This window comes from Lentzea sp. NPDC051208 (assembly GCF_040682435.1).
Taxonomy (GTDB): Bacteria; Actinomycetota; Actinomycetes; order Mycobacteriales; family Pseudonocardiaceae; genus Lentzea; species Lentzea kristufekii.
This window is the reverse complement of sequence record NZ_JBFBAW010000003.1, coordinates 56,466-112,554: the sequence shown is the minus strand read 5'-3', so window position 1 is coordinate 112,554 and position 56,089 is coordinate 56,466. Positions and strand designations below refer to the sequence as shown.

Annotated in this window: 57 protein-coding genes and 3 tRNA genes (2 of these 60 only partly in view); 24 read left to right on the top strand and 36 right to left on the bottom strand. The window is 67.3% G+C overall.

Annotated features, from left to right (window positions below; all coding sequences use genetic code 11):
- Positions 1-393: the 3' portion of a hypothetical protein gene (locus tag AB0M48_RS07770; RefSeq protein WP_363836887.1), read on the top strand. Its footprint begins 366 nt before the window's first position; 393 of the gene's 759 nt are visible here — the last part of the coding sequence; its start codon lies beyond the left edge, outside the window; it ends in the stop codon at positions 391-393.
- Positions 394-399: 6 nt separating this feature from the next.
- Here AB0M48_RS07770 and AB0M48_RS07765 read toward each other — a convergent pair whose 3' ends face one another.
- Positions 400-1,653 (bottom strand): ATP-grasp domain-containing protein, encoded by a 1,254-nt coding sequence (locus tag AB0M48_RS07765; RefSeq protein ID WP_363836883.1) that lies wholly within the window; start codon positions 1,651-1,653, stop codon positions 400-402.
- Positions 1,654-1,659: 6 nt separating this feature from the next.
- On the opposite strand from AB0M48_RS07765, the gene AB0M48_RS07760 reads away from it, so the two are divergent.
- Positions 1,660-1,812, top strand: a complete 153-nt coding sequence (locus AB0M48_RS07760) for a hypothetical protein (protein WP_363836881.1) — start codon at positions 1,660-1,662, stop codon at positions 1,810-1,812.
- Between the two features lie 192 nt (positions 1,813-2,004).
- Here AB0M48_RS07760 and AB0M48_RS07755 read toward each other — a convergent pair whose 3' ends face one another.
- Positions 2,005-2,175, bottom strand: a complete 171-nt coding sequence (locus AB0M48_RS07755) for a hypothetical protein (RefSeq protein ID WP_266041132.1) — start codon at positions 2,173-2,175, stop codon at positions 2,005-2,007.
- Positions 2,176-2,280: 105 nt separating this feature from the next.
- Here AB0M48_RS07755 and AB0M48_RS07750 point away from each other — a divergent pair, with 105 nt between their 5' ends.
- Entirely contained in the window at positions 2,281-3,138 is an 858-nt protein-coding gene (locus tag AB0M48_RS07750; RefSeq protein WP_363836876.1) for an NAD-dependent epimerase/dehydratase family protein, read from the top strand.
- Here the strand turns inward: AB0M48_RS07750 and AB0M48_RS07745 are convergent.
- Positions 3,083-3,994, bottom strand: coding sequence for a ribonuclease Z (locus AB0M48_RS07745; RefSeq protein ID WP_363836873.1), 912 nt, complete (start codon positions 3,992-3,994; stop codon positions 3,083-3,085). The genes AB0M48_RS07750 and AB0M48_RS07745 overlap by 56 nt on opposite strands.
- A gap of 23 nt (positions 3,995-4,017) precedes the next feature.
- Here AB0M48_RS07745 and AB0M48_RS07740 point away from each other — a divergent pair, with 23 nt between their 5' ends.
- Complete coding sequence (locus tag AB0M48_RS07740) at positions 4,018-4,839, top strand: serine hydrolase domain-containing protein (protein ID WP_363836870.1); 822 nt, start codon at positions 4,018-4,020, stop codon at positions 4,837-4,839.
- Here the strand turns inward: AB0M48_RS07740 and AB0M48_RS07735 are convergent.
- A complete protein-coding gene (locus AB0M48_RS07735) occupies positions 4,823-5,149 on the bottom strand; it encodes a hypothetical protein (RefSeq protein WP_143027745.1) in 327 nt (108 codons plus the stop codon). The genes AB0M48_RS07740 and AB0M48_RS07735 overlap by 17 nt on opposite strands.
- A 272-nt stretch (positions 5,150-5,421) precedes the next feature.
- Positions 5,422-6,264 (bottom strand): methyltransferase domain-containing protein, encoded by an 843-nt coding sequence (locus AB0M48_RS07730; protein WP_363836866.1) that lies wholly within the window; start codon positions 6,262-6,264, stop codon positions 5,422-5,424.
- Between the two features lie 160 nt (positions 6,265-6,424).
- Here AB0M48_RS07730 and AB0M48_RS07725 point away from each other — a divergent pair, with 160 nt between their 5' ends.
- Positions 6,425-6,577 carry a hypothetical protein gene (locus tag AB0M48_RS07725; protein ID WP_363836863.1) on the top strand — a complete coding sequence of 51 codons (153 nt, stop codon included), beginning with the start codon at positions 6,425-6,427 and terminating at the stop codon, positions 6,575-6,577.
- A gap of 79 nt (positions 6,578-6,656) precedes the next feature.
- Here the strand turns inward: AB0M48_RS07725 and AB0M48_RS07720 are convergent.
- From AB0M48_RS07720 to AB0M48_RS07690, 7 genes are all read right to left on the bottom strand, one after another.
- Positions 6,657-6,729 (bottom strand) — tRNA-Arg (locus AB0M48_RS07720).
- A gap of 41 nt (positions 6,730-6,770) precedes the next feature.
- Positions 6,771-6,860, bottom strand: a tRNA-Ser gene (locus tag AB0M48_RS07715).
- 155 nt (positions 6,861-7,015) lie between these two features.
- Positions 7,016-8,959 carry an acetoacetate--CoA ligase gene (locus AB0M48_RS07710; RefSeq protein ID WP_363836858.1) on the bottom strand — a complete coding sequence of 648 codons (1,944 nt, stop codon included), beginning with the start codon at positions 8,957-8,959 and terminating at the stop codon, positions 7,016-7,018.
- A 75-nt stretch (positions 8,960-9,034) separates the two neighbouring features.
- On the bottom strand, positions 9,035-9,790 hold the full coding sequence (locus AB0M48_RS07705) for an ESX secretion-associated protein EspG (protein WP_363836856.1): 756 nt from the start codon (positions 9,788-9,790) through the stop codon (positions 9,035-9,037).
- Positions 9,787-11,055, bottom strand: a complete 1,269-nt coding sequence (locus AB0M48_RS07700) for a PPE domain-containing protein (RefSeq protein WP_363836854.1) — start codon at positions 11,053-11,055, stop codon at positions 9,787-9,789. Before AB0M48_RS07700 ends, AB0M48_RS07705 begins: the two co-directional genes overlap by 4 nt.
- On the bottom strand, positions 11,052-11,606 hold the full coding sequence (locus tag AB0M48_RS07695; RefSeq protein WP_363836851.1) for a hypothetical protein: 555 nt from the start codon (positions 11,604-11,606) through the stop codon (positions 11,052-11,054). The genes AB0M48_RS07700 and AB0M48_RS07695 overlap by 4 nt, the downstream gene beginning before the upstream one ends.
- Positions 11,607-11,741: 135 nt before the next feature.
- A complete protein-coding gene (locus AB0M48_RS07690) occupies positions 11,742-12,383 on the bottom strand; it encodes a dienelactone hydrolase family protein (protein ID WP_266041122.1) in 642 nt (213 codons plus the stop codon).
- 76 nt (positions 12,384-12,459) lie between these two features.
- Between AB0M48_RS07690 and hisC the strand changes: the two genes are divergently transcribed.
- Entirely contained in the window at positions 12,460-13,527 is a 1,068-nt protein-coding gene (gene hisC, locus AB0M48_RS07685; protein ID WP_363836844.1) for a histidinol-phosphate transaminase, read from the top strand.
- Here the strand turns inward: hisC and AB0M48_RS07680 are convergent.
- The 3 genes from AB0M48_RS07680 to AB0M48_RS07670 form a co-directional block, all read right to left on the bottom strand.
- Entirely contained in the window at positions 13,517-14,266 is a 750-nt protein-coding gene (locus tag AB0M48_RS07680) for a sulfite exporter TauE/SafE family protein (RefSeq protein WP_030477681.1), read from the bottom strand. The two genes, hisC and AB0M48_RS07680, sit on opposite strands and share 11 nt — an antisense overlap.
- Positions 14,267-14,390: 124 nt before the next feature.
- Entirely contained in the window at positions 14,391-17,489 is a 3,099-nt protein-coding gene (locus tag AB0M48_RS07675; RefSeq protein WP_363836839.1) for an SdrD B-like domain-containing protein, read from the bottom strand.
- A gap of 208 nt (positions 17,490-17,697) precedes the next feature.
- On the bottom strand, positions 17,698-20,256 hold the full coding sequence (locus AB0M48_RS07670; RefSeq protein WP_363836836.1) for an SdrD B-like domain-containing protein: 2,559 nt from the start codon (positions 20,254-20,256) through the stop codon (positions 17,698-17,700).
- Between the two features lie 249 nt (positions 20,257-20,505).
- Here AB0M48_RS07670 and AB0M48_RS07665 point away from each other — a divergent pair, with 249 nt between their 5' ends.
- The 3 genes from AB0M48_RS07665 to AB0M48_RS07655 all read left to right on the top strand — a co-directional run bounded on the left by AB0M48_RS07665 (position 20,506) and on the right by AB0M48_RS07655 (position 22,224).
- The gene (locus AB0M48_RS07665) at positions 20,506-20,937 is read left to right on the top strand and encodes a helix-turn-helix transcriptional regulator (RefSeq protein WP_363836833.1); all 432 of its coding nucleotides are present in this window, start codon (positions 20,506-20,508) and stop codon (positions 20,935-20,937) included.
- 10 nt (positions 20,938-20,947) lie between these two features.
- Positions 20,948-21,358 (top strand): VOC family protein, encoded by a 411-nt coding sequence (locus AB0M48_RS07660; protein ID WP_363836831.1) that lies wholly within the window; start codon positions 20,948-20,950, stop codon positions 21,356-21,358.
- Positions 21,359-21,516: 158 nt separating this feature from the next.
- Complete coding sequence (locus AB0M48_RS07655) at positions 21,517-22,224, top strand: class I SAM-dependent methyltransferase (RefSeq protein ID WP_363836828.1); 708 nt, start codon at positions 21,517-21,519, stop codon at positions 22,222-22,224.
- Between the two features lie 77 nt (positions 22,225-22,301).
- On the opposite strand, the gene AB0M48_RS07650 is transcribed toward AB0M48_RS07655, so the two are convergent.
- From AB0M48_RS07650 to AB0M48_RS07635, 4 genes are all read right to left on the bottom strand, one after another.
- The gene (locus AB0M48_RS07650) at positions 22,302-23,198 is read right to left on the bottom strand and encodes a neutral zinc metallopeptidase (RefSeq protein WP_363836826.1); all 897 of its coding nucleotides are present in this window, start codon (positions 23,196-23,198) and stop codon (positions 22,302-22,304) included.
- A gap of 572 nt (positions 23,199-23,770) precedes the next feature.
- Positions 23,771-24,520: a hypothetical protein gene (locus AB0M48_RS07645; RefSeq protein ID WP_363836824.1), complete on the bottom strand. Its 750-nt coding sequence runs from the start codon at positions 24,518-24,520 to the stop codon at positions 23,771-23,773.
- Between the two features lie 54 nt (positions 24,521-24,574).
- Entirely contained in the window at positions 24,575-25,147 is a 573-nt protein-coding gene (locus AB0M48_RS07640) for a hypothetical protein (RefSeq protein WP_363836822.1), read from the bottom strand.
- 97 nt (positions 25,148-25,244) lie between these two features.
- On the bottom strand, positions 25,245-26,957 hold the full coding sequence (locus AB0M48_RS07635) for a bifunctional metallophosphatase/5'-nucleotidase (protein ID WP_363836820.1): 1,713 nt from the start codon (positions 26,955-26,957) through the stop codon (positions 25,245-25,247).
- A 163-nt stretch (positions 26,958-27,120) separates the two neighbouring features.
- Between AB0M48_RS07635 and AB0M48_RS07630 the strand changes: the two genes are divergently transcribed.
- From AB0M48_RS07630 to AB0M48_RS07620, 3 genes are all read left to right on the top strand, one after another.
- A complete protein-coding gene (locus AB0M48_RS07630) occupies positions 27,121-27,552 on the top strand; it encodes a MarR family transcriptional regulator (RefSeq protein ID WP_363838305.1) in 432 nt (143 codons plus the stop codon).
- 27 nt (positions 27,553-27,579) lie between these two features.
- Positions 27,580-27,664, top strand: a tRNA-Ser gene (locus AB0M48_RS07625).
- Between the two features lie 256 nt (positions 27,665-27,920).
- A complete protein-coding gene (locus AB0M48_RS07620) occupies positions 27,921-28,862 on the top strand; it encodes a hypothetical protein (RefSeq protein WP_363836818.1) in 942 nt (313 codons plus the stop codon).
- Positions 28,863-28,871: 9 nt separating this feature from the next.
- On the opposite strand, the gene AB0M48_RS07615 is transcribed toward AB0M48_RS07620, so the two are convergent.
- The 9 genes from AB0M48_RS07615 to AB0M48_RS07575 form a co-directional block, all read right to left on the bottom strand.
- Positions 28,872-30,149, bottom strand: coding sequence for a tyrosine-type recombinase/integrase (locus tag AB0M48_RS07615; RefSeq protein WP_363836815.1), 1,278 nt, complete (start codon positions 30,147-30,149; stop codon positions 28,872-28,874).
- Positions 30,149-30,328 carry a helix-turn-helix domain-containing protein gene (locus AB0M48_RS07610; RefSeq protein WP_363836813.1) on the bottom strand — a complete coding sequence of 60 codons (180 nt, stop codon included), beginning with the start codon at positions 30,326-30,328 and terminating at the stop codon, positions 30,149-30,151. Before AB0M48_RS07610 ends, AB0M48_RS07615 begins: the two co-directional genes overlap by 1 nt.
- An 18-nt stretch (positions 30,329-30,346) precedes the next feature.
- Complete coding sequence (locus tag AB0M48_RS07605) at positions 30,347-31,957, bottom strand: replication initiator (protein WP_363836811.1); 1,611 nt, start codon at positions 31,955-31,957, stop codon at positions 30,347-30,349.
- Complete coding sequence (locus AB0M48_RS07600; RefSeq protein WP_363836809.1) at positions 31,954-33,309, bottom strand: FtsK/SpoIIIE domain-containing protein; 1,356 nt, start codon at positions 33,307-33,309, stop codon at positions 31,954-31,956. Before AB0M48_RS07600 ends, AB0M48_RS07605 begins: the two co-directional genes overlap by 4 nt.
- Before the next feature lie 104 nt (positions 33,310-33,413).
- On the bottom strand, positions 33,414-33,716 hold the full coding sequence (locus AB0M48_RS07595) for a hypothetical protein (protein ID WP_363836807.1): 303 nt from the start codon (positions 33,714-33,716) through the stop codon (positions 33,414-33,416).
- Between the two features lie 111 nt (positions 33,717-33,827).
- Positions 33,828-34,019, bottom strand: coding sequence for a hypothetical protein (locus tag AB0M48_RS07590; protein ID WP_363836805.1), 192 nt, complete (start codon positions 34,017-34,019; stop codon positions 33,828-33,830).
- A 21-nt stretch (positions 34,020-34,040) separates the two neighbouring features.
- Entirely contained in the window at positions 34,041-34,460 is a 420-nt protein-coding gene (locus AB0M48_RS07585) for a hypothetical protein (RefSeq protein ID WP_363836803.1), read from the bottom strand.
- 2 nt (positions 34,461-34,462) lie between these two features.
- A complete protein-coding gene (locus AB0M48_RS07580; protein WP_363836801.1) occupies positions 34,463-34,735 on the bottom strand; it encodes a hypothetical protein in 273 nt (90 codons plus the stop codon).
- A 268-nt stretch (positions 34,736-35,003) separates the two neighbouring features.
- Complete coding sequence (locus AB0M48_RS07575; protein WP_363836799.1) at positions 35,004-35,480, bottom strand: hypothetical protein; 477 nt, start codon at positions 35,478-35,480, stop codon at positions 35,004-35,006.
- A gap of 210 nt (positions 35,481-35,690) precedes the next feature.
- On the opposite strand from AB0M48_RS07575, the gene AB0M48_RS07570 reads away from it, so the two are divergent.
- Positions 35,691-36,533 carry a GntR family transcriptional regulator gene (locus AB0M48_RS07570; RefSeq protein WP_363836797.1) on the top strand — a complete coding sequence of 281 codons (843 nt, stop codon included), beginning with the start codon at positions 35,691-35,693 and terminating at the stop codon, positions 36,531-36,533.
- The gene (locus AB0M48_RS07565; RefSeq protein WP_363836795.1) at positions 36,530-37,234 is read left to right on the top strand and encodes an HAD family phosphatase; all 705 of its coding nucleotides are present in this window, start codon (positions 36,530-36,532) and stop codon (positions 37,232-37,234) included. The genes AB0M48_RS07570 and AB0M48_RS07565 overlap by 4 nt, the downstream gene beginning before the upstream one ends.
- Positions 37,235-37,254: 20 nt before the next feature.
- Here the strand turns inward: AB0M48_RS07565 and AB0M48_RS07560 are convergent, their stop codons facing one another.
- From AB0M48_RS07560 to AB0M48_RS07545, 4 genes are all read right to left on the bottom strand, one after another.
- Positions 37,255-38,520, bottom strand: coding sequence for a hypothetical protein (locus tag AB0M48_RS07560; protein ID WP_363836793.1), 1,266 nt, complete (start codon positions 38,518-38,520; stop codon positions 37,255-37,257).
- On the bottom strand, positions 38,517-39,065 hold the full coding sequence (locus AB0M48_RS07555; protein WP_363836791.1) for a DUF4365 domain-containing protein: 549 nt from the start codon (positions 39,063-39,065) through the stop codon (positions 38,517-38,519). The genes AB0M48_RS07560 and AB0M48_RS07555 overlap by 4 nt, the downstream gene beginning before the upstream one ends.
- A 920-nt stretch (positions 39,066-39,985) precedes the next feature.
- Positions 39,986-41,494 carry a M28 family metallopeptidase gene (locus tag AB0M48_RS07550; protein WP_363836789.1) on the bottom strand — a complete coding sequence of 503 codons (1,509 nt, stop codon included), beginning with the start codon at positions 41,492-41,494 and terminating at the stop codon, positions 39,986-39,988.
- Positions 41,495-41,572: 78 nt separating this feature from the next.
- Positions 41,573-42,205, bottom strand: a complete 633-nt coding sequence (locus AB0M48_RS07545; protein ID WP_363836787.1) for a GNAT family N-acetyltransferase — start codon at positions 42,203-42,205, stop codon at positions 41,573-41,575.
- A gap of 45 nt (positions 42,206-42,250) precedes the next feature.
- On the opposite strand from AB0M48_RS07545, the gene AB0M48_RS07540 reads away from it, so the two are divergent.
- Complete coding sequence (locus tag AB0M48_RS07540; RefSeq protein ID WP_363836785.1) at positions 42,251-43,216, top strand: NAD(P)H-quinone oxidoreductase; 966 nt, start codon at positions 42,251-42,253, stop codon at positions 43,214-43,216.
- Here AB0M48_RS07540 and AB0M48_RS07535 read toward each other — a convergent pair.
- Both AB0M48_RS07535 and AB0M48_RS07530 read right to left on the bottom strand, forming a co-directional pair.
- The gene (locus AB0M48_RS07535; RefSeq protein WP_363836783.1) at positions 43,200-43,844 is read right to left on the bottom strand and encodes a class I SAM-dependent methyltransferase; all 645 of its coding nucleotides are present in this window, start codon (positions 43,842-43,844) and stop codon (positions 43,200-43,202) included. The two genes, AB0M48_RS07540 and AB0M48_RS07535, sit on opposite strands and share 17 nt — an antisense overlap.
- A 19-nt stretch (positions 43,845-43,863) precedes the next feature.
- The gene (locus AB0M48_RS07530) at positions 43,864-45,063 is read right to left on the bottom strand and encodes a cysteine desulfurase-like protein (protein ID WP_363836781.1); all 1,200 of its coding nucleotides are present in this window, start codon (positions 45,061-45,063) and stop codon (positions 43,864-43,866) included.
- Positions 45,064-45,154: 91 nt separating this feature from the next.
- On the opposite strand from AB0M48_RS07530, the gene AB0M48_RS07525 reads away from it, so the two are divergent.
- The 9 genes from AB0M48_RS07525 (at position 45,155) to AB0M48_RS07485 (ending at position 52,443) form a co-directional block, all read left to right on the top strand.
- Positions 45,155-45,631 (top strand): bacterial proteasome activator family protein, encoded by a 477-nt coding sequence (locus AB0M48_RS07525; protein ID WP_319989793.1) that lies wholly within the window; start codon positions 45,155-45,157, stop codon positions 45,629-45,631.
- Positions 45,632-45,687: 56 nt separating this feature from the next.
- The gene (locus AB0M48_RS07520) at positions 45,688-46,518 is read left to right on the top strand and encodes a class I SAM-dependent methyltransferase (protein WP_363836779.1); all 831 of its coding nucleotides are present in this window, start codon (positions 45,688-45,690) and stop codon (positions 46,516-46,518) included.
- A gap of 59 nt (positions 46,519-46,577) precedes the next feature.
- Positions 46,578-47,498, top strand: a complete 921-nt coding sequence (locus tag AB0M48_RS07515; RefSeq protein ID WP_363836777.1) for an ABC transporter permease — start codon at positions 46,578-46,580, stop codon at positions 47,496-47,498.
- 16 nt (positions 47,499-47,514) lie between these two features.
- Entirely contained in the window at positions 47,515-48,315 is an 801-nt protein-coding gene (locus tag AB0M48_RS07510; RefSeq protein ID WP_363836775.1) for an ABC transporter ATP-binding protein, read from the top strand.
- 3 nt (positions 48,316-48,318) lie between these two features.
- Positions 48,319-49,221, top strand: a complete 903-nt coding sequence (locus AB0M48_RS07505) for a glycosyltransferase family 2 protein (RefSeq protein WP_363836773.1) — start codon at positions 48,319-48,321, stop codon at positions 49,219-49,221.
- A 76-nt stretch (positions 49,222-49,297) separates the two neighbouring features.
- Positions 49,298-49,492 carry a hypothetical protein gene (locus AB0M48_RS07500; protein ID WP_266041090.1) on the top strand — a complete coding sequence of 65 codons (195 nt, stop codon included), beginning with the start codon at positions 49,298-49,300 and terminating at the stop codon, positions 49,490-49,492.
- A gap of 40 nt (positions 49,493-49,532) precedes the next feature.
- Entirely contained in the window at positions 49,533-50,762 is a 1,230-nt protein-coding gene (locus AB0M48_RS07495; RefSeq protein ID WP_363836770.1) for a sugar ABC transporter substrate-binding protein, read from the top strand.
- Positions 50,759-51,634, top strand: a complete 876-nt coding sequence (locus AB0M48_RS07490) for a sugar ABC transporter permease (RefSeq protein ID WP_363836767.1) — start codon at positions 50,759-50,761, stop codon at positions 51,632-51,634. The genes AB0M48_RS07495 and AB0M48_RS07490 overlap by 4 nt, the downstream gene beginning before the upstream one ends.
- Positions 51,631-52,443 (top strand): carbohydrate ABC transporter permease, encoded by an 813-nt coding sequence (locus AB0M48_RS07485; RefSeq protein ID WP_363836765.1) that lies wholly within the window; start codon positions 51,631-51,633, stop codon positions 52,441-52,443. Before AB0M48_RS07490 ends, AB0M48_RS07485 begins: the two co-directional genes overlap by 4 nt.
- Here the strand turns inward: AB0M48_RS07485 and AB0M48_RS07480 are convergent, their stop codons facing one another.
- Entirely contained in the window at positions 52,444-54,306 is a 1,863-nt protein-coding gene (locus tag AB0M48_RS07480) for a glycosyltransferase (RefSeq protein WP_363836762.1), read from the bottom strand.
- Between the two features lie 68 nt (positions 54,307-54,374).
- Positions 54,375-56,089, bottom strand: partial view of a glycosyltransferase gene (locus tag AB0M48_RS07475; RefSeq protein WP_363836759.1) — the 3' portion only. 157 nt of this gene lie beyond the right edge of the window; 1,715 of the gene's 1,872 nt are visible here — the last part of the coding sequence; its start codon lies beyond the right edge, outside the window; it ends in the stop codon at positions 54,375-54,377.

The window sequence follows — 56,089 nt, the reverse complement described above, 5'->3', positions numbered from 1 at the left end:
GGCCGGGAGCTGCCGAGAACCGCCCCGGACTGGCTGACGCAGACCCGGCACGCCGTCGCCCAGGGTGCGCCGAAGATCTTCGAGGCGCTGGCGTCCGAGCGGGTCGCGTGCCTGGTCGCGCTGGCCTGCGCGGTGCCGGAGAAGCTGCCGCCGTTCGTCAGCGGGCTGATGAACGACATGGTCGAGCTGCCGGGCGAGGAGATGCTCGCGGACGCCGCCGAGATCGCCGTGGCGCTGCTCAAGGACTCGCCCGAGTTGCTGGGCCTGGACCTGCCGAAGGTGCTGGGCGAAGGGCTGGTGCGTCCGGTGCACCAGCCCCGCGAGGTCGCCGCCGCCCTGATGGGCTACCGGTTCGCCCTCATCTCCGCGTACGGCGACGAGGGCGCCTGGTAAGCCGTCCTAGGCGATCACGGCTTCTTCGATGTTCTGCTCGACCTGAGCCTCGTCCTCGACCGCGATGGCGGGTTCCAGGGCGCCGAGGCCCGTCCCCCACTCCTGGTCCGCCAGCGCGAACGCGGCGACCGTCAGCGCGGCCACGGGAGCGCCCACGGGCATGTTCTCGCGGTGCAGGTCGAGGTCGAGCCGGCCGCCGATGGGCGACGGGCTCAGCCGCAGCGTCGCGTGCGCGGCCTCGTCGGGGTGCGCGAGCCGGCACGCCCAGCCGGTGAAGATCACCCGGCGCTCGTCGACCGTCGTCGGCTGCACCGCGCGCACGTTGGCGCCCACGGCCCCGGCGCGGTGGTTGTCCGCGGCCTGCAGGACGAGCTCCTCGAACTCCATCGAGGAGATGCCCAGGTCCCAGCCGGCGACCAGGGCGACCTGGACCAGCGCGAGCGGCAGCGTCGGGACGGCGTCCTCGAAGCACACCATCGCGCCGCCGTAGCGGGTGTTGATCTCGGTCGGCAGGAAGCCGTCCTCGGTCGCGATTCCGTCCAGCGTGAACGTGCCGCGGTAGCCGACGGTGCCGCGCAGGTGCTCGCCGACGCGGCGGGCCAGGTTGCGCATCTCGTCGCGGATCCACACGGGCGGGTCGTAGTACGACGCGCAGCCCGCGTAGAGGAACTTGGCCTGGCCCTGGCGGCGCGGCACGACCATCTCGATCGGACGCAGCACCGCGGTGCCGTCCGGGAAGACGATGCCGTGCACGCTGACCGGGATGCCTTCCAGGAACGGCATGACGCGGACCTGGTCGCACTTCGGCGCGAGCACGTCGAAGGCTTCCTTGGCCTCCTCGTACGACCGCACGCGGCGCACGAAGTTGGCACCGCCGTTGATCGCCGGGCCGTCGCCGGACCAGACGACGCCCGCGCCGCGGTCCAGGATCTCCGAGGCGCCCCAGAGGCGTTCGAAGTCGAGGTCGAACACCATCGCGGGCGCGCGGCGGGCGGACAGCTCGTCCCAGAGCGCGTCGATGGTGGTCTTGTTCTCCAGCTCGACCCAGTCGTGCTGCCGGGCGTTGAGCACCGGGCGGCCCTCGAACGAGCTGATCTCGTTGTAGGGCGTGCTGATCACGACGGCTTCACCGCGGGCGTCGAAGTCGTCCAGGATCGCCTTGACCTCGGCGCCCGGCTTCGTCAGCAGCTTGCCCAGACGGCGCTGCTCGACGGCGACGAGGCTGCCCTTGATGCCCAGCGACACCCAGCGCGCGATCACCGAATCATGAAGCGGGGCGTGATCGTCGGTATCGAGCACGAGCGTATGGCGGGCGCCGAGCGTATGCAGCTCATGCGCGCGCTTAGCCAGACGCGTGCCACCGGCCAGAACTACCAGCCGGTCACCGAACAACCTGCCGAGGCGCTCGTTGAGCGCTGAGAGGACATGATTCATCGCCGAAAACTCGCTTAAGAGAAGCGGAGGACGTGACCGGCGATCGCCGGGTGACGCGTAGCGTAGAGCCACCCGGTATGCGTGTCGAAGCACGGTCCGGCAACGGCCGGATGAATCTTGCGACGGGCCCGTCGGCGCGGGCCCGGCGCGATGTGGATCAGCAGCTGATCCGGGTGCTCACTGGGAGCGTGCCGCGTCCCGGAGGACCTGGTCAACGCGGTTGAGGAAGCTGCGCTTCGGGTTGATCGACGGCAGCGGTGCCGTGAGCTCTGCGGACTGCGGCGCGGGTGCGGCTCCCACGATCTCAGCCACGTTGCGCAGGAACTCCTGCCGCTTGAACTCGAGCACGGCGTGATCGTGCAGGAGTCCGGCGATGCTTGTGTGCACAGCGCGATGGGGGTAACTCACTCGTGTGTTATCGGCGCAGTCCCCGTCGACCTTTAGGGTCAACTCGTGCGAGTTCTGGTGACCGGTGCCACTGGGTACGTCGGCCGCGCCGTGGTGCGTGAGCTGCGGGTTCATGGTCATGAACCGGTTCTGTCCCGGCAACGCCTCTCGGAGCCGTTCGAGTTGGACGACGTCGACGCCGTCATCCACCTGGCCGCCGTGGCCCGCGTCCGGGAGTCGTTCCTCGATCCGCTCCCGTACTACGAGACGAACGTCGGCGGGACGCTGAATCTGCTCAAAGCCCTGAAGGGCCAACGATTCCTGCTCGCCTCGACTGGCACGGTGTACCGCCCTTCCGACGCCGTCCTGACCGAGGAATCGGTCAGGGAACCGTCCTCCCCGTACGCCGCCTCCAAGGCGGCTGCGGAGGACCTCGTGGCGTGGGCGGCGCAGTCCGGGCAGATCGGAGCGACCACTCTCCGTTTGTTCAACGTCGCTGGAGGTGGTGACACGGACACCACTCGGGTGATCACGCGGGCCGTGGCGTGCGCCGCCGGAACGGTGCCCGGCATGGAGGTCTACGGCGACGGCGGGGCCGTGCGCGACTTCGTGCACGTACGCGACGTCGCCGCTGCTTTCGTCGTGGCTCTGGAGGCGTGCTCCGTGGGCACGTCGTCGGTCTACAACGTCGGCGCGACAGCTGCTTCCGTCCGGGACGTGCTGGACGCCGTGGCCGAGGTGACCGGACGGGTCGTGGACGTGACGTGGAAGCCCGCTGTGCCCGGGGAGATCCGTTCACTGCGGGCCGACGCGTCACGGCTGCGAGCGTTGGGCTGGGAGCCTCGTTCGTCGGCGCTGACGGAGATCGTCAGGGACCAGTGGTTCGCTTCGGCACCGGCACCCGGTCCAGGTCCTTCGCGATGACGATCTCGCCGTCGAACTCGGCGGCGGCCTCGGCGAGGAACTCGGCCGGGTCGTCGTAGCGCTGGGAGAAGTGGGTCAGCACCAGCTTGCGGACGCGGCAGTCCTGCGCGACGCGGGCGGCCTGCTGGGCGGTGAGGTGGCCGTGGTCGCCGGCGAGCAACGTGTCGCGGGCGAGGTAGGTCGACTCGATCACGAGCATGTCGGCGTTGTCGGCGAGCTCGAAGACGTTGTCGCAGAGCCTGGTGTCCATGACGAACGCGAACCGCTGGCCCTTGCGGGGTTCGCTGACGTCGGCGAGCTTGACGCCGTTGAACTCGCCCAGCTGCTGGAGCGTGCGGACCGCCGGGCCCTGGATGCCGTGCTCCTTCAGCTTCTCGGGGAGCATGCGGTGGCCGTCGGGTTCGACCAGGCGGTAGCCGACGCTGTCGATGCCGTGGTCGAGCGCGTGGGCCTCGAGCCGGCCGAACTTGCCGCTCGCGATCTCGCCGTCCTCGACGACCGGCACCTCCTTGATGTCTGCGGCGTCGTAGAACGCGCTGGCGTGGCGGAGGCGTTCGAAGAAGTGGGCGCCCGACCGCGGGTAGTGCGCGTGGACGGTGTGCTGGACGCGGTCCAGGGACAGCCGCTGGACGATGCCGGGGACGCCGAGGCAGTGGTCGCCGTGGAAGTGGGTGATGCAGATCCGGGTGATGTCGCTCGCAGCGGCACCCGACCTGAGCAGCTGCCGCTGGCTGCCGTCGCCCGGGTCGAAGAGGAAGCCCTCGCCGTCCCACCTGAGCAGATAGCCGTTGTGGTTGCGCTGGCGGGTCGGGACCTGGCTGGCCGTTCCCAGGACGATCAGTTCCCGGACTGTCACACCCTGACGTTAACGTCTGTCCCATGCGGAGCGTGGAAGTTGCATCGACTTGGCCTGTCGGGAACGTGGCGGTGGCGGTGGTCACCCCCGGCGGCGTGGCCGGCTCGCTGGGTGATCAACAGCGCGTGTTCCCGCTCGCGTCCGTCACGAAGCTGCTGACGTCGTACGCGGTGCTGGTGGCCGTCGAGGAGGGCGCGGTCGAGTGGGACCAGCCTGCCGGCCCCGAGGGTGCGACGGTCCGGCACCTGATCGCGCACACCGCCGGTTACGCGTTCGACAAGGCCGAGGTCCAGGCCGCTCCCGGCACCCGCCGGATCTACTCGAACGCCGGTTTCGACGTGCTGGCGTCTTTTGTGGGCGAGGCGTGCGAGATGCCGTTCGCGACTTATCTGCACGAGGCCGTTTTCGCACCGCTGGGGATGAATTCGTCCGCACTGGTCGGTTCGGCCGGAGCCGGTGCCGAGTCCTGCGCCGCCGACCTGGCGTTGTTCGCGGCCGAGCTGCTGTCGCCACGCCTGGTCTCCGCCGAGCTGGTGGCCGAGGCGACGTCGGTCGTGTTCCCGGGCCTCAACGGCGTGCTGCCCGGTTACGGAATGCAGAAGCCGAACGACTGGGGGCTCGGCTTCGAAATCCGCGACTCGAAGTCACCGCACTGGACGGGACTTTCCTTCTCGCCGCGCACTTTCGGCCACTTCGGGCAGTCCGGCACGTTCCTGTGGGTCGACCCGGAGATTTCCGCAGCCTGCGTGGCCCTGACCGACCTGCGTTTCGGACCGTGGGCGGTCGAGGCGTGGACGCCGTTCTCCGACGGCGTCCGCGCCGAGCTGGTCAGTCGGCGAGCCTGATCGCGAGCTGCCGCAGGACCTCCTGCACGTCGGCTTCCTCGTAGTCGTTCTCGTACGCCTGAGCGACGCCGTGGAAGGCGTAGAGCAACCCCGCCGTGAACCAGCCGAACTGCGACAGCACCTGGTCCATCGCCTGCTTGAGGGCCTGCTGACCGGCTTCGTTGAGTTCGCCGTCGACCTTGACCTCGTAGCTGAACACGCCCTCCTGCAACGATTTGAGGGCCATGCGCAGGTAGTCGTTGGATCCGGCACCGTCGTAGGTGAGCGTCAGGACGCCGAGCGCCCGCTGCATGATCTCCCGCTGCTCCACGCCGCCACTCTGCCTGGAGATCAGGCGTGCGTCACCTTCCGACACCCCATCGGAGCCCTGATCCGCTCGTCGTGCAGTTCCGCCGCAGCACCGGCGGTGATGCTCGCGACGGCCCCTTTGGACACCGCCGCCCCCTCAGCCGCCGCGTGGGTGGCGAACGCCCGCCCAAACCCTGCCGATGACCACGGCCTCGCCCGCCAGAACCGTCATCCTCCGATGATGGCCGTCGGGTGCTGCCCGGCCCCGTGCGGACGGGGCCGGGTTCGCTCAGATCATGCGGGCTTGCGCGCGACCCACCGCGCGACGGAGAAGACACCAGCGGCCCGCGCAGCGTCGAGCACGCGCTTGCCGTCGTGGATGACGGTGTCCCGCTCCCCCTCGTACTCACCCCAGCCCTGACCGTCGTCCGGAGGCGTGCTGCCCCAGCACTCGACGTCCGGGTAGAGGTCCTCGGCGACCTCGACGTCGAAGCCGGCGGCCGACATCATCTCGCGGTACTCGTCCAGCGAACCGAGCCGCGGAATGGAGATGACCTGCTCCACCGGCCCGATGAACGGCGCGATCTGCTCCTCGGTCAGGTACTCCCCGAACGGCCGGCGGATCCAGTCGACCCCGACCAGGCAGGCACCGGGCTTGAGGGTGCGGAACGCCGCCGTGAAGAAGGCGGCCTTCTCCGGCAGGTGGCACACCGACTCGTAGAAGCTCACCATGTCCAGCGACCCGTCCGGCCACGCGACCAGGGTCTTGTAGTCCTCGTCGCCGACCGTCAGGAACGCGGCCCGCTCACTCATCCCCTGCTCAGCCGCGTACGCGCGCGCCTGCGCCGAGAGCCACTCGTTGTTGGAGATGCCGACCATGTTCGCCCCGGCGACCGAGGCCATGTAGACCGCCGTCCCGCCGACGCCGCTGCCGAAGTCCAGCCCGGTCCCGCCAGGCCGCAGCCCGGCAGCCTCGATCTGCTTGCGCGCCAACGCCTTCGCTGCCTCTTCCGGCGACAACCCGGCCCGTTCGGCTTCCAGGTCTCCGTGGTGCCAGAACTGCCCCATGAGCGCGTGGTAGGCGGGTCCTGCGTGGTCGTAGTACTCGCGGACCTGTTGCTCGACAGTGGTGTTCACCAAACCCGGCCTTTCGTGTTGAGCTCGCGGCCGCTCATCGCGGGGCCAGCGAGAACTCGTCGGCCACACCGAAGTCGACCAGCACCGGCGATTCTCAACGTAGTGCCCGCTCAGCGGGGTTGTCCACGATCCCGGATGCGGGCTGGACGTGGTGCTGATCATGGCTTCCGGAGTTGACCCCGCACGGCTGCGTTCGGGTGGTTCTCGGGAGCGGGCCTGCGGCCACGGCCGCGTCGTCTACGGAGACGCCTACGCGTGGTCGATCGCGCTGGCCGCACCGGACGGCACCGACGCGGTGTGGGTCGACCGCTGACCCGGCGGTGAGACGAGAGAAATAGCTCGCACATGACAGAGGCCCCGCTGAACCGAAGTTCAGCGGGGCCTCTGCGAAGTGCGCTCGGCAGGATTCGAACCTGCAACCTTCTGATCCGTAGTCAGATGCTCTATCCGTTGAGCTACGAGCGCGTGTATTCAATTGTAACCGACCCTCAAGAGGCTCGGCCTTGCGGAGGCTCCGGGATTTGAACCCGGGATGGGGGGTTACCCCAAACCGCATTAGCAGTGCGGCGCCATAGACCAGACTAGGCGAAGCCTCCCGGGACCATCCTTGGCCACGGGACATAGGTTACACAGGTCCTCAACCGAGTTGCAAAACGCCCCCCTCGAACACCGGAACCTGCTGGTCAGAGCACGTTCAGAGGGTCGGAGAGAGGCGTTAAACGCCTGGTCACCGCGCGCGGAGTGACCTAGATCATTCCGAGGCGATTTCCAGGAACGGTTGGAGGGACTCGGGATTGCGGAGCGCGCCCCGGCTGACGGCTCGGTCCGGGTCCATGCCGGCGAGGATCTTCTTGACCGGGACCTCGCACTTCTTGCCGTTCAACGTCCTCGGGATCTCGGCCACGGCCACGAAGCGGTTCGGCACGTGGCGGGGGGACAGGGACGCGCGCAATTCGCGGCGCAGCAACGGTTCCACGTCGGGCAGCGTTACGCCGTCGAGCACGACGAAGCAGAGGAGTTCGCCCTCGGTCACGCCCGAGGTGTCGATCACCAGGGAGTCGACGACGCCGTCAATGGACTCGACCACGCGGTAGAACTCCGAGGTGCCCATGCGGACGCCGCCCCGGTTCAGGGTCGAGTCGGAGCGGCCGTAGATCACCGCCGAGCCTCGCGGGGTGATGCGGATCCAGTCGCCGTGGCGCCAGATTCCGGGATATGTGTCGAAGTACGCGTCGCGCAGGCGGGAGCCGTCCTCGTCGCCCCAGAAGTAGACCGGCATGGACGGCATCGGCTTGGTGATGACGAGTTCGCCCACCTCGTCGTCCAGGGCGGTGCCGGACTCGTCGTACGCGAAGACCGCGGCGCCGAGGGCCCGGCAGGAGAGTTCGCCCAGCCAGACCGGGCGGTCCGGGGAGGCTGCCACGAAGGCGGTGCAGAGGTCGGTGCCGCCGGAGACCGAAGCGATCTGGACGTCCTTGCCGACGGCGGAGGCGATCCAGCGGAAGCCTTCCGGGGTCAGGGGTGCGCCGGTCGAGCCGACGACGCGCAGGCCCGTCAGGTCGTAGCGGGAGGACGGGTCGAGGCCCTCCTTCAGGCACGACTGGACGTACGGGGCCGAGGTGCCGAAGTAGGTCACGCGGTGCTGTTCGGCCAAGTGCCACAACGTGTTCAGCGTCGGGAACGCCGGGCTGCCGTCGTACAGGACGATGGTGGTGCCGACCATGAGGGCGCCCACCAGGTAGTTCCACATCATCCAGCCGGTGGTGGTGAACCAGAAGAAGCGGTCACCGGGGCCCAGGTCGCTGTGCAGGCCCAGCATCTTGAGGTGTTCCAGGACGATGCCGCCGTGGCCCTGGACGATGCCCTTGGGCAGACCCGTGGTGCCGGACGAGTAGAGCACCCACAGCGGGTGGTCGAACGGCACCGGGGTGAACTCCAGCGCGGCACCCTCGTGCGCGGTCAGCAGTTCCGAGAACGACAGCGTGTCCGGCAGGGACGAGCCGTTGTCCAGGTAGTCGATCAGGACCGTGGCGCGCAGCGACGGGATCTGCGCGCGGATCTCCTCCACGACCGGGCGGCAGTCGAACGACCGTCCGTTGTAGACGTAACCGGAGACCGCCACGAACACCACGGGCTCGATCTGGGTGAAGCGGTCGGCCACGGCACGGGCGCCGAAGTCCGGGGAGCAGGACGACCACGTGGCGCCGAGCGAGGCGGCCGCCAGGAAGGCGATGAGGGCCTCGGGGGCGTTGGGGACCAGTGCCACCACCCTGTCGCCCTTGGCGACGCCCAGAGAGGCCAGTGCGGCCCGGAACGCGGCCACGCGCGAGCGCAGGGCTCCGAACGTCAACGAAGAGGTGACGCCGTCTTCGCGATTGAAGATCACCGCGAGGTCGTCGTCGGCTCCGCGGCGCAGCGCGTGCTCGGCGTAGTTCAGGGTGGAGCCGGGGAACCACTGGGCGCCGGGCATCTCCGCGGAGCCCAGCACGCGGGACGGCTCGGTGTGGAACCTGACGTCGAAGTACGAAGCTATGGCGCCCCAGAACCCCTCGAGGTCCGAGACGGACCACTCCCACAGCGACTCGTAGTCGGGGAGGTCGCGGCCCTGCTCGGAGAGCCAGGCCCGAAAGGCGGTCATCCCGTTGTCCCTCGTGGGGTCCGGGCGCCACAGCAGTTCGACGTCGGTGTCGGTCATGCCCCATGTCTAACCCAGGCACAACCGCACGTCCATGTGTGATTGGCGGACTTGCGGTCGCCCACCGGTGTGGAACTATCCCGCCGCGATCAACTCGTCTACCGCGCTGGTCAGGCGGGCGGCGTCGGCCGGGGCCAGCACCAGCCAGCCGTCCTGCCTGCGCAGGAGGTAGCGCCCCTCGCGGGTGTCGAGCCACTGCACCGATCGGCCGGTCGGGCGGGGTACGCCGTCGCGGTTGCGCGCGGTCAGGCCCAGCTCGCCGCCGCCGATGCGGGACGTGACGATCCGCATCAGGTTGTGCGCCTCCGGCTCGCGGATGCCCGCGTCGCGAAGGACGTCCAGGAACGCCTGCTTGCCGTCCTGTTCGCCTGCCTTGCCCGCGCGCACGTAGTCGTCCCAGCGCACGTTCACGGCGCGGCCGTTGCCCGGCGCGAGGCCTGGCAACGACGACACCGTGGCGGAGGCCAGCGACGTCGGGCGGAACGGGTACAGGTGCACCTCGCCGTTCACGCGGGCGGCGAAGACACCGCCCCAGCCAGCGCACGCGATGCCGCGGGCCAGTTCCGTGCCCTTGAAGTACGCGATCTCCAACGCGCGGTCGAACTCGCCGAGACCGCTGACCAACGCCCTCAGATCAGGATCGGGGCGCTGGATCGTGCCCAGCCGGCGAGCCTGCAACGTCCGCGAGCTCTCTTCGACGAGACGCTGCCGCGCCGCTCGGGTGGCCCCGAAGTGGGGCGTGCCGAGCGGCACGACGCGGTCCTCGCCGTGCACGGCCTGCCACAGCAGGAAGAACTCCTGGGAGCTCACCGTGTACTGGCGTTCGATCACTGACCGATCACCGGCGGGGCCGCCTTGCGGTCCAGGCCGAAGACGTTGTCGTCCTCTTCCAGGTAGCTCGCGGTCTTGTGTTCCTTGGAGTCGTTCTGGCCGCCGGCCGCCGCGGGGGCACCGGCCATCGGCGCGCCGCCCATCGCGAGCGGGTTCTGGAACGCCTTGGTCGTGTTGCCGGGTGCGGCCGAGGCCGCCGCCGCCGCGCCACCGGCGCCACCACCGCGCGAGCCCTCGCTCACACCGGCCGCGCCACCGGCGGATGCGCCACCGGCGCCGCCACCACCCGCGGCAGCGGCACCCTGGTTGCCGCCGGTGCCGAACGGACGCGCCATGCCGCCGCCGAAGCCGCCGAACCCACCGGCGCCACCACGGCCACCGGCACCTCCGCCGCCGAAGCGCGAGGACGTGTTCGTGTTGCCGCGGTTCTGGTTCTGCGTGCCGGTCGTGACGGGAGCAGCCGCGCCACCGCCCGCGCCGCCGTCCGGGGGCGCTGTCGGCGTGCGGCCGGTGAGGTCACCGCCGATCGGGGTCGGGTTGATCGGGTTGACGGGAGGCGTGAACTGCGCGGGCACGGTCTGGTCGACCGCGGCCGAGTTGCGCTGGAACGCCGCCATCACGTCCGCCGCGAGGCGGTGCGAGGCGTCGTTGGCCGCGAGGGTGTCGACAGGGCTGCTGCCGATGGTCTCGAAGCCGGCGAACTCGGTCTGCGGCTGCGCGATCAGCCGCGGTTCCCGCAGGCTCTCGACCCCGAACCCGTCGATCTGGTCGACCGTCCGCAGCCTGTCCTGCAACACCGGCCTGGGCAGCGTCGTCTCCGCGGCCACCGGCGGTTCGGGCGCCTTGGGAGGCGGCGGCATCGCGGCACGCGCGGCTTCGACGTTGCTGGTCTCGGTCTTGATCGCTTCCGCGACCTTGGTCGCGTAGGTCGCGGTGTCGTCGACCCAGTTGGTCACCTCGGTCAGACCGCCACGGGCGAGCCGGGCGGACTCGCTGTCCCAGCCGACCGACGAGTCCTCGACGGCCTTGAGCAGGCTCGTGCGCACGCCGGCGATGTCCTCGCCGATCTTCTGCCAGTTCGTGGCGGCGGCCTGGGCACCCTCGAGGTTCACGCCCGTGTGCACCATTTTGTACAACGCCTCGTGGCTGTACGTCATCCAGTCGAACGGCTCGTGCAGGTTGCTGCGGTCGTACTTGTCGTCGTCGTGCGACGACTTGCCGTCCTTGTCTCCGTTGCCCTTGTTGTCGTGCGATCCGTAGCTCACCAGGACCCCCCGGCGTTCTTCATCGACTTCTCGGCCTCTTCGTCGGCGTCGCGAATGGTGTCGCGGTTGCGGCGCAGGGCGTTGCCGATGTCGTCGAGGACCTTGAAGAGGTCCAGCAACGCCTTCGCGGCACCCGAGTCCTCACCCACGGCCAGGTCGGCGAACCGCGCGCTGATCGCCTTGGCGACCGGGTTCTCCCCCAGCTGCAGCGGTGTGGCCAGCTGGTCGGTGGCGCGCTTCCACAGGTCCATCACCTGGTCCCGGGCCGCATCGACGGCCTTGATCAACGCGTCGGCGGCGTCGACGTCGAGCGTCAGCTTCCCGCTGTCCGCCGCCTGGTCGAGCTTGGCCGCGGCGTGGCTCGCCTCCGCCTTGTCCGTGAGCATCTGCTGCTGGAGAACAGGCTTCGCCGCCGCCAGCTGCTCAGCCGTGATCGGCACGGTGGTCGACGTCGTGACCTCCGGTGTCACCGCTGGTGGTTCCACCGGCGGCACGGTGCCCGCCGTTGCCGTGCCCGTCGTCCCGGTACCTGTCCCAGTGCCTTCAGCCATCCCTAGTAACCCCCTGCACTGCTAACTCGTCACCGCAGCACTGGGTGTTACGCGCAGCTACACCCAGTCGGCCGTCCGAAGCACTCCTTAGATGTACCTGGAGGACGGTTCGGTTCCAATCCGCCGTAAAGACCCTTACCTCATGTGAGCGTCGAACCAGTTCAACGCACGAACCCACGCTTCGTCACTCGAAACGTTGAAACGAACCAGATCGGACGCGGTTTCGGAGCTGATCACAGCATCACGAAGCTTGCTCACTTCTTCCGAGTCGTCGTCGCTGAAGATTCCGAGCCACGGGCACGTGAGGTCGGCGGCGACGTCGACCAGCGCGGGCAGGCCGTCCGAGAGGGGCTCGAGGATGCCAGGCGCCTGCACCGTGACGGCCGCGCCGATCGTGCGGCTGGCGGCGACCACCATGGCGACGGTGCCGCCGATGTCGAAGCCGACGACACCCATCCGGTCGGCGCTCACCCCCTGCTGGCCCAGCCAGACGAACGCGACGTCGGTGTCCGCGAGCAGCCGGTCGCCGTTGAGCTTGCTGACCTGGTCCTTGATGTCGTCGCCGTGCACCCGGTCCGCGTCGTAGAGGTGTGGCGCGATCGCGAGCCAGCCCTCGTCGGCGAGGCTGCTGACGAGCGTGCGCACACCTGCGGTGATGCCGCGGGCCTCGTGCAGCACCACGAGTCCGCCCCGCACGGCGGAGTCGGGTTCGGCGATGGTCACCCGCAGCTCACGGCCGTCGGTGAGGGAAAGCGTCTCGGTGCGGGTAGTGGTCATGATTCCCACCCTTCCACGAGGGGGTGAACTCCAGTCAACGTGACCAATCGGACGGAGCAATGCGAGGATCGGGTCCATGACCGTGCGAACCCGTGCTGACCTGGCGTCCCTGCCGTCCTACGTGCCTGGCAGGACCATCCCCGGCGCCATCAAGCTCGCGAGCAACGAGGTGTCGGCCGGACCGCTTCCCAGCGTCGTCAAAGCGATCGCCGAAGCGGCCACCAGCATCAACAGGTACCCCGATTCGGGCGCCGTCGAACTCACCGGGCGGCTGGCCGACAAACTCGGCGTCCCCGCCGACCACCTGGCGATCGGCTGCGGCTCGGTGACCCTGTGCCAGCAGCTCGTCCAGGCCACCTGCGCCGAGGGCGACGAGGTGCTGTTCGCGTGGAGGTCGTTCGAGGCCTACCCGATCGTCTCCCACGTCGCGGGCGCCCGGCAGATCCGCGTGCCGCTGAACTCCGAGCACACGCACGACCTCGACGCGATGCTCGCGGCGATCACGCCGAACACGCGGATGGTCTTCGTCTGCAACCCGAACAACCCGACCGGCACCGCGCTGCGCACCGAGGAGATCGAGGCGTTCATCGCCCGAGTCCCCCGCGACGTGCTCGTCGTGCTCGACGAGGCCTACAAGGAGTTCGTGGACGACGCCCACGTCCCGGACGGCGTCGAGCTCGCGAAGCAGCAGTGGGCCGCGGGCCACAACAACGTCGCCGTGCTGCGGACGTTCTCGAAGGCGTACGGCCTCGCGGGCCTGCGGATCGGCTACGCGGTCGCGCCGCCGGTCGTCGCCGACGTGCTGCGCAAGGTGTACGTGCCGTTCTCGGTGAACGCGCTGGCGCAGGTGGCCGCGATGGCCTCGCTGGACGCCGAGGACGAGCTGATGGTCCGCTGCCGCGCGATCGTGGCGGAGCGGGGTCGCGTGCGCGGCGAACTGCTGGCCATGGGCTTCGAGGTGCCGGAGACCCAGGCGAACTTCGTGTGGCTGCCGCTGGGCGAGCGCACGGGCGCGTTCAACGAGCACTGCCTGACGCACAAGGTCGTCGTGCGCGCGTTCGTGGGCGAGGGTGCCCGCGTGACCATCGGAGAGCCGGACGAGAACGACGCGTTCCTGGCAGCGGCTCGCGCCTTCACTTCATGAGCAGCTGAACGATCGCCGCGACTCCCACCACCACGATGACGCCGCGCAACACGGCGGGTGGGAGTTTGCGGCCGATCTTGGCGCCGATCTGGCCACCGACCACGGACCCGACGGCCAGCAGCAGCACGACCAGCCACGCCACGTCGGCGATGAAGATGAACAGGACCCCGGCGACGAGGTTCACGAACGCGGTGAGCACGTTCTTCAGCGCGTTCATCCGCTGCAGGTGCTCGCTGACGAGCACGCCCATGATGCCCATGACCAGCACGCCCTGCGCGGCACCGAAGTAGCCGCCGTAGATGCCGGCGGCGAAGACGCCGAACCACAGCAGCACGCCGCCATCGTTGTCGTTGCGGCGGTGCGCGAGCTTGCGGTTGAGCCACGGCTGGATGAGCACGAGGACCAGCGCGATCACGATCAGGACCGGCACGATCGCGGTGAACGCCTTGTCCGGCAGCGTGACCAGCAGGATCGCGCCGAGGATGCCGCCGAGGATCGACGCGGGCAGCAGGCGCTTGATGCGGTCCGACTGCCCCTTGAGCTCCTCGCGGTAGCCCCACGCGCCCGACAGCGAGCCGGGCACGAGACCGAGGCTGTTGGACACGTTCGCCACCACGGGCGGATAGCCGACGGCGAGCAGCACCGGGAACGTCACGAGGGTGCCACTGCCCACGACGGTGTTGATGCCGCCTGCGAACACACCCGCGATGACCACCGCGATTGCTTCCCAGACCGTCATGTCACCCCCAGTACCCGATGGTTCGCGACGCTAACACTCCACTCGGGACGACAGGGTGTGGCGCTGACGACAGCAGGCCCGGTGCTCAGCGTGAGCACCGGGCCTGCTGTCCCGACTTGTTCGGTCAGGCGACCTGGCGGCGGCGTCCGATCAGGCTGGCGCCGAAGCCGAAGGCCACGAGCAGCGCGCCGAGCAGGCCGAGGCCCAGCACGGACGCACCGGTCTTGGCCAGCGCGTCATCGGTACCACCGGAGCCGGAGCCACCGGCCGCAACCGCCGGGGCGGGCTTCGGGGCGTCCTCGGTCACAGGCCTCGGGTCCGCGACGACGAGGAAGTCGTTCCTCGACTCGCTGCCCGCGAAGACCTGCACGTGGCCGCCGTACTCACCCTCGAACTTCCAAGGTCCGTCGACCCAGGCCCAGAAGTCACCGGCGGGCACCTTGTCGAAGTGCACGTGCCCCTTGTCGTCGGAGAACGTCTCGGCGACGTCCACACCGAGCTCGCGGTCGCGCAGCACGATCCGGGTGTTGCCGATCGTCTCGCCCGCGTCGGGCCGGTAGTCGCCGTCGCGGTCGACGAAGAGCTCACCGCTGACCGAGCCGAACCCGCCGGGCACGCGCGCCGTGTCCCACGCGAAGGGTGCGTCGAAGTTGTTGATCGCATCCGGCGCGAACCTGCAGCCCACGATTACGGTGCCCAGCTCCAGTGCTCCCTGCGGCACCGCCTCGATGGCCACGAACGTCTTGGTCTCGCCGGCACCGACCGTGACGCCGGGACCGAACAGGTCACCCCAGCCGTGGCCGGGCTTGGTCGAGGCACCGAGCTCGTTGCTGCTGCCCGCCCCGTTGCAGGCGGCGACGATGCCGCTGATCTCGTGCTGACCCCGGTTGGTCAGGGTGATCGAGATCTTGGCTGCCTCGCCGGGCTGGTAGACGTCCTGGTCCAGGGTCACCTTCGCGCTGAGCGACTCGTCGTACGGTCGCTCGCCGCGCGCCACCACCTGGGCAGGGGCGCCGGGCTGCACGCGGACGGCGGGGTTGCTGCCGTCGCTGTGCACGACCCAGCCACCGGGGAAGGCGTAGACCAGGTAGTAGTCGCCCGACGGCAGGTCGGAGAAGCCGAAACTGCCGTCGGCGAGCGTGGTGGTCTTGAAGTAGCCGGGCTGGGTGGCGCGAGCCTCCACCACGACGCCCTCGACTGCCTCGCCGGCGTCCTGCTGCTTGTTGCCGTTCTTGTCCGCGTAGGCGACACCGGAGATCGCGCCCACGGTCTGCACGACCTCAGCGGTGGCTTCGAAGGTGGTGCTGGAGGGAGTCGGCGCGCCGAGGTAGCTGACGAATCCCCGGACCGACAGCTTGCCGTCCCTGGCGGCGCGGATCGTGCCCGAGACCTCGAACGTGCGGGACTCGCCGGCGAAGATCTGGACACCGGGACCGAGCGGCCCGAAGTCGCCCCACTCAGCGGACGGGATGTCCATCGATTCCGGAGAGTGGGACAGGCGGACGCGCTCAGCGAGGCGGCCACCGACGTTCGACACGGTCAGCGAGAGCTTCACGGTCTCCTGCGACTCGTAGCTCGCCTTGTCCAGCTTCAGCGTGGCACGCAGCTCCGCGAAGCCGGGTCCCGGCTTCAGGCCGGTGAACACGCTGGTGCCCCAGCCGACGACCTGCACCTGGTCTGCCTCAGCCGGACCGTCGAACGCCCACGGGCCGAGGATCACGGCCCGGTAGGTGCCGACCGGCACGTCGACGAAGTCCAGCTGGCCGGACTCGTTGCTCACGCCCTCGGCGACCTTGTCGCCCGTCACCCGGTCGACCAGGATGATCTTGAGGTTCGCGACGGCCTCTCCGGGGTCGGTCGTCCAGTTCTTGTTCTTGTCGTCGGTGAGGTGCATCGTGTAGCGGCCCTTGCCGCCGGTCACGCTCGCCTTGACGCCGACGTGGGGGCCGTCGGCGTTGTACCCGGGGTTCGGCTGGAAGTCGCAGGCCAGCCAGACCTCGCCCGCCTGGGCTGCTCCCTCGGGAACGGCCTCGTTGATCACGAAGGTCTTCGTCTCACCGGCCGCCAGGTCGACGCCGGGGCCGAAGGTCGCGTCCCACTCGGGACCGAAGCCGAAGTGGTTGCTGTCGCCGACGCGGTTGCACCCCGCCTGGATCTTGCTGATCGCGTACTCGCTCGTGTTGGTGAGCGTCACCGTGATCTTCGCGGTGGCCGGGTAGGCGTACGTCGTCCTGTCGAGCGACGCGCTCGCGGTCAGCATCTCCGAGTACGGGCGCTCGGCGGGGCTGATCACCTCGGTCGTCTGGTCCGGCACGACCGTGATCGACTCCTGGCCGGGCTGGGTGTGCACCATCCAGCCGCCGGGAAGTTCGTAGTACGGCCGGTAGTACGTGCCGGACGGAACTCCGGTGAAGGTGTACCGGCCGTTCGCGTCCGTCGTCGTGCGGTGCTCGGCGACAGGGCTGCCGCCGTAGATGCTGACGTTCGAGCTTCCGAGCGACTCACCGGCGTCGGGCAGGCCGTTGCGGTTCACGTCCGCGAAGACCAGGCCGCTCACGTTGCCCACGGTCCGGGTGACGGTCGGCCGGAAGGTGACGAAGTTGTCGTTGCTGTGGGCGTCGCCCGCCTCTGACGTCACGAAGACGGTGAGGTCGAGCTTGTCGCCGACCAGCTGGGTGATGCCTCCGGCCACCTCGACCGTGCGCGACTCGCCCGGTGCGAAGGTCGTGCCGGGGTACTCGAGGCTGCCCCAGGAGCCGTACGCGACCTGGATCCCCCAGGCACTCGCCCGGACGCGCTCGGCCGGGAACGCGCTCTGGTTCGTGACGGTGACCTTGACCTTCACGGACTCGTGCGACTGGTAGTGCGTCTTGTCGATCGACGCGGCGACCTTCAGGTCCGGCAGCTCGGCCGCGGCGTTCTGCTCGGCCTTGGTCGGCTGCGCCGGAGCGTTGGACGTCTCCGCCGGCGTGCTGGGCGCGGGCTGCTCGGTGCTCGGCGGCGTGGCCGGTTCACCGGGCTGCGTCGTGGACGGCGCCGCCGGGTCGGTGGTCGACGGCGGTGCGGGCTCGGTCGTCGACGGCGGCGCCGGGTCCGTTGTGGACGGTGGCGTGCTCGGCTCACTCGTCGGCGTCACCTCGACGCTCGACGTGGGCGTCTCCGGCTCCTGTGCGAGCGCACCGGTGGTGGCTCCGCCGAACGCCAGGACGACAGCGGTGGTCAAGGCCCCGATTTTGAGCAGGGCACGGCTGACCGATCTCTCGGACAAAGAAAATCCCCCAAGAACCCCGGTAGTGGTGTGGTCCACCGGCGTCAGAGCCCCCGCACGCGCCCAGCAGACGTTGGGAAGGTACCTGACGAAGTGTCCGCTGGAAAGAGATCTACAACATCAACAATCCACTCTGGACGGTGGCGTGCGCGACACCGGGCCGCTAGGTGGTCCGGCGGCGGCCGATCATCCTGGCGCCGATGCCGAACGCCACGAGCAGCGCGGCGAGCACACCGAGCCCGAGCACGCTGGCTCCGGTCTTGGCGAGCGCACCGCCGGTTTCCCCTTCACCGCCACCCTGGCCGCTGTCTTCGGCTGGTGGCACGGCAGGCGGACCGGGCACCACGTACAGGAGGTGGAAGCCGTCCCCTTCCGCGGTGACGTCGACCTTGGCGGTGATCGGAACCTCGAACTGCCACGGTCCGTCCACCTGCAACCAGTAGGTGCCGAGCGGCACCTGCTCGAAGAACATGTACCCGTCGGTGTCCGTGACGGTCTCGGCGACGATGCCGCCGTACTCGCGGTCGGTCATCAGCCGGACTCCGGTGTTCTGGAGCGGCTCTCCGGGGTCGACCCAGTAGTTGTGGTTCTTGTCGTGCAGGATCGTGCCCCTCAGAGTGCCGACCCCACCGGGGATTGCGGCCCAGTCGTAGCCGATCGCCACGTCCTCGGCGTTCGCCCTGACCCAAGGCGCGAACCCGCAGTGCACGGCCACCCGGTTCATCCCGGACAGCTCCGCGGGCACCTTCTCCGCGACGGTGATCGTCTTCGTCTCACCGGGCCCGAGCGTCAGCCCCGGCTCGCGCAGGTCGCCCCATCCGGCGGACACCGGCCAGGTGTTGCCTTCCCTGTCGCAGGCGGCCTGGACGTTGCCGACCTCGTAGGTGGCCTTGTTCGACAGCGTGATCGCGATCTTGACGTCGTCCCCGGCCGCGTAGTCCGGCTTGTCGAGCACCATCGCCGCCTTGAGCACCTCGGTGTACGGGCGTTCCGCACGCGCGGTGACCTGGATCGCCGGCCCTGGCCGCACCCGGACCTGCGGCGCGTTGCTCTCGGCGTGAACGATCCACCCGCCGGCGAGCGTGTAGCCGATGAGGTAGTCGCCGGAAGGGATGTTCTCGAACGAGTAGCGGCCGTCGGCGTCCGTCGTGGTCCTGAAGTAGCCGTACGGCGCGCCGCCGTTGGCCTCCACGACGGTCTCCGCGGCGGCCTCGCCGGGATCCTGCTGCCTGTTGTGGTTCCTGTCGACGTAGACGACCCCGCTGACGTCACCGGTGGTCTGCACGACCTCGGCCTCGGCGCTGACGCTCGCCGGGAGGTCCGCCGCGCCGATGTGCTCGACCGAGGCCCACACCGTCAGCTTGCCGTCCTGGAAGTTGTGGATCGTGCCGGTGACGCTGTAGGTCCGGGACTCCCCGGCCGGTATCCGGGCGCCTGGCCCCTCTTGCCCGACCTCGCCCCACTGCTCGGCGGTGGTGGTCACGTCGTAGAACGCGTCGATCACCTTGACGCGCTCAGCGGTCTGACCGCCGTTGTTCGTGATGGTCAGGTGCACGCGCACCGACTCGTGCGACTCGTAGCGCGGCTTGTCGAACTTCATCGTCGCGGCAAGAGATGCGGGCGCCCCGCGTTTGAGGAACTTGGTGGTGGTGCCGCCCTGAGCGGTCACGCGCACCAGTTGCTGGCTGTCGTCGGTGAACCCCCACGGCCCGAGGAGCACTGCGCGGTAGTCACCGGCCTTCAGCCCGGTGAACTCGACCTTGCCGTCCGAGTCGCTGGTGCGCTCGGTGACACGGGCACCGTTGCGCGGGTCCAGCAGGACTACCTTCGCACCGCTGACGACCTCGTCCGCGTCGATGCGCTGGTCGGCGTTCCCGTCCTCGCCGAAGATCATCGTGTGGCCCATGCGACCCGTCACCTTCGCCTCGGCGTGCACCGATGGACCGTCGGTGATCCACGCGGCGTTCGGTGCGAAGTCGCAGTCGAGCGTGACGACGCCCGCGGCGAGGGCGTCCTCCCTGATCCTCTCGGTGATGGCGACCGTGTACTGCTCACCGGCCGCCAGCGTCACGCCGTGCGTGTTGAACACGTGCCACTCAGGACCGCCGTTGCCGAGCGTGTTCCCTCGATTCGGGCGATTGCACCCGGCTTGGATGGCACTGATCGTGCGGTCGGTCGTGTTGGTGAGAGTGATTTTGATCTTCGCGAACGCCGGGTACTCGTAGCTACCGCGGTCGAGCGTTGCGGTCGCCCTGAGCTGTTCCGAGTAGGGCCGCTCGGCACGCACCGCCACCTCGGTGGTCGTGCCCGCGGCGACCACGACCTCGTCCCCGGCTGCCTGGGCGTGGTGCACGACCCAGCCGTCCTTCAGCACGTAGGTCGCCCAGTAGGTGCCCGGCGCGAGGCCCTGGAAGGCGAACGTGCCGTCCGCAGCGCTCGTCGTCGTGTGCCTGGTGTCGCCGCCGAAGACGCTGACCTCGCCCTGGACGGCCTCGCCGGGGTCCAGCTCGCCGTTGCGGTTCTTGTCGCCGTACAGGACGCCGGAGATGCCGTTCTTCTGCTCCGCCTGCGGCTTCTGGTCAGGGGCAGGCGGTGGCGGGGCGGGCTGCGAGGTCGGCGGCGGTGTAGTCGTCGTCTCCGTGCGCGCCGGTGGGATGCTGGTCGGGTCGTCCTGCGCGAAAGCAGCGGACGAGCTGAAAACCAGCGCTGCGACCGCGGTCAAAGCGCCGATCTTGAATGCGGATCTGCCGAGCAACGGATCCCCCGAGTCCCCCGGTGTTCATGACGTCCGCCGATGTCAGAGCCCCCGCACGCACCGGTAGGACGTTCGGAAAGTACACCGGTTTCGAGAGCGCGTGGAAGGGACCAAAAGATGACGAAAAGGTGCCCGAGATCTTCTTCCGGGCGGGCAACCGATGACGTTCGGAAAGCGTGAGCATCGCGGGGACTCCTCTGCGCTCACGGCGGTGGCATGCTGGTCCGCGTGACGCCGGAGGACCTCGCGCACCTGCGCCGGGCACGTGACCTGATGGACCGCGAGTACGCGCGGCCGCTGGACGTGCCCGCGATGGCCCGTGCCGCGCTGATGTCGCCGTCGCACTTCGCCCGCCAGTTCCGCGTGGCGTACGGCGAGACCCCGTACGGCTACCTGATGACCCGGCGGATCGAGCGGGCCAAGGCGTTGCTGCGCCTGGGAACGATGTCCGTGACCGAGGTGTGCGTCGAGGTCGGTTGCACCTCGCTCGGCTCGTTCTCCGCGCGGTTCACCGAACTGGTCGGCGAGACGCCGTCGGCCTACCGGGCGCGCGCTCACGACGCGCTGGCCGGGGTGCCGGGATGCCACTTGATGGGCTTGACGCGACCGAGCAGATTTCGAGAAGCGACGCGTTCACCACGTGCCTAGGGTTTCGCCCATGAAGCTTTCGCACACGTTCCTCTTCGTGCACGACCAGGACATCGCGCTGAAGTTCTACCGCGACGTCGTCGGGCTCGAAGTCCGCACGGACGCCACCATCGAGGACGGTTACCGCTGGCTCACCGTCGGGCCCGCCGAGCAGCCCGACGTCGAGATCGGCCTGGCGCGCATCGGGCCGCCCGTCCCGCCGACGGACTACGAGACGCTGCAGGCGTTGCTGGCCAAGGGATCGTTGCACGGCGTCATCTTCGAGCTCGACGACGTGGACGCGAAGTTCGAGCAGGTGCGTGCGGCCGGGGCCGAGGTGATGCAGGAGCCGATCGACCAGTTCTACGGCGTGCGCGACTGCGCGTTCCGCGACCCGTCGGGCAACATGATCCGCTTCTCCACACCGCGGACCCAGCAGTAAATTCGCTGTCCGCTTCCGCGGCCGGCGTGGTTGAGTGGTGCCTTCAGGCGTTCTCAGAGACAAGGTCGATGCCATGGGCAGCCCCGGACACACCGGGTGCCTTCGCAGTACCCGGTGACTCCCGCGTTCTGTTTCTCGCGATCACCAGGAGCACCACCTTGACTTGGTACACCTCTTTCTTCACCGATCTCGCCAACGGCTTCTGGCGCGGTGCGGTCCAGCCTTCGCAGACCTCGGCCGAGGTCGACTTCCTCGTCGGCCTCGACGCCGGCCCACGGGTGCTGGACGCGCCGTGCGGCAGCGGCAGGCACAGCATCGAACTGGCCCGCCGCGGCTACGCGGTCACCGGCATCGACATCTCGGACGAGGCCATCGCGCACGCCCGCGCGCTGGCTCCCTCACTCGACTGGCGGCAGGGCGACCTGGCGTCGCTCGGCTCGTTCGGCGTAACGGCCGATCTGGCCGTGTGCCTGGGCAACAGCTTCGGCTACCTCGACCACGCCGGTTCGCAGCGGTTCCTGGCCGACCTGGCCGCCGCGGCGCCGGTGCTGGTCATCGACTACGGCTGCGCGGCCGAGGCCCTGCTGCCCTCGTTGCCGGGAGAGATCCGGATGTCCGCGGGCGGCGTCGACATGGTCGCCGTCAACACCTACGACGTGGCGACGGCGCGACTGCTGATCGACTTCACGTTCACCGGTGGTGAGCGGACTCAGCGGTCGGTCTGCGTGCAGCACGTCTACACGGCCGGTGAGCTGACCCGGATGCTGAACGGCGCCGGGTTCTCGTCGGTCGAGCTGTTCGGCGACACCGACGGCGGTGCGTTCGAGGTCGGCAGCCACCGGTTGCTGGCCGTGGCACGCCGCTGATCTCGCCTGGCCCGGGCGGTAGCGCTCTCGCGACCGCCTGGGCCAGGGCCCTTCCGGCTGGAACGGGCTGCTCCGCGTCAGCCCAGGTTGTTCGTGTCGAACGTGTTGCAGCGGGCCGGGTCGCCCGTCTGCAAGCCGGTCGTGAACCACTTCTTCCGCTGCTCCGAGCTGCCGTGGCTGAACTTGGTCGTGTCGACCCGCCCGCCACCGAGCTCGCTCTGGATGAAGTCGTCACCGATGCGCGCCGCCGCGTCGAGGGCGGCGTCCACGTCTTCCTGGGTGATGTTCGAGATCAGGGGCTGACCGTTGGCCGACGGGACGGTCGTCGCGGCCTTGCCCCAGGCGCCCGCGTAGCAGTCGGCCTGCAGTTCGAGGCGCACCGAACCCGAGGTGGGACCGGTCTCCCGGCCGACCCGGTCGGACGTGCCGAGCAGGTTCTGCACGTGGTGGCCGTACTCGTGGGCGAGCACGTAGGCCTCGACGAACGGGCCGCCGGTCGCACCGAACTTGGTGCGCAGCTCGTTGAAGAAGTCCAGGTCGATGTACACCTGGGAGTCCGCGGGGCAGTAGAACGGGCCGACCGCGGAGGTGGCGTTGCCGCAGCGGGTGTTCACGCTGTTGCGGAAGAAGTTGGTCTTGGTGACCTGGTAGGTGTTGCCCGAGCGGGCGAACTGGTCGGTCCAGAAGGCCTGGATCGAGTTGATCGTGGCCAGGACCCTGCAGTCGTCGTCGCGGTTCGCGTCGGCTCCCGTCTTGCACTTGTCGAGCAGCTGGCCGGACTCGACCTGGGTGTTGTTGCCCAGGCCGTCCAGCCCGCCCGCGGGCAGCTGGATGCCGGTGAACTGCTGGAACAGGAAGTAGATGATCAGGCCGACCACGCCGAGGCCACCACCGACGCCCGCGACCCTGCCGCCTGAGCCTCGTTGGTCCGAAACCTGAGAAGTGTCGAGTTCCGCGCCTTCGTTGAACTGCACCGCATCCTCCTGCCAAGGACCCCATGGGTGCCGCAAACGATAAAGCACGAAACATGCCTTGGTGCGGAGCCCGACGTCGGGGCACCGCACCGAGGCTTTCCCATTTGGAAGTGACGACTACGGCCCACGAAGGTTGGCGTGGCGCTCAGCCGGTGACGCCATGAGACGACACCGAAGCCGAGCTCAACAGCGTCGAAGTGCACCGAGCGACGCCTGATGGCGCCTGGGCACCCGAAACCTCGTGTCCGTCGCTACGCAGTCGCGCTCGGACCGTTCACGTCCGATCCGCTCGCGGGGATGCGACAAACCGCGTTTCGCCACAGCGAGGAGATACCTGCACAGCACCACCTACCCCTTCTGGGCGTGGCCTCCGGGCGGTCTCGTTCATTCACCTGCCGGTTGCCAGCTCGTTATCGACTATGCGCTTGATCGCCGCATTTCTCAACACTTCACACCAAACCTGAATTGGTGAAGTCAGACGGGTGACCTGCGGAGATCGACAGTGCAGACAGCAATCGCCCGGCGAGAAGAATCTCTCGCCGGGCGATTGGGAAAAACGATCGGATATTTGATCAGGCCTTCGTGGTGCGGCGCGCGCCGCGGCGGGCGATCACGCCCGCGGTCATCAGTCCGAGACCGGCCAGCAGGAACTCGAGCGGGTCGGCGCCGGTCTTCGACAGGCTCGGGATGATCGCCGAGGCGTGCTGCGAGGCCTTGTCGCCGGTCTGCGGGGTGCCGGCGCCGGAGTCGTCGCCCGTGGTGCCGCTGCCGGAGTTGTCGCCGCCGCCGGGGTTGCCGTTGCCGGGGTTCTCGTTGCCCGGGTTCTCGCCGGGCTGCTCGGGGTTCTCACCCGGCTGCTCCGGCTGCTCCGGGTTCTCGCCCGGCTGCTCGGGCTGTTCGGGGGTCTCGGTCTTGCCGCAGTCGCCGCTCGCCGTGCCGAGCACGCCCGCCGCGGTGCCGCAGACGGTCACGGGGGCCTCGACGGTGCCGCTGGGCTCCTCGGGCTTCGTCTGGCCGCAGCTGCCGTTGCCGCCGCCCGCGACGCCGATCGAGTTGCCGCAGACCGTGACGGGCGCGGAGACGAGCGCCTTGTCGGCCTGGGTGCGCGGGGCGGGCTTCTCGTCGCACGTGGCGTCGCTGGTGCCGAGCACGTTGATCGCGTTGCCGCAGACCTTGACCGGGGCGCTGACGATGTTGCCGACGCGGACCTCTTCGTCGACGTCGAGCGGCACCGGGACGGCCTGAGCCCAGCCGGCGGTCGCGACGATCAGGCCACCCGTCAGGAGGGCGGCGGACATGGTGCGGTTGAGGTTCTTGCGCATGACTGTTCTCCCTGGAAAGTGACGGATCCCTGTGCTGCGTGCGGCACTTGGGGATCAGTCAGGGGAGAACGTCGGCTCCTCCGCGCGCACGATGCGCGGCACGTCCTGCTGTTCGGTGCTGACGAGAGCCGCTGTGGTGGTGGGCGGCCGCATCGCGTGCGGCAACGTGCCCGCCGGAATCTGGGGACTGCCCGCCGACGCCCCCGCGCCGCTCTGCGGGAGCGTGCCGGGGATCGGCTGCTCGGCCTGCGGTTGCGGTTGCGGTTGCCGGGGCACCGGCACGGCGTTCGCGGGAGTCGTCGTTGACGACGGCGGCGGTTCCGGCGATGCGTGCTGCCGGCGCACCTCGGCCTGCGCGGGCGCTTCCACTGCCGGGGTCTGCGGCGGCTCGGGTACGGCTTCGGGGACCTCGACGCGCGGTGCCGGCTTCGGCGGGACGGGCGCGTCGGGCTGCCTCGGTGGTGTGGTGTCGATCTTGAGGCCGACGTCGACGACGGGGAGCTGCACCTCGATCTCGAGCTGGTCGATCTCGACCCGGACGTCGGCGTTCGCCTCACCTGCGCCGCCCAGCAGCCAGGCACCGGTCACCAGACCGGCGAGCAGCAGGAACCGACGCAACCACGACATCGGCCCTCACCCTAGATCAAATGGAGCAACGCGTCACACGAAAAAGGCCATCTCGGCGACCCAGGTCGCCGAGATGGCCTTCACCTGCGATCTGCGGCTACGGCAGCTGCGCGATGCGGCCGAGCGCGGGAGGCGCCTGGTTCGGGTGCGCCGTCAGGTACGCGGAGAACGCGTCCAGGTCGATGCCACCACCGGTGACGTTCGTGCCCTTGGTGAACTCGCTGAAACCGTCACCACCGCCCTGCAGGAAGCTGTTGATCGTCACGCGGTAGTTCGCGGCCGGGTCGACAGGGGTTCCGTTGAGCGTGATGCCCGAGACCTTCGAACCAATCGGCGCGGACAGCGACCAGCTGTACGTGAAGCCCGCGGAGGGCTGCAGCACCGTGGTCTTGCCGGGGACGAACTGCTGCTCCAGTGCGTTCTTGATCTGCGCGCCGGTCAGCGTGACCGTCTGCAGGATGTTGCTGAACGGCTGCACGGTGAACGCTTCCTCGTAGGTGACGACGCCGTCGCCTTCACCCTTCGCGCTGGCGTAGGTGAGGTCGACCCGGACGCCGCCCGGGTTCATCAGCGCGAGCACCGCGCCGTTGCTCTTGGTGGCCTCGAGCTGCGAGTCGGCGATCAGGTTGCCCAGCGGGGACTCACCGGCGGGGTTCTGCGCCTTGACGATGTCCTTGGCGATCGTGCCGATCCGCCTGCTCGCGATCGGGCCGGACTTCGTCTTGGCCAGGTCGATCACGGACTGGATCACCGGGTCCGGCGTGACCGTGCGCGTGACGATCTTGTTGTCGGCCTTCGTCTCGCCGCGGACGACGTCGCGCGTCCGGCGGTCGATCTTCAGGTCGACGACGCTGAGTTCGCGCCCGAACGCCAGGCCCTCGATGAACGGCCGCGGGTTGCCGGCCGGGTCCTTGACCACGCAGTTGTAGTGCTGGTGGCTGTGGCCGGAGAAGACCGCGTCGATCTTCGGGCTGACGTTGGTGGCGATGTAGCTGCCGGGGTTCTCCGGCGACACGTTGCACGCGTTGGGCCCGCCACCGGTCGACGTCACCTGGTCGCCCTGGTGCACGAGCAGGACGATCGACTTGACGCCGATCGCGTCGAGGAGGTTGGCGTACTTGTTGGCCGCCTTGACCTCGTCACCGAACTTGATGTCCTTGATGCCGTTCGGGTCGACCAGGATCGGCACGTCCTTGAGCGGCATGCCGATGAAGCCGATCGGCATCCCGTCGCGGATCTCCACCCAGAACGGCGGCAGAGCCGGCAGTCCGGACTTCGCGTGCGTGACGTTCGCACCGAGGATCGGGAACTTCGCACCCTTGTACTCGTCGCGGAACTGGCAGCCGTCCACCGGGTGGCACCCACCGCGCTGGATCCGCAGGAGCTCCTCGTAGCCCTCGTCGAACTCGTGGTTGCCCGCCGCGGTCGCGTCCATGCCGACCTCGTTGAGCACCTCGATCGTCGGCTCGTCGTGGAACAACGCGGACACGAGCGGCGACCCGCCGATCAGGTCGCCCTGCCCGACGATGACGGAGTTCCTGACCTCCTTCTGGAGGTTCTTGATGTGCGTGGCGTTGAACGCGGCACCACCGGCGTCGACGGTCGTGCCGTCCGGCAGGATGACGCGCCCGGACGACCCCGTCGGCGGCTCGAGGTTGCCGTGCAGGTCGTTGATGCCGATCAGGCGCACGTCAACCGTGCCCCGACCGCGCAGTGACTGGACATCGGCCTGGGCAGGCCCGGTAGCGCTGATGACAGTGGCCGCGGCGGCGGTGATCGCCAGAACGGAAAGCCGTCTGAACGAACTCATGGATGGAGCCTTTCAAGGCTTGGTTAACGCGCGTGTACGGCGCAGGAGTCTGCCTTCCGATCGCCACGTTTTCCAGAGCAATGACTGGATCGTCATGCTCAGGACTAACCTTGTTCCCGTGACACCAAGTGAGCAGGAGCCGCACTGGCTCGACGAGGGCGAGATGCGCGCATGGCGCACCTACGTGAACGGTTCCTCCATGCTCATGGACCGCCTGCACCGAGAGCTCCAGGACACCCACGGAGTGTCACTGGCGGACTACGAAATCCTCGTGCGCCTGTCCGAACAGCCGAACCAGCGCATGCGGATGACCCAGCTCGCCGAGGACGTCGCCTCCTCGAAGTCGCGCGTCTCACACCAGGTCGCGCGCATGGAGAAGGCAGGCCTGGTGTCCCGCCGCGAGTGCACGGAGGACGGCCGCGGCGTGCTGGCCGAACTCACGCCGAAGGGCATGACGCAGCTCGTCTCAGCCGCCCCGACGCACCTGCGCGGCGTGCGTGAGCACATCGTCGACCTGATCACGCCCGAGGAGGGCGAGGTGCTGGCCAAGGTGTTCGACCGGGTCATGACACACCTGCGGGAGACGAACGGCTAGGCTTTGTGCCGACGCCTCTGGCGTCGTGGAAGCGTGGCAGAGCGGCCGAATGCACCCGCCTTGAAAGCGGGAGACGGGCAACCGTCCGGGGGTTCAAATCCCTCCGCTTCCGCAGTTCAGAGGGGGTGTGACCGGCCGTTGAGCCTGGTCACACCCCCTCTGGTGTAGCAACGGGTGTAGCAACGACCTCAGCCCAGCTCGTCCGTGAGCCGCTTCAAAGCCTCCCGCTTGTCCTCAAGGGAGACGGCCGCGTAGATCATCATCGACATTCGCTGGCTCGGCGTCGGGCTGCTCGATCCGCATTGCTCGGACTCCTTTAGCGAGTGGTCGCACAACTGGACACGCAGCTCATTTCTAGTGGGCCAATCATGCAGTACTATGTCGCGATGTCGTCGAGCCAGCGAATCAACCCGGCGGTTCTGCACCCTCTAAAGGAGGCGTTGCGGCTGACCTACTGGTACAAGGACGATCTGCGAGCTTTCCTTAACGCCTCCCTTGGGGATCGCACACTCGTTGCGCGCCTCGACTGGACTGCGTACAAGCGGACCATCGTCGCTCAGCTCGTCGACACGCTGGCATCCGATCAGCACAAGTACTTCGACCTGCTTCTGAATCTGATCTTGACAGTGGCGGACGTTGAAGACCCCAGTCATTTGAAGCGACTCAGTGACGGCAAGAAGAAGTACGATGATGCCGTCGAGGCGCTCAACTCTCTACGCAAGCAGATCGAGCCCTATCGACTACTGCGAAGCGAGCAGGCTGAAGCTCAGCGACGACGCGAGGCCGAGCAAGCTCGCGTTGAGAACGCCCGAGCTATCGCAGACAAGCTGGAAGAGCTGAAGCTGCTCTTCTACTCGATCATGAGCGAGGATCGGCAGAAGCGCGGATACTCCCTTGAGAAACTGCTGAATGATCTCTTTGCACTGTACGACATTGACGCCAAGGGCTCTTTTCGGATCCAGGGCGAGCAGATTGATGGCGCCTTCACTTTCCAGAGCAATGAATACCTACTCGAAGCTAAATGGCGACAGGAATTGACTCCACTTAGCGATCTTGACGCGTTTGCCGGGAAGGTGCAGCGCAAGCTTGACAACACGCTTGGCCTCTTCCTGTCGATGACCGGTTTTCAGCCAAACGCCCTGCACCTGAGCGGGCAGGGCGGAAGGCCGACCTTGTTGCTGATGGATGGCTCCGACCTGACGATGGCACTCGAAGGTCGAATCGCGTTTCCTGATCTTTTGGCGCGGAAGCGTCAGCATGCGTCTCAAACAGGCGAGATCTTCCTACGTGCAGTTGATCTACTCGCCTAGCAGCGCCTCTCAACTCAGTTCGTCGGTGAGCCGTTTCAGGGCCTCCCGCTTGTCTTCAAGAGAGACGGCGGCGTAGATCATCATCGTCACTTCGATGTTCGAGTGGCCGACGATGTCCCGGACGATGTGCGGCGGTACGCCAAGCCTGAGCAGCAGCGTCACGCATGAATGCCGGATGTCGTGGAAGCGCACGCCATCGAGGCCAGCGCGGTTCCGGATCGGGTACCAGCTCGATCGGAGGTATGTCGGATCGATCGGCCCGCCGAGGATCGTCGTGAAGATCAACCCTGACTCCTCCCACCTGTCGCCAGCTGCCTCCGCTTCGTCGTCCTGGAGGTCCCAGTGGTCGACGAGCGCCCAGGCGACAAGCAGCGGCAGCGGCATGACCCGCTCTGACCGGTCTGTCTTCGGCGGGACGAACACGAGCTTCGTGCCGACCCGCTGAAGTGTCTGGCGGATCTGCAACGTCGGTGCGTGCTGCTCTGCGCAGTCTTCGCAGAAGTCGTCCCCGTGTTCCACGCAGGGCTCGTCCCACCCGTCCCAGTCGATGTCCTTCCACCTCAGGCCGAGCAGTTCACCCCGTCGCATTCCGAGGTAGAGCGCCAGGACATACAGCGCCTTCAGTCGATCGTTCTCCGCCGCCCTGAGGAGCGCCTTTGCCTGATCAGCGGCCAGGCCTCGATTCACGTCATACCTAGGCGACCTGACCTGAACGAGCCTGGCGACGTTGCGCGGCACGACCTCCTCCCGCATTGCGTGCGCCAGCGCATTCCGCAGAACAGCGTGGATCTGCTGAATGGTCCGGTCGGAGAGAACCGTCTTGCAGCACTTCCCCTTGGCGCAGCAACGCCGAGCATCCTTCGGCCGGTTGGCGTCAATCTTCTCCGCGCAGCACCGGCAGTCGTTCCGGAGCCGCGTGATGAAGGTCCGGACGTCCTGCGCCGACAACCGGTGGAGCTTCTTCGCCCCGAGGTTGGGCACCAGGTGCCGCCGCACGACCACGCCGTACCCCTCGACCGTCCGAGGTCTCTTCGTCGCGGCCACAGTGGACAGCCAGTACTTGAGATAGCTCTCCAGCGTCCACGTCTCCGCAGCTACCGGGATGCCGGCATCGGAGTCGGCGATCTTCTTCCGGAGCTTCTTCCAGGCCTCCGACTCCGTGGTTGCCGAAACAGTGACGCGCTTGCGATGCCCGGTCGTGGTGAGCACGTAGGCCGCGCCGATCCACATCCCGTCTTTGCGCTGGTAGACGGAGCCCTCACCGTTGGACCGCTTGCCCCCGGCCATCACGCAGCCTCCGAGATCAGGCGAGACAGGTACGCCTGCACCGACGAAGCCGGAACCCGACGACTCCCGCCGATCTTGACGGACACCAGCTCACCAGCCCTGATCAAGTCGAACACCTTCGTCCGCCCCACCCGAAGGGCCCGAGCGACTTCCTCAACGCGATACGCGATGTCGTTCATGTCTTCCCCCTTGGTTGATCAGGCCGCAGTTGCCGAAAGATCTGGAGGCCCAGCCGCGAGCAATGCGCGGTCGTACTCGGCCTTCCACGTCACGCGTTGAGCGATCGCATGCATGAGCAGATGCGCCCGTGGCGGCACGTTCGGATCACCAGGCCGCACCTTGTGCCAGACGAGCCGAGCCGGGTCCTTCTCCGGCTTCTCGATCCCCACGGCCTTGAGCGCCTGGAGCACGAAGCGCTTCCGGTCGGCCTTGTGGTCCGCGAGCGTCTTCCCGGACCAGTTGCGGGACACCAGAACCCGCCGCCCAGGCAGTCCGAGCGTGGCCCTGCGGTGAGCCCTCCCCTTGCACCGTCCTGGGCTCATCCGGGAGTTCGCTCCGCGAGGCTGGACGCCGTAGAGAAGCCAGTTCGCGCACCGGTCCGAGCAGGGTGTGACGGCCAGCTCGTCGGCCAGACGGTCCGCATGCCGGCGTTGCCGTTCGGTGTCCTGCTCGACCACCTCACCGATGGATTTCGTGAGGTACTTCGTCAGGTAGCCGATGTGTCGTCCGGCTTCTTCGGAGCCGCCGAGGATGCCCTTGGAATGCACCTGGTGTCCGAACCTCGCGACGTGCGCCGGTTCCTCGACCTCCGCGTCTTCCCAGGTGGTCAAGGCCTCTCTCGTGTCCGGGTCGATGAACGCCTTGGCGTTGAAGTCCCAGACCGGCAGCCGGTCCACGTAGACCCGTTCGTCGTGGTTGGGCCACCACACCTGGTGATAGGTAGCCGCCGTGACCAGGCGAATCACCTCGTGAGGGATCGAACCGCGGAGTGCCGCGTGCAGGTGCGGAGCAGCGCGTTTCTGAGGCTCAACCGTGGCGAAGTACTGCACGTCCCAGCCAGCGACCCGCCGAAGGTTCTGCCACCACCGGTCAACGAGTGACGCGAAGTGCACAGCATCCCTTGCCGCACGGCGGTAGTCGTAGCTGTCCGGGTCCACAGGCGTGCCGTCGTCGCGCACCTTGCCGTAGGTGTCGAGGGTGAGCGTCACGAACATCGAGGGACGGAAGGCTCCCGCGAACTCCCGTCCAACCGTCCGCTTCTCTACACGCCGCCGAGGTAGGTCCGGCGCATCCTGCCGACGCTTCGTCGAGCGCTTCACAGGCCGCTTGCCGGGATCGTCCGGCGAGGGCAGGCGACCACGGACGCCGAGTTGCCGAAGTTCTTCGTCGACGCTGTGGATCTCCTCCCGCAGCTCGTCCGCCTCAGCCGAGTTGCCCTCCTCCTTGAAGGCCTTCATGAGGTCAGCGCGGTACTCCAACAGCTCTGTCTGGTCCTTTGTGGGCGGTTCCGGGGTGAAGTCGGGCTCCACCTCCATGTGCCATCCCTCGCGGCACTGAGCCATCCGCAAGGCCTTGGCTTTCTTGGCGCAGGGCTTGCAGACGCTCTCGACCGTCGAGCCGCACGGAACCGCGACGTAGCGGATTTCGTAGGACTCGTGGTCTTCGACTTCCATCGTGAACGGCCGGACGCATACGCCGTGCTGCTCAGCGGCAGCCTTGGTGACGTCCAGCGCGGCAGGCTGCCTCATCCGTTCCGCGCGCGTCTGGCCCGCAACATCGCCGGGAAACGTGGTGACGTTCGTGCTCATGCCGCCTCCCTCTGGTCGTGGCTTGCCGGGAACTCGTGGACGGTCGCCGGGGCGAGGAACAGCCCGAGCTCAACCAGGTCCGCGTCCGTCACGTGGAAGGCTCGAGCCCGGTCCGGTTCGCGCTGCCCGTCCTCCTTGAGCCAGGCGACGCCGGGCGTGTTCTCGCTGATCTCGTGAGCAGCCGCGCCGCGTTGCCGGACACCGTCGCCTAGGACCATGTCCACCTGGATCGGCTCGTCGAGGCGCAGCGCCACGCGAGTCGTGAACAGGTGCCGGAAGCTCACGACTTCCTTGCGGGGGTCCTGCACCAGCGCCACCGTGGCCACACCGGGAGCCCGTCCCTGTGAGCTGATCGTCTGCACTGCACGGGCAGCGCGTTCCCGGAGTTGCTTGTCCTGCTGGTAGGCGATCAGGTCCGCCAGTTCGTCGACCACCAGGACCGTGAACGGCTCACCAGCGGTACGCGTCCACAGCCGACGAACGCCCCGGTACCGCGAAGCACGAGCCTTGACCTCCGCCGCGATCTCTTCGAGCAGCTCGACAGCGTCCGGCCCGTTGTCGTAGACGACCTTGTCGAAGGCGTCCGGGCACTGGCCAAGTTCCATCCCGCCCTTGGGATCGATGCCGACGAGGCGAACCAGGCCGGCGCGAATCGCGGGGGCGAGCTGCCAGACGATCGACCAGAGCACCGAGCCCTTGCCTGCACCAGGCACACCGACAACGAGGACCTGTGAGCCGAGGAGCTTCAGCCGCCACGGCCGACCGGTCTCCGTGACCCCGATGACCAGCCGCTTCAGGTCCACTTCCGCGGAGTCGTCGAGCCGAGGAACGCTCACCGGCCGGGCGAGCGGGTCAGCGTGGATGAAGTCGAGTTCGAGCAGCCGAGGCTTCAACACGCGCACCCGGCAGGACCGAGCGTTGAACGAGTGCGCCAGGTTGTCCCGACGCGCTTCCCACTGCTCCGGAGCCTGCGCCGGGATCATCCGCACCCGGACCTTGTCCCGCCAGCCCTCAGCCCGGACGCGCCGCAGCTCAGGCCGGTACTCCTTGCCTTTGTGTTCCTTGGCGAGGTCCGCCAGCCGCATGACCGTCCGCCATTTCGGCACGTAGACGGTGGCCCGCCGCCACTCAGTGACGACGCGGTACCAGCAGTGCCGGAGGAAAGACGGCCGATGAAGCCCGAACCAGATCAGCAGTCCGGCAACGAGCGTGAGCAGCGCCAGCACGAGCGGCGAGAGCCCGAACTCCCGATAGGCCGCGAGCCCGACGACGACCAAGCCGGCCACGACCGGGTACCGCACGACGACGAGCACCAGGCGGACGCCGAGCCACACGGCGAACCCAGCCAGCACAAACGGTGCCGCAACAACCTTCGCCCACCGAGGCAGCCAGATCCACCAAGGGAAACGCGGCCGAGCGCCCTCGAACGGAGCCGGATCGACCCACTTCGTCCCGCTCATGCCGCACCGTCCAGGCACGAGACGCAACGGAACACCATGCCCGTGCTCGGAATGAACCCCACCGGCTTGAAGGCGCTCAACCCGTTGCCACACAAGCGCTTGCACGTCAGGCACTCGAACCCTTCGGCCTGAGCCTGAGTGAGTTCGAGGCTGACCAATCCGCCGCCGTCAACCATCACCGTGTAGGTGTCGACAGCCTGCAAACGCTCCACCATCACGGCGAACCGGTCCTGTCGACTTGACGCACCCCAGGTGCGCGCAGATACCCTATGCATGACTCGAATCTCCTTGTGTCCCAACGATTTCAGGGTCGTTCGAGTCGGTGTACGTCGCCGGGAACAGTCAAGGCCCGCCAAGACTTTGGACTGTTTCCGCGCGACACACACCAACGCTGTTTGTTCAGTTGTGGATCAGCTCTGAGCGAGCTTCTTGGCGAGCGCCTTGCACCAGGAGCAGAGCGGCCGTTTCTCCGTCTTGCGGAACCACCCGCTACCCAGACACCGCGAGCAGTTCCGGTACTCCATCCGAACCCGCCCGGTCACCGGGTGCTTCGCGGTCAGGTTCATGCGGTACATCAACCGAGCCAGCAGGCGAGGCCTCACCGGCACCACCGCCTAACGCGGCTAGATGTGCGGAAGCCCGCAGCAGCACCGGCCACAGTCACACCGGCAGGCATCGAGGATCGGGCCGAATCCCAACGCCTTGCGCACCGACAACCCGAGCGGTACCGCCATCACGTGCAGCACCTCGAAGTTCGCCCGGATCAGCCACCGCGACGACCGCAGCCCGTCCGGCGAGACCCAGTACCGCCACGGCCGTTCCTGCTCCGGCCAGAACGGCACTCGCTGAACCAACCCACAGCGGCGCAAGCGCTCCATCCGCCGGTAGACGGTCCACAGCGGTTGCCGAAGAAACTCGGCTAGCTTCGGCACGGTCCACAAGCTCCACGGATCATCGAGCAGGGCCACCAGCATCAGCTGAACCTGCACGTCGTCCGCGAACTCACCGAGCACCGCGTCAGACAGCTGGAGTTCATCGAGCATGGCTAGCCCCGCTCCATCAGTGGCGCAGGCGTGTTCCCGACCCAGCCAGCACCTTTGGACGGTTCGAGCACCGCAGCCAACAGGCCGGCGTGCTGCGACAGCGTCCGCAGGAACGCCGCCAACTGCTCCCGACCTTCAGGCCCGTCCGGCACATGGATAGCGATCTGCGCCGGATCGAGGTTCAGCCGCAGGCAATGTTCCGCAGCGGCCGAGTCGGGCCACGCCACGATGTCCGCCGACGCCGCAGGACCAGGCGAGATCATGAGCTTCAACATCACGACTCCTCCCCAGAACGGGACTGTTCAAGCCGCGCGCGACGCTCGAACTCCTCAGCGGCGATGGAGCAGGCGTGACGAGCCCAAAGCGGCACCGCCAGATCAGCGACCAAGATCCGCCACGCCTCCGCCACCGCGGAGTAGCCCAGAGCCAGACGAAGAAGTGCCTGCTTGTCGCCTGTACGGGATGCCGCAAACAAGGCCGTCGTCTGCTCCGCATACGCGGTGTTCCACCGGGCGACCGCCTCACGCGACGGCCGCGCCACTGTTAGGCCGCCGACTTCTGATCGATCTGACCCTGCTGACCCGCAGGCTTGTTCTCACGCTTGGGCGGAGCCCCGACCTGAGGCGCGCTGATACCCGTGGCCCGGATCGTGAAGCCCTGGTACTTGAACCGGTCCCCCATGACGCGCGGCTCGACCGTCAGTCCCTCGAACGCGACCGGCCGGACCTCAACGCCGGGCATGACCTGCACGGCCTGAGGCGGGACAGGCTGAACGTCCGCTAGCACGGTGATCGTGACCGACGCGTCCCGCTCCTTCTCCGCCGACGGATCGGTGACGACGACCTTCCACTGCCGCTTGCCGGACCGCTCGTCAACCTTCTGCTTGACCTGCTTGCCGCGCGCCTTGTCCTCGTTGCTCATGTACTCCATATCCGGAGCGACCACACCGACCATCAGCGCGCCCTGCGGAAAGACCTGGTCAAACGCCGCATCGAAGCGCGTGCCGTACGGAACCGCCATGACAACCTCCCTAGCCCTGCTAGCCCGCCTGTACGACCTAGCCAAGTTAGAATCTAGCTAGGTTGTCTAGCCAAGTCAAGCAACAAGCACGTTGTCCTGGTTGAGCTAGCTCGCTAGGCGGGCTAGACGAGTGTTTGTAGCGGCCAGTAGCGTTGCAGTAGCGCCAATTTGGGCGACTTCAGACGTAAGTTAGGCACCTGGAGGACCGCAGTGGCTCTGGATCCCGACGACCCGCGACCGCCATATGTGCAGGTGGCGAACGCGCTTCGGGCCGCCATCCTCACCAAGGTGTTCAAGGCCGGCGACAAGCTGCCTTCACGCGCCGAGTTGGCGAAGAAGTATGAAGTCGCGCCGATGACCGTGCAGAACGCACTCCGCGAACTACGCGACGAGGGCCTGATCGTCTCCCGACAGGGCAGCGGCGTCTTCGTCCGCGAGCGCACCGAACGCCCAGTAGGCCTCCGTCCGCACATCGAGCGAGCGTTCGAGGCCGAGCACGTGGTCATCGACTTCGCCGGCTTCTCTGGCGAGACGCTGCAAGGCGTCATGCAGGAGCCGCTGGACAAGATCCGAATCGGTCGGTTGACACCCGCCTCGGTCAACATCCGGATGCTCGTCCCCGATACGTCTCAGCCGTGGGCGATCCCGTGCCAGGTCGAGGACTTGCAGGACAGCCCGGGCTTCCGCAAGCGCATGGAAGAGATCATGCGCCGCCACACTCTCGCGATCGTCGACAGCGTCCAGGAACTCGGAGACCTCGGCCTGGTCAAAGACGTCTCCGTCGAGATCAAGGTTCACCGGGCCGCGCCGCTGTTCAAGCTCTACCTGCTCAACAACGAGGAAGCCTTCTTCGGCTTCTACCCCGTTCGCGAGCACGTGATCCGCTTCGATGGCGAACCGAAGCCGATCTACGACCTTGTGGGCAAGGAAGCCATCCTGTTCCACCACAGCGTCACCGACGACGACACCAGCACTGGCAGTCAGTATGTCGAACAAGCCCGCATGTGGTTCGACTCGATGTGGGGCACAGTTTCGGTGGAGTACGTCCGATGACTAGCAATCGCCTTTTTGTCGATGATCAAGCGAAGATTCGGCGCGTCTTGCTCGACGCAGATGCCCTGCTGCTGGACTTCGATGGTCCGATCTGTTCAGTGTTCGCAGGGTTTCCGGCTCCTGCCGTAGCTGAACAACTACGAGAGATTCTTGCCGGGGGCGGACACTCTGACCTTCCTGACGAGATTCAGACGACCGGTGACCCTTTCGATGTATTGAGCTTCGCAGCAAACCTAGGCGACGATGAGGCGCTTTACACCGAAGCAGCCCTGCGCGCCCACGAGGTTGAAGCAGTAGCGACGGCCGAGCCCACAATGGGTGCACACGATCTTATTCGACAATGGCATTCAAATGGGCGAAAACTTGCAATTGTCAGCAACAACAGCGCCACTGCTATCGAGGCATATCTCCATCACCATGAGCTGAAATCATACATTGACTACGTTTCAGCCCGCACAGATCCAAATCCGTTCCTGCTGAAGCCAAGTCCGTTCCTGCTACATCAAGCTGCGAACATGCTCGGTCTCGCGACCATGGAATGCGTCCTACTTGGCGACTCACTAACGGACATCCAGGCGGCCCAAACAGCTCAAATGCCAGTGATCGGTTATGCCAACAAGCCAGAAAAAGTCGATTTGTTCATAGCCGAGAATCCCAGCGCGATCACGACGACCATCGACTTGCTGGCAATCCTGAGGTAGTCCCGGTCGCCTAGTACCACCTACTCGCGCATTGACTCAATGGCAATATTGCCCTCGAAAGTAAATGAGCGCTTCCTGCGATCAATATCGCCTGTAATAGCGATTGGGAACTGCTCCCTATATGCACGAATGGCGAGGTCGTGCTCTGCGCCTGCCAAACGCACTTTGAACACTCGCTCCCGATTTCTCTCGAACACGCCTCGAACAGTGACCATAGCTTCATCCGCGTCGTCAGATTGATCTGAACGCTCAAGCTTTGTGACGCGCCCGAAGACTGTTGCTCGCTCAATGTCTGGACGTTCCCGAAGCCGATCCCGGATGTTAATCAAGCGCGGGATCTGATCGCGCCCAAAGGTCACTCTTTCGATTGCAGGATGCTCCCGAGAAACCGCAGGCGCCCATTTAAAATTCAGATCGAGCGTGCGCAATCCGGCAAACCTAGTCATCTCGTCTAACGAATCACACAGCATCGCACTGACCCCACTGTCCACAGCAGAGTCAAGGCCAGCAAGAGAATCTTCACTTGCGAGTCTTGCGGTCGTTCTTAATGCGCTAGCAAGCGTGGACATCACTCGCCGCTGAAACGGGGGAATAGCTAATTCTTCGCGCTGACGTTCCTCATACGCGGTCCGATTGGTGACGATTCCCGAACTCTTTAATGTCTCCCGCAATAGCTCGACGTCCGGAGCCTCTATGGCGGTGGAATCAGCCGCGCTAAGCGCAAGCGGCTCTGCCTGTTCAGGAACGATCGTTTCATCCTCATCCAGCCGGGTAATCACGGTCAGAATGAAGCTTCCTCTTTGCGTATGTCCCATGCGGACTTCTTCTTCAACAAAGTTCCGCACAATGTCCGGACGGCGTCCCGTGTAGTTAGCACGCCGCTCGATTGTTGACCACGCCGCAGCAGTCAATAACTTCGCAGTCCCTGAAATCAGCTGCTCGGCTTGCTTTAGCGGGATGCTGTCGTATCGAATCAGCTGATCTGCTCGAATGTACAACAGATCAGACTTAGTGCCAAGAACACTACTCGCAAGTTGAAAGTAATCCCAATCATGAAACAACGAGAGGCGCTTCAATACAATATCAAATCGCCGATCGAAATCTACAAACGTCTGATCAAGAGGAAGCCTTATCTGCGCACGAGTGGTCGAGCCTTCTCTGAGTGACCACAATTCGCTGATCTCATCACCAGAATCCAGACTCCAGCCACTCACGGCAAGGAACCCTGCGACCGCACGAGGGGTGATGGCAAGATCGGCGGGAAGCTGATCCAAGACGTATGTCATGGTCTCCCTCCGTCCGCGACCCGCTGAAGTATGCCCAGTAGCTGTTCGACGTTGAAGACGTTACTCTTCGGTAGCCTGACAGTCTTCGACTGGTTGTCGGTAAGTGGTTGCCCCGTCATGCCGACCCAGTAGGCACATCTAACTAGCTGTAGCGAGTCTTCGCTCTGCGTTACCCACTCTTCTACACGTTCGGGTACCACCATCACGACCAAGATCGCTTTGTTGTAGCGACGCTCGGACGCCAGCTGGTTGTGGTTGGTCTGCTCAAGCGGCCATGCAACATGATCATCACGAACACGGTCTCTCTGAGCCGTGCACTTTAGCTGTATGTCTAGTTCCACGCCGTCTAGCAGCTCATGTTCCGCCTCCTGCATGACAACCGCATCGACACTGTTATTGTCTATCTTTATGTGGTCGAGCTTGCATCGTGCAGCGGTAACAACCGCATGCGCATAGGCGATGCTGATTTGCTCTTTGCAGTGATTTGGATGCAGGCTTCCGAATGGTGCCCCCGACGGATGCACAGTAGGAAATATGGCGGTCACTACTGGAGCGAAGCACACGAGCACTGACTCAGGGGAGTTGCTTGACTAAATGGTGATGTGGATCAGCACCTACTTCACCTGACCAGAGCAGCGAACGACACGATTGGCCTATCGGCAAGCGCGTTCGAATCAAGATCGCTCGCGGCCTGTCGCTTTGGCGTCGTCGGAAGTGCTGCCGAACTTGGCTCTATGGGATCAAGGCGCGCCGCCGTCGGCGGCGCGCACGGGGCCTGTCACCTCGGCACCGGCTCCCCATCCATCCCGGCACGCCGGGCTCCCGCTTCGCTCCGCCCGTCGGCCGTGCGGCGCGGCCGGCGTCCCTCCACGGCAGCGCGCCACCGACGGCGACACCCAGGAGCTCCCAGCACCCAGGCGTCAGGACGATCGCGCGGTCCAAGACCTGACCGAGCCGGGCACGGCGATCGACGCCCGCCAACGCTCCGCGTCATCGGCCACCGGACATGCCAAAGCCGCCCCACCGAGGACCAGCGGGATGGGACAGCCACCAGGCCAGCCACCAGAACGAGGTGTAGCGACGGGTGTAGCAACGGTCCGGGACGGGTTGGGACGGGACAGCACCCCTGACCAGGCGAGACCGATAACCGCGGACTAGACCGAACAACCCTGGACAGCCAGATGCAGCCTTGAAAGCGGGAGACGGGCAACCGTCCGGGGGTTCAAATCCCTCCGCTTCCGCAAGTGGGCGAGGTGTGTCGACGGGAAGCGTCGACCTCACCTCGCTCCAGGAGTTTTCGGGGGCTGGTGCCCCATTGCTTTCGTCCGGCATAGCTGAGGCGTGCGCAGTGATGCCTTTCTGAGCAGCGGCGATGAATTGCCCGGCAAGGCATGCGCAACCCGCCCCGAACGAACGAAGCGGCGGCGCCCAGAGGACACCGCCGCCGTTGATCAGGACAAGCGAACTACGAGACGGCCAGGTGGTTGTGGTCGTCGTGCGCGGCGGACTGCATCAGAGCCGCGGAAGAACGGACCTCAGCGCGAGCCGAACGCGGCGGCACGCCGTTGACGTCCTCTGTGGACACGCCGTAGGCCGCTGTCACGAACGCGATGGCGCCGGCGTTGCGGCCCAGGGCCACGCGGTCGACGTTGCCGAGGTTGTCGCACTTCGAGTGGTAGCACGGGTCGTAGGCGACGCCTGCCGTGCCGCCCCACTTGGCTGCCTGTGCCTCGGTCTTGACGCCCTCGGCGCCGGTGAACAGGCCGCCGGCGGGGATGCCCTGCGCGATGAACTCGCCGTAGTCCGAGCGGCCCGAGAAGTCCGTGCCCTCGGTGGGGACGCCCTTGGCGGCGAAGTAGTCGGCGAAGGCCTTTTCGATCTGGGCCGAGCCGTACGGGCCCTCGCCCGCGCCCACGCCGTCGGAGTTGTCGCCGTCGTAGATGAAGTACGCGGCGTTCGGGGAACCGACCATGTCGAAGTTCAGGTACAGGGCGATGTCCAGCTGCTGTTCGAACGTCAGCGAGCGGACCCACTCCTCGGAGCCGATGAGGCCGCGCTCTTCCGCGCCCCACCAGGCGAAGCGGATGGCGTTGTCGACCTTCGGGCGGGCGCCGAGCTGCAGGGCCGTCTCGAGGAGCGCGGCGGAGCCGGTGCCGTTGTCGTTGATGCCCGCGCCCAGTTCGACGCTGTCGAGGTGGGCACCGGCCATGACGACGTTGTTCTTGCGGCCGGTGCGGGTCTCGGCGATGACGTTGCGCTGGGTGCGGGTCTCGTTGTGGTAGCGCATGTCCACGGTGACCGAGGCGCCTGCCTTGCCGGCGAGCGTGGTGCCGTCGGCCTGGGAGATGCCGCCGGTCGGGATCTTGCCGGGGTTGGTCAGCGTCACGTTGGCCAGCGGGCCCGCCGTGTTGTTCGAGACCAGCACGGCGACGGCGCCCGCGGCGAACGCGTTGAGGTGCTTCTGCTCGAACGTGCATCCGCCGCGGCGGATGAGGGCGACGGAGCCGGTGAAGTTCTGGCCGGCGAAGTCGGTCGCCTCGCAGCCCGTGGTGGTGTCCTCGGGAACGACGCGCAGCGGGCCGGTGATGCCGCCGGCCGGGGTCTGGGGTGAGGCGGTCAGGATGAGCGCCTGGTAGTTCACGCCGTCGACGCGGGCGGTCTCGGCGTCGGTGACGGGGACTTCGAAGCTGAAGTTCGGCGTCGTGACGATGAAGCCCTGGTCACGCAGCTTGCCCGCGACGTAGTCGACGCTCGCGTCGTAGCCGGGCGTCAGGGCCGCGCGGTTGCCGCCGTTGCGGTCGGCGATGCGCTGGAACGCGATGAGGTGCCGGTTGACACCCTCGACGGTCACCTTCTTCGCGAGCTTCTTGGCGAGTTCGGGGCCTGCCGGTTCGGCGGCGGACGCCGTGGCGGTGGGGGCAGCGACTAATGCCGAGATGGCAAGCACAGCCGCCAGCTTGGTTCTGCCGGACATGAACGTTCCCCTTCGTTCGAGATGGCTGAACCCTCACAAAAGGGAGACGCAGGCCACAATCCGTCGGTCGGCGGGAGTTCAGGTGGTGATCAGGTGAACACACTCCGCTAGCCCCTCGACCGCGACGTTCCATTCCGGGCGCACGAAATTCGCCTCGTCCAGACGCAATCGCACGTGCTCAAGGCGTTCTCCGCGTGGTGCCACACCGATCGTGCCGTCGTGCACGTACCCGAGCTTGGCGCTGACCCGGTTCGAGGCGTGGTTGCCCTGCCAAGCCGCCGAACGAGCGATGTGCGCGCCCAGGTGGTCGAACGCGAACTGCAGCACGCCGACACGCATCTCCGTGCCGAGACCGCCGCCCTGGAACTCCTTGCCGAGCCACGAGCCGGTGTTCACCTCGCGCAGCACGCCGAAATCGCGCGCGCCCAGCTCCTGCACACCGATCACCTTGCCCTCGTGCCGCACGAGGAAGCAGATCGCCCAGTCCTTGGCCGCCAGCTTGGCGCGCATGCCCCAGAAGAACTGGACCATGCCGAACCCGTGGTCGTCGGCGAGGCTGTCGGTCCACGGCACGTTGAACGGCATCTCGGCCGGGTCGTGCACGCCCGCCTTGGCGACCTCGACGAGTTCGAACAGGCCGGAGTCGTCGTCCGGGCGCAACTCCAGGCGCGGGGTGCGGAGAACCAGATGTCGTAGCGGCCAGGCGTCCATGATCCGATGGTGCCGGACCTGTCGAACGGTATTACGGTCGACCGCATGCGTGCCATCACTGTTCGCGAACCCGGCGGCCCGGACGTGCTCGAGTGGACCGAGGTCGCAGACCCGGTGCCGGGCGAGGGCGAGGTGCTGATCGACGTCGCCGCGAGTGCGGTCAACCGCGCGGACCTGTTGCAGCGACAGGGTTTGTACCCACCGCCACGCGGCGCGTCGGACATCATCGGGCTGGAGTGCTCCGGCACGATCGCCGCGGTCGGCGAGGGCGTGACCGGGTGGAACGTCGGTGACGAGGTGTGCGCGCTGCTGGCCGGCGGCGGCTACGCGGAGAAGGTCGTCGTGCCCGCGGTCCAGGTCCTGCCCGTCCCGGCGAACGTCGACGTCGTCACGGCGGCCGCGCTGCCCGAGGTCGCGTGCACGGTGTGGTCGAACGTCGTGATGGACGGCCGGCTCAAGCTCGGCGAGACGTTCCTCGTGCACGGCGGTGCGGGCGGCATCGGCACGCACGCGATCCAGGTGGCCAAGGCACTCGGCGCGACCGTCGCGGTCACCGCGGGATCGGACGAGCGGCTGCGCAAGTGCGCCGAGCTCGGCGCGGACATCACGGTCAACTACAAGACGCAGGACTTCGTCGCCGAGGTCGAGCACGCGGACGTCGTCCTCGACAACATGGGCGCCTCCTACCTCCCCCGCAACATCGACGTCCTCGCCCCGGACGGCCGGTTGATGATCATCGGCATGCAGGGCGGCGTGAAGGGCGAACTGCCGATCGGCAAGCTCCTCGCCAAGCGCGCTTCCGTGATGGCGACGGGTCTGCGCGGGCGCAGCGTCGACAGCAAGGGCGCGATCGTCGCCCAGGTCCGCGAACACCTGTGGCCGTTGATCGAGAGCGGTGCGGTCAAGCCGATCGTCGGCCAGGTCGTGCCGATGTCGAACGCCGCCGAAGCGCACCGCCTGCTGGAGGCGAGCGACGTCTTCGGCAAGGTCCTGCTCAAGCGAGAGCGGTAGCCACGGCCAGCGCGGTCCGGGGAGCCGTGCGGAACTCCAGCCCGAACTCCTCGGACCACCGCGTCAGCACCGCCTGCTCGTCCGGGCGGTCGGCGTCGTCGGCCAGCACCGTCGCCCCCGGCGCCAGCACGGCACTGAGCACGGGCAGCGCCGGATAGCGCGAGTCGCCGAACCCCGGCCCGTCCACCAGGAGCAGGTCCACCAGGCCGAAACGCTCGACGTACCCGAGCACTTCGTCGTGCACCTGCTGCGGCGCGTACCACTGGCCGTGCCGCGACAACGCCGCCGGATGCCGCGACAACGGCGCGTGCACCACGCGGGCAACGGAGCCGAGACCTTCGCGGCGCACTTGTGAGGCAACGAAAGCAGCCATGCGTTCGTCGTGCTCGATCGACAGCAGGTGCCCGAATCCCCGCTGCTGCAACAAACGCGCCAGCAGGACCGAGGACGACCCGCAGCCCAGTTCCACCAGGACGGTCCGGGCGCCCAGCACGATCTCGTCCATCACGGCGACGAGCGCCGCCGCCCGCAGGTCGCCGGAGAGCTGCGGCAGGTACTCGGTGTTCAACGAGCCGAGGCGCTGCAGGGCCGAGAGATCCGCGAGCTCGCGAGCCAGCGAGTCGTCCAACGATGATCTCCCAAATCCCTCAGCCGAGTTCGGCCACCGCCCGCACCAGGTCGTCCATCTCGACCGCGTTCGTGTAGTGCGCGAGCCCGATGCGGATGGCGCCGCCGATCTCGCCGACGCCCAGCACCGAGAACACGCCGTGCTGACCGGGGTCGGCGAACGCGCAGACGCCCCGCGACGCGAGGTGTTCGACGCCGTCCTCCGCCTTGACCCCGGCGATCGAGAACGCCAGCGCGGGCACCCGCCGCATGGCGTCGCCGATCACCATCACGTGTCGCAGCGAACGCAGTTCGTTGATCAGATTAGCGAGCAGCCCGGCCTGGTAGGCCTTCACCGATCCCAACGACGTGAGCAGCCGCTCGCGGCGCGTGCCGGAAGCCGCGTCGTCGAGGTCCGCCAGGTACTCCACCGAGGCAACGAGCCCGGCGAGCATCGGATACGCGTGCGGGCCGAGCTCCAGCCGCTCCGGGCCGCGCGCCATCGGGTCGACCGAGACCGACGGCAGCCGCTCCAGCACCGACGGGTCGCGGAACACCAGCGCGCCGACCGGCGGACCGCCCCACTGGCCGGCGGACAGAGCCACGACGTCCGCACCCATGCCAACGATGTCCAACGGCACGAAAGGCGCCGCAGCGGAGGCGTCCACCACCATCATCGCGCCGTGCGCGCGAGCCACCGCGGAGATCTTGCCCAGGTCCGGCCGGGTGCCGACCACGCCGGACGCCGCCGTGATGGCGATCAGCTTGGTGCGGTCGGTGACCAGGTCGTCGAACTGCCAGCTCGGCAGCTCGCAGGTCTCGATGTCGATCTCCGCCCACTTGACCGCGCTGCCGGTGCGCTGGGTGGCGCGCAGCCACGGTGCGATGTTCGCGGGGTGGTCCAGGCGGGAAACCAGGACCTCGTCGCCCATGAACCAGTCGTCGGTCATCGCGTCGGCGAGACGTTGCAGCAGCACAGCGGAGGAGGGGCCGAGCACGACACCGGCGGGATCGCCGCCGACGAGGTCCGCGACGGACCTGCGGGCGGCGTCCACGATGCCCTGGGCACGCTGGGACGCGGGAAAGATGCCACCGGGTCCGGAGACCGGGGCGCGCAGCGCGGTGGAGACGGCGGTGGCGACCTGCTCGGGCACCTGCATGCCAGCCGGTGCGTCGAGATGGACCCAGCCGTCGCCGAGCGCGGGGAAGAGCCCTCGTACCCGTGCGACGTCGAACGCCATGACACACACCGTACGTATGCGAGCAAACACGGCAACTACCAGCCCCACCCCGATTAGTTTCGAAAACGTGAATCGCGCGAGGATGGAGACCATGAACCAGGAGCAGCCCGTCGTAATCGTCGGCGGCCAGGACGGCGACATCGCCGACCTCGTCGAACAGCCGGCGAAGGTCATGCGGATCGGCACGATGATCAAGCAGCTGCTGGAGGAGGTGCGGGCGGCGCCTCTGGACGAGGCCAGCCGCAACCGTCTCAAGGAGATCCACAAGCGGTCCATCGAGGAGCTCGAGGACGGCCTGGCGCCGGAGCTGCGCGAGGAGCTGGAGCGCCTGTCGCTGCCGTTCACCGAGGAGGGCACCCCCTCCGACGCCGAGCTGCGCATCGCGCAGGCTCAGCTCGTGGGCTGGCTGGAGGGCCTCTTCCACGGCATCCAGACCGCGTTGTTCGCCCAGCAGATGGCGGCACGGGCCCAGCTGGAGCAGATGCGCGGCCGTGCGCTTCCCGCCGGCAGCGGCGGCGAAGGTAACGAAGCCGGAACAACAGGCAAAGGGACGGGGCAGTACCTCTAGCTGAGCCATGCGGTGGTGGCTCTACGATGCGCTGACCGTTCTGGAGAGGAGCCACCGTGCTCGACCGAGTCCGCAATGGCCTGCAGGCCAAGCAGCTTCGTCACAAGCTTCGTGTCAAAGCGCTCGAACTCATCCAGGACGCGTTGAAGCCGCAGCAAGAGCAGATCGAACGGATCCAGGCCCAGCTGGACGGCCTGCGCGACGAGGTCGCGCAGCAGGCGAACCGGATCGTCGACCACACCGCGGGCCACGAGGTGCGGGCCCGCCGCGACATCGTGTTCGCCGCGGACAGGGAAGCGGCGCTGCAGAGCGCTCAGTTCGTGCACAAGAACATGCCGCGGGTCCCGCACTTCGGCTCACCGCGGGAGACGCTCGAGTTCGCGCTGGCCCAGACGCCCGAGGGCGGCATGGCGCTGGAGTTCGGCGTCTACACCGGTGGCACGCTCAAGATCATCGCGAACGCCAGGGAGGGCGCCGACGTCTACGGCTTCGACTCCTTCGAGGGTCTGCCGGAGAACTGGCGCAACGGGTTCCCCGCCGGCACGTTCACGATGGACGGCCTGCCGGACGTGCCCGGTGCCGAGCTCATCGCCGGGTGGTTCGACGAGACGCTGCCGAAGTTCCTCGCCGACCACGAGGGCCCCGTCACGTTCCTGCACGTCGACTGCGACCTGTACTCGTCCACCAAGACCGTTCTCGACCTCGTCGGGCCCCGTCTGGTCGAGGGCAGCGTCATCGTCTTCGACGAGTACTTCAACTACCCGCAGTGGCAGGACCACGAGCACAAGGCCTGGCTGGAGCACGTGGCGGCGCACGGCGTGGAGTTCGACTACCTCGGGTACACCTACGACCACGAACAGGTCATCGTAAAGGTGATCAAGGTCTGATCGCACCGTGACCGACCGGTGAGCATGCCGGTCGGTGGTCGCCGGTACGCTCAGTCCTCGTGCAAGCCACCAGTACACCCGACCAAGCAGAGGCGCCCCCTGCCGTCAAGTCGCGCAGCTTCAAACGCGCGTTCGCGGACGTGCGGGAGGCGTGGGACCACCGTGAGCTGTGGGGCCACCTCGGCTGGCAGGACATCAAGCAGCGCTACCGCCGTTCGGTCATCGGCCCGTTGTGGATCACCATCTCGATGGGCACCACGGCGCTGGCGCTGGGCTTGCTGTACTCGGTGTTGCTCGGCGCGGAGCTGCCGGCCTTCCTGCCGTACATCACCGCGGGCTTCATCGTCTGGAACTTCATCCTCGGCTGCATCACCGAGGGTACGGACGTGTTCATCGCCAACGAGGGGCTGATCAAGCACCTGCCGGCGCCGATCACCGTCCACGTGATGCGCATGGTGTGGCGCCAGATCCTGTTCCTTTTGCACAACCTCGTGATCTACGTGATCGTCATGCTGATCTTCTTCGGCACGCTCTCCGAGCCGTACCGGATGACCGAGAACGGCCCGCTTCAGCCCGGACTGAGCTGGACGATCGCACTGGCGATCCCCGGCTTCGTCCTGCTGGCGGTCAACGCCGTGTGGGTCTCGTTGCTGTTCGGTGTCATCAGCACGCGCTTCCGCGACATCCCGCCGGTCGTGAACAGCTTCATCAACCTCGTGTTCTTCATGACGCCGATCGTCTGGGACGCGAGCATCCTGACGAAGGTCACCAAGGGCAACCCCGATGACGGTGCCTGGCGCATGTGGATCGCAGAGCTGAATCCGGTGTACCACTTCGTCGAGATCGTCCGTGCCCCGATGCTCGGTCACACCGTCGACTGGCACCACTGGGCGATCGTCGGCGGCTTCACAGTGGTCGGCTGGTTGCTCGCACTGGTCATCCTGCGCAACTACCGCGCCCGCGTTTCCTACTGGGTCTAGAAGGAGGTCGACACTCATGGTCAGCATCGACGTCTGGAACGCATCGGTCGACTTCCCGATCTTCGACGCGAAGTCGAGGTCGCTGAAGAAGCTCGCGCTCGGCAAAGTCGGCGGCAAGATCGGCTCAGAGGGTCGCGTGCCGATCATCGAAGCGCTGCACGACATCACGCTGTCGATCAAGGACGGCGACCGCGTCGGCCTGGTCGGCCACAACGGCGCCGGCAAGTCGACGCTGCTGCGCCTGCTGGCGGGCATCTACGAGCCCACCCGCGGCCAGTCGCGCATCGTCGGCAAGGTGGCGCCGGTCTTCGACCTCGGCGTCGGCATGGACCCGGAGATTTCCGGGTACGAGAACATCATGATCCGCGGCCTGTTCCTCGGCATGAGCCGCAAGCAGATGGAATCCCGCGTCGACGACATCGCGCAGTTCACCGAACTCGGTGACTACCTGCAGATGCCGCTGCGCACGTACTCGACGGGCATGCGCGTCCGGTTGGCCCTCGGCGTGGTCACGTCGATCAACCCGGAGATCCTGCTGCTCGACGAGGGCATCGGCGCGGTGGACGCGGCGTTCATGGCGAAGGCCCGCGACCGCCTCAAGAACTTGGTCGCCCGCTCAGGCCTGCTGGTGTTCGCGACCCATTCCGACGAGTTCCTCGCGGAGTTCTGCGACAAGGCGATCTGGATGGACGAGGGCCACGTCAAGATGTTCGGAAGCCTGCGCGAGGTGCTGACCGCGTACAAGGGGTTCGACCCCTTCGAGCGGATGCACCAGCACGAGGAGACCCCCGTCCTCAGCGGAAACGGTGGCGAGTAGAGCATGAACCTCGAGGCACTGCCCAAGGGCTCCGTCGTCGCGGTGGTGGTCACCCGCCACCGCAGGGAGCTGCTGGCCGAGTCGCTGAAGGCCCTGGCGACCCAGACACGCGTTCCCGACCACCTGGTCGTCGTCGACAACGGTCCCGACCAGCCCGTCGGAGACCTCGTCGAGCAGTGTCCGCTCCCCACGACGTACCTGCCGTCGCACCGCAACCTCGGTGGCGCGGGTGGTTTCGCGCTGGGCATCCTGCACGCGCTCTCGCTGGGCGCGGACTGGGTGTGGCTGGCCGACGACGACGGCCGCCCGGCCGACGAGCACGTGCTGGCCGTGCTGCTGGAGGAGGCGGACCGCAGGGGTCTCGCGGAGATCTCCCCCGTCGTCACCAACATCGACAGCCCGGACAAGCTCGCGTTCCCGTTGCGCCGCGGCCTGACGTGGAAGCGCTCGGCCGCCGAACTCGGCACGGACTTCCTGCCGGGCATCGCCTCGCTGTTCAACGGGGCGCTGTTCCGCGCCTCCACGCTGGACGTCGTCGGTGTGCCGGACTACCGGCTGTTCTTCCGCGGCGACGAGGTGGAGGTCCACCGGCGCATGGTGCGGTCAGGGCTGCCGTTCGGCACGTCGCTGCGGGTCGCGTACGTGCACCCGGACGGCTCGGACGAGTTCAAGCCGATGCTGGGCGGCAAGTTCCACGCCCAGGACCCGGAGAACCCGATCAAGCGCTACTACACGTACCGCAACCGCGGGTACCTGCTGTCGCAGCCGGGCATGCGCAAGCTCGGTGCTCTCGAGGTGTTCCGGTTCGGGCTGTACTTCCTCGCCGTGAAGCGGGACCCGAAGGCCTTCGTCGAGTGGCTGAAGCTCGTGCGCCTCGGTCAGCGGGAGCGCTTCTTCCGCAAGTGAGCCGGTCTGCCGAGGGCGGAATCGCTACGAGCGGAACCGCCCTCCGCAGCGCTCCTGAACGCGGTTGGCTGCTCTCATGAGCAAACTCGTGCTGTTCCTCGCCGCCAACCCGAACCCCATCTCCCTCCCGGTCACCGACGAGACGCGGGACGACCTCGCGCCGCGGCTGACCCAGATCGTCCGCAACGGGCACACCCAGCCGATCCCAGGGCCTGACGGCCGCGAGTACGTCGTCAACTTCGCGAACGTCGTCGTCGCCCACTTCGAGTAACCACTCGCGCACTTCGAGTGATCGGAGTAAGACGGGGTGGGTGATTTCCCGACGCAGACTTCTGTCCCTGGCCGGCGCGAGCGCGTTGCTCGCGGCGTGCGGTTCGAACACCGGCAGGGGTGGCAACGGCCAGGCCCTCAAGCAGTGGTACCACGCGTACGGCGAGCCCGGCGTGCAGCAGGCCGTGGAGCGCTACGCCAAGGCGTACACCAAGACCCAGGTCAACGTGCAGTGGAACCCCGGCGACTACGACTCCAAGCTCGCGACGAGCCTGCTGTCCGACGGCGGACCGGACGTCTTCGAGTCCACCCCGCAGATCAGCTCGGTCCGGGCGGGTCAGCTCGTGCCGCTCGACGACGTCTTCGGCGACGCCAGGAGCGACTTCTCCGAGTCGATTCTCGCGACGCACACCGTCGACGGGAAGGTCTACGGCGTGCCGCAGGCCGTGGACATGCAGATGTTGTTCTACCGCAAGAGCCTGTTCGCCCAGGCCGGTGTGCGACCACCGTCCACTGTGGATGAGCTGATCGACGCCGCGAAGCGCCTCACGACGGGTTCGGTCAAGGGCCTCTTCGCCGGCAACGACGGCGGTGGCGGCGTGCTGGGCGGGCCCGCGCTCTGGTCGGCCGGACTCGACTACGTGCGGGACCACCAGGTCGGGTTCGACGATCCCCTTGCGGCGACGGCGATCGGCAAGCTCCGCGAGCTCTACACGAGCGGCAGCCTGTTGCTGGGCGCGGTGAAGGACTGGGCGGAGCCGGACGCGTTCACGCAGGGCCTGGTCGCCATGCAGTGGACCGGGTTGTGGGCGGTGCCGGCGGTCGCCAAGGCGCTGGGTGACGACTTCGGCGTGCTGCCGTTTCCCTCGCTGGGTGCCGGCGGTTCGGCGAGTGTGCCGGTCGGGGCGTTCGGCGCGATGGTCAACGCGAAGTCGAAGAGGATCGACGAGGCCAAGGACTTCGTGCGGTGGCTGTGGATCGAGAAGACCGACTACCAGGAGGACTTCAACCTGGGCTACGGCTTCCACATCCCGCCCCGCAAGAGCATCTCGGAGAAGGCCTCGAAGCTGACGTCGGGTGCGGCGGCCGACGCGGTGAAGTTCGTGCGGGACAACGCGAAGGCGTCCAACCCGCCGGACTGGACCTCGGTGATGCGGACGGCGTTCAACGACGCCGTGTCACGGGTGGTCCGTGACGGCGCTCCGGCCGACACCGAGCTGAAGGCCGCGGCGGGTGTGGCGAGGGACGAGCTGAAGCGCCTGTACGGATGAGGCACGGACGCGCGTTCTGGCTGTTCGTGGGGCCGTTCGCCGCCGGGCTGCTCGTGTTCGTGTACGTGCCGATCGGGTGGAGCCTGCTGCTGTCGTTCTTCGACGCGCGCAACACGGTGACACCGACCGAGTTCGTCGGGCTGCGCAACTACGCGGACATGCTGACCGACGGACCGTTCCTGAGCAGTCTCGGCACGTTCAGCGTGTTCGCGGCGTTCATCGTGCCGCTGACGTTCGTGCTGGCCCTCGCACTCGCGTTGCTGGTCAACCAGATCAGCTTCATGCAGGTGTTCTTCCGATCGGTGTTCTTCCTGCCGACGGCCTGCTCGTACGTCGTGGCGTCGCTGGTGTGGAAGCTCTCGATCTTCAACGGCCTGCGCTCGGGGCTCGCGAACACGGTGCTGGGCTGGTTCGGCGCTGATCCGGTCGCGTGGACGGTCTCGACGTCGCCGCCCTGGTACTGGCTCGTGCTCGTGACGCTGCGGCTGTGGTTGCAGCTCGGGTTCTACATGATCCTGTTCATCGCGGGCCTGCAACGGATTCCCGTCGTGCTGTACGAAGCAGCGGCGCTGGACGGCGCGCGGTCGTGGCAGGCGTTCCGGTTCGTCACGCTCCCCCAGCTGCGCACCACCTCGGTCGCCGTGCTGCTGCTCCTGCTGATCGGCGCGTACCAGGCGTTCGACGAGTTCTACAACGTGCTCGGCACCGACCGCGGCTATCCGCCGTTCGCCCGGCCACCGCTGATCTACCTGTACTACACGGCTCTGGGCAGCGGAGGGCAGGACTTCGGGCACGGCAGCGCGGGCGCGGTGATCCTGACGTTGCTGATCGTCGGCGTGACACTGCTGCAGGGAAGGGCGGTGCGGCGGTGAAAGCTCTGCGGTACTTGGCTTTGTCCGTGGCGGCCGTGCTGTTCCTCGTGCCGTTCTACCTGGTGGTGCGCAACGGGCTGGTGTCGGAGTCGGAGATCAGCGCGACGTCGTGGACGTTCCTGCCGTCGTCGGTGCGCTGGGAGAACTTCGGCGAGCTGTTCAGCGATCCGGCCGTGCCGTTGGTGCGGAGCATGGTGAATTCGTTGGTGGTGGCGGTCTTGCAGACCACCGGGCAGCTTTTGCTGTGCTCGCTCGCCGGTTACGGGCTGGCACGGATTCCGTACCGGTACGCGAATGTCGTGTTCTACTTCGTCGTCGCCACTTTGATGATTCCCGCCGCGGTGACGTTCGTGCCCACGTTCGTCGTCGTGTCGACGCTGGGCTGGGTCTCCGACCTGCGCGGACTCGTGATTCCCGGACTGTTCAGCGGGTTCACGGCGTTCCTGTTCCGGCAGTACTTCCTGAACTTCCCCCGGGAGCTGGAGGAAGCCGCGCGAATCGACGGACTCGGGCACTGGGGCACGTTCTGGCGCGTTGTCGTGCCGAACTCACGTGGGTTCTTCGCGGCACTCGGAGTGATCGCTTTCGTGACTTCGTGGAACCAGTTCCTGTGGCCGTTGGTCATCGCGCAGGACCAGGACTCGTGGACCGTGCAGGTGGCGTTGTCGACGTTCCTGACGGCTCAGTCGATCAACGTGCACGAGCTGTTCCTGGCTGCGGCCGTCTCCATCACCCCGCTGGTCATCGTGTTCGTGGCGATGCAGCGGTGGCTGGTGCGCGGGGTGACGGAGTCCGGGATCAAGGGGTGATCAGCGCTCGAAGACCTTCCGCCACGCCTCGGTGGACGTCAGTTCCGGCAGGGCGTCGCGGTAGACGCGCTTGAGCTGGTCCCACTCCTGCCCGAGCCGGCGGTAGTTGCGGGCCGCCCGCTTGGCCAGCGCGCGGAACTCCTGCGGGTCGCGCTTGTAGAAAGCCACCGCGGTGCCGTCGGCGGTGGAGACGGTGGCGCTGTCCAGGTTGCCGAGCAGGAACCACCGGGCGCTGAGCGCCGGCACGTTCATCTGCGGGCGGCCTGCCGCGTCGGGAGCGGGGTTGCGGAAGTTGTGCAGCAACGACTTCGCGGCGCGCTTGGCGGTGGTGATCTTCGACTGCGACGGCTGCAGCAGGGCCTCGGCGCGCACCTGGTCGAAGGTCGGCGGCGGGAACTCCCTGGCCGACGGCAGGGTCTGCGCGTCGGAGTACTCGGCACGCAGCTTGCGGACCTCGGGCAGTGCGGTGCGCAGCGAGTCGAAGAGCAGCGACGGGCCGGCGAGGAAGTCCTCGATCGCCTTCTGCTGCAACACGACGGTCGAGTACTCCATCGACAGCAGGTGGCGCAGCGTGAGCTTCAGGCCGTGCTTCACGATGCCGTTCTTCACGTCGTACGGGCTGTGCAGCGCGGCGAGGATCAGACGGTTGCGCGTGTGGAAGTACGCCTGCCAGTCCGTCGAGTCGTTCTTGTCGGTCCACGGCATGTGCCACACCGCGGAGCCGGGCAGGGACACCGTCGGGAAGCCGTGCTCCAGCGCCCGCAACGAGTACTCGGCGTCGTCCCACTTGATGAAGAGCGGCAGCGGGTAGCCGCTGCGGCGCACGACCTCGCGCGGGAACAGGCACATCCACCAGCCGTTGTAGGTGGCGTTGACGCGCGGGTGCAGTTCCTTGGTGTCTCGCAACGAGTCGGTCGCGAAGTTGTGGTCGGTGACCGCGCCGGGCGCCGCACGCCAGAAGCACGTGTTGAGGTCGACGATCTCCGCGAAGCTGTGCAGGCGGGCCCGCGAGTACAGGTTCAGCATGTGGCTGCCGACGATCACCGGCTGGGCGGCGGCGCGGGCGAACGCGTTGGAGCGCAGCACCGCGTCCGGTTCGAGCCGGATGTCGTCGTCCATCAACATGATCTGGTCGGCGTCGGTGTTCTCGATCGCCTCGAACATGCCGCGGGTGAACCCGCCGGAACCACCCAGGTTGTCCTGCTCGATGACCTCGAGCTTGTCGCCGAGCAGTGCCGCGGCCTCCGCGTAACCCTCGGTGTCACGGACCTTCACTGCACCCTGGTCGGCGACGAACACCTTGCAGAGCACGTCGAGCACGGCCTTGTCCTCGCCGAGCGCGCGCAACGCGATCACGGCGTCGACCGGGCGCATGGTCGTCATGCCGATGGCGACCGTCTGCGCGGGCAACGGCTCGCGCACGGTCCAGGCCGCCTCTCGGATCTCGAGCGGCGCGTCGTCGGTGAAGACGTCGAACCAGATCCAGCCGCCGTCCTCGAACGGCTTGAGCGACACGGTGAACTCGACGTCGGTCCACTCGGCCGCGTCACGGACGTACTGGCCCTCGATGTGGATGATGTCGCCGGACGGCCGCGAGCGGTACACGTCGACACGACCGGTGCCGCGCACCGCCATGCGCAGCACGACCTCGTCGACGGTCGTCCAGCGCTTCCAGTAGGAGGCCGGGAAAGCGTTGAAGTACGTGGAGAAGGAGACCTTCGCCGACGGGGGAACCGTGGTGCTGCGGCGGGACGCGACGTGGCAGTGCACCGAGTCCGGCTCGTCCAGGTAGAGCGGCCGGACGTCGAGCGGATCTTCGTCGCGGGGCAGGATCACCCGTTGCAGCACGCAGTTCTGGTCCACAGACCTTTCCCCTCACTAGAGCGGGCGGCCCGGAAGATCCGGACCGCCCGTGCAAAGCGTTGTGTGAATCAGAGGTCGTACAACCGCGACCAGGTGTCGCGACTGGTGAGCTTGCCCATCGCATCCCGATAGGAGCGCTGCATTTCCGGAGCCCTGCGGTACAGCTCCCGGAAGACCTTGGCGCCCTGCTTGGACAGGCGCACGGCGAGTTCCTTGTCCCTCTTGCGGACCCGCACGCCTTCCTGCGACGCATCGGTCACGACCGCCGTGTTGAACAGCGAGACGTGCCACCATGCCGAGTCACCAGCGGGAACGGCACCGGCCTCGTGCACGGACTTGCCGAGCAGCTGGTTCACGAGCCGCTTGGCGAACACCGGCGCGATCAGCTTCGGCGTCGGCGCGGCGCTGATCATCGGCAGGCTGCCCGGCTTGAAACCGGGGATCTCCGACGCCGGGTGCCGCACCGTCTCCGGGAACTCGGCGCGCAGCTTGCGGATGTCCGCCGCCGCCTGCACACCGCCGTCCGCCAGGAAGTCCGGGCCCTTCAGGAAGTCCTCGATCGCCTTGAGCTGGGTGGCGGCGAGGCCGTACTGCATGCCCAGGATGTACGTGGCGAACTGCTTGGCCATGCCGCGCACGATCATCTTCGGGTCGAAGCGGCTGTGCAGCGCGGAGGTGATCAGGGCGTTGCGCAGGTTGAAGTACCTGTGCCAGTCGTCCCAATCCTTCCAGTGGAAGTCCGCGTGCCAGACACCAGCACCAGGCAGCGACACGGTGGCGAAACCGTGTTCACGCGCTCGGTAGCCGTACTCGATGTCGTCCCACTGGAAGAACAGCGGCAGCGGGTAGCCGACCGCCTTCACGATCTCCGACGGGATGAGGCACGACCACCAGCCGTTGTACCCGGCGTCGACGCGCTTGTCCTGGACGTTGCGCTTGCCCGTCTCCTCGTCGTAGCCGGTGAGGTCGGCGTTGAAGAGCGCGCCTTCCACGACCTGGCCCGGCGCGAGGGTGTCGAGGTTCGCGTACTCGGCACCGACGTGCAGGAAGTTCGGGTGCAGCAGGTAGAGCATCTGACCGCCGACGATCGTCGGCTGCGTCGTGCGGTTCGCGAACGCGGTGAGCCTGATGACGATCTCGGGCTCGCACAGCACGTCGTCGTCCATGAACAGGACGTTGGCGTGCTCGGCGTGGTCGATCTCGGTGACCTCGTAGAGGCCGCGCGTGAAGCCGCCGGCACCGCCGAGGTTCGGCTGCCGGATGTAGCGCAGCTTGGGCCCGAGCGCGGCCGAGACCTCGGCGAACCGCTCACGCGACTCGACGGCGTCCGTGCCCTGGTCGACGACGTAGACCGTGTCGACGAGCTTCAACGGCTCCGGGTCCGACGCGAGGGCGGCCATCGTGTTGAGGCAGTCGTCGACGCGGTTGAACGTGCAGATGACCACGGCGGTCGGTCGCACCGTCTTCGGCGGCGCGACCGTCCAGCGGACCTTCTCCACGACGAGCGAGTCTTCCGCGGTGATCACGTCGAACCAGAGACCACCGCCGTCGGTGAACTTGTCGATCTTCGCGGTCAGGCGCACCTGCTGCGCCTTCGCGCCGGCGACCTTCTCCGCGACGACCGTGCGCGTCTCACCCTCGGAGTCCGAGGCGACGAGAGCGACCTGGCCGGAGCCGGTCACCTCGAGCTCGAGCTCCACCTCGGGGCTCACGCACCACCGCTGCCAGTACGACGCGGGGAAACGCCCGAAGTAGGTGTTCATCGAGACCGTGGCGTTCGGGT

What these genes read in the sequence shown, in the direction of transcription:
- AB0M48_RS07760 (WP_363836881.1), top strand. Translation starts at nt 1,660, where the DNA reads ATGAAGCGGGGCGTGATCGTCGGTATCGAGCACGAGCGTATGGCGGGC.
- AB0M48_RS07740 (WP_363836870.1), top strand. Translation starts at nt 4,018, where the DNA reads ATGCGGAGCGTGGAAGTTGCATCGACTTGGCCTGTCGGGAACGTGGCG.
- AB0M48_RS07725 (WP_363836863.1), top strand. Translation starts at nt 6,425, where the DNA reads ATGGCTTCCGGAGTTGACCCCGCACGGCTGCGTTCGGGTGGTTCTCGG.
- AB0M48_RS07710 (WP_363836858.1), bottom strand. Translation starts at nt 8,959, where the DNA reads ATGACCGACACCGACGTCGAACTGCTGTGGCGCCCGGACCCCACGAGG.
- AB0M48_RS07695 (WP_363836851.1), bottom strand. Translation starts at nt 11,606, where the DNA reads ATGGCTGAAGGCACTGGGACAGGTACCGGGACGACGGGCACGGCAACG.
- AB0M48_RS07690 (WP_266041122.1), bottom strand. Translation starts at nt 12,383, where the DNA reads ATGACCACTACCCGCACCGAGACGCTTTCCCTCACCGACGGCCGTGAG.
- hisC (WP_363836844.1), top strand. Translation starts at nt 12,460, where the DNA reads ATGACCGTGCGAACCCGTGCTGACCTGGCGTCCCTGCCGTCCTACGTG.
- AB0M48_RS07680 (WP_030477681.1), bottom strand. Translation starts at nt 14,266, where the DNA reads ATGACGGTCTGGGAAGCAATCGCGGTGGTCATCGCGGGTGTGTTCGCA.
- AB0M48_RS07665 (WP_363836833.1), top strand. Translation starts at nt 20,506, where the DNA reads ATGCTGGTCCGCGTGACGCCGGAGGACCTCGCGCACCTGCGCCGGGCA.
- AB0M48_RS07660 (WP_363836831.1), top strand. Translation starts at nt 20,948, where the DNA reads ATGAAGCTTTCGCACACGTTCCTCTTCGTGCACGACCAGGACATCGCG.
- AB0M48_RS07645 (WP_363836824.1), bottom strand. Translation starts at nt 24,520, where the DNA reads ATGCGCAAGAACCTCAACCGCACCATGTCCGCCGCCCTCCTGACGGGT.
- AB0M48_RS07640 (WP_363836822.1), bottom strand. Translation starts at nt 25,147, where the DNA reads ATGTCGTGGTTGCGTCGGTTCCTGCTGCTCGCCGGTCTGGTGACCGGT.
- AB0M48_RS07635 (WP_363836820.1), bottom strand. Translation starts at nt 26,957, where the DNA reads ATGAGTTCGTTCAGACGGCTTTCCGTTCTGGCGATCACCGCCGCCGCG.
- AB0M48_RS07630 (WP_363838305.1), top strand. Translation starts at nt 27,121, where the DNA reads ATGCGCGCATGGCGCACCTACGTGAACGGTTCCTCCATGCTCATGGAC.
- AB0M48_RS07620 (WP_363836818.1), top strand. Translation starts at nt 27,921, where the DNA reads ATGCAGTACTATGTCGCGATGTCGTCGAGCCAGCGAATCAACCCGGCG.
- AB0M48_RS07615 (WP_363836815.1), bottom strand. Translation starts at nt 30,149, where the DNA reads ATGGCCGGGGGCAAGCGGTCCAACGGTGAGGGCTCCGTCTACCAGCGC.
- AB0M48_RS07610 (WP_363836813.1), bottom strand. Translation starts at nt 30,328, where the DNA reads ATGAACGACATCGCGTATCGCGTTGAGGAAGTCGCTCGGGCCCTTCGG.
- AB0M48_RS07605 (WP_363836811.1), bottom strand. Translation starts at nt 31,957, where the DNA reads ATGAGCACGAACGTCACCACGTTTCCCGGCGATGTTGCGGGCCAGACG.
- AB0M48_RS07585 (WP_363836803.1), bottom strand. Translation starts at nt 34,460, where the DNA reads ATGCTCGATGAACTCCAGCTGTCTGACGCGGTGCTCGGTGAGTTCGCG.
- AB0M48_RS07580 (WP_363836801.1), bottom strand. Translation starts at nt 34,735, where the DNA reads ATGTTGAAGCTCATGATCTCGCCTGGTCCTGCGGCGTCGGCGGACATC.
- AB0M48_RS07575 (WP_363836799.1), bottom strand. Translation starts at nt 35,480, where the DNA reads ATGGCGGTTCCGTACGGCACGCGCTTCGATGCGGCGTTTGACCAGGTC.
- AB0M48_RS07565 (WP_363836795.1), top strand. Translation starts at nt 36,530, where the DNA reads ATGACTAGCAATCGCCTTTTTGTCGATGATCAAGCGAAGATTCGGCGC.
- AB0M48_RS07560 (WP_363836793.1), bottom strand. Translation starts at nt 38,520, where the DNA reads ATGACATACGTCTTGGATCAGCTTCCCGCCGATCTTGCCATCACCCCT.
- AB0M48_RS07550 (WP_363836789.1), bottom strand. Translation starts at nt 41,494, where the DNA reads ATGTCCGGCAGAACCAAGCTGGCGGCTGTGCTTGCCATCTCGGCATTA.
- AB0M48_RS07545 (WP_363836787.1), bottom strand. Translation starts at nt 42,205, where the DNA reads ATGGACGCCTGGCCGCTACGACATCTGGTTCTCCGCACCCCGCGCCTG.
- AB0M48_RS07540 (WP_363836785.1), top strand. Translation starts at nt 42,251, where the DNA reads ATGCGTGCCATCACTGTTCGCGAACCCGGCGGCCCGGACGTGCTCGAG.
- AB0M48_RS07530 (WP_363836781.1), bottom strand. Translation starts at nt 45,063, where the DNA reads ATGGCGTTCGACGTCGCACGGGTACGAGGGCTCTTCCCCGCGCTCGGC.
- AB0M48_RS07525 (WP_319989793.1), top strand. Translation starts at nt 45,155, where the DNA reads ATGAACCAGGAGCAGCCCGTCGTAATCGTCGGCGGCCAGGACGGCGAC.
- AB0M48_RS07510 (WP_363836775.1), top strand. Translation starts at nt 47,515, where the DNA reads ATGGTCAGCATCGACGTCTGGAACGCATCGGTCGACTTCCCGATCTTC.
- AB0M48_RS07505 (WP_363836773.1), top strand. Translation starts at nt 48,319, where the DNA reads ATGAACCTCGAGGCACTGCCCAAGGGCTCCGTCGTCGCGGTGGTGGTC.
- AB0M48_RS07500 (WP_266041090.1), top strand. Translation starts at nt 49,298, where the DNA reads ATGAGCAAACTCGTGCTGTTCCTCGCCGCCAACCCGAACCCCATCTCC.
- AB0M48_RS07490 (WP_363836767.1), top strand. Translation starts at nt 50,759, where the DNA reads ATGAGGCACGGACGCGCGTTCTGGCTGTTCGTGGGGCCGTTCGCCGCC.